The organism is Ruegeria sp. YTSB088, from assembly GCF_059609825.1.
In genome coordinates, this window is sequence record NZ_JBXWMM010000006.1 from 224396 (window position 1) to 282066 (window position 57671).

The window sequence follows — 57671 nt, forward strand, 5'->3', positions numbered from 1 at the left end:
CCAAAAAAAACGTGTCTCATGCATAATTCCTTTCCTCTTCCGCATTCAGATGCTCTAACCTGAATTCAAACGACCGTGCATGGCGCGGGCAAGAGAACTGGAATTGGGGCATTTGGGGCAATTCATGCGAAGGAGCAAGCGGCAATGCCGTCTGGGGCGCTGGCTGATGGCCGCAGTTGTGACTTTGGCCCCAACCACACTGGTGGCGCTGGAAACCTCACTCTCTGCCCCCGGCGCATCGAAAGAACTGGTTGAACGCCTCGAAAAGACATCCTCAGTAACGACGGCTGAAGAACGTGGCCTCGACACCCCGCTTGAAATCCTCTCAGCGGCTTTGTCGGATTACCGAACGATTGTACAAATCCTGTACGACGAAGGGTATTTCAGTCCGGTCGTCAGCATCAAGCTTGATGGACAGGAAGCGGCCGAACTGAGCTCTCTCACGGTGCCTGCACAAATCAACCGTGCTGCGATTACCGTTGAAACCGGGCCAAACTTCAATTTCGGCACCGCCATTGTTCAGCCCCTGGCCCCCGACACGGAGCTGCCCGAAGACTTTGCCTCTGGGAAACTGGCGACAACCGGAGCCATTCAACAGGCCTCCTCGGCCGGTGTTCAGGGCTGGAGGAACGCTGGTCATGCAAAAGCCAGTGTTGCGGGTCAGACAATCATCGCGCGCCACGCACAAGCCCGCCTGGATGCCCAGATCGACCTTGATCCCGGACGCAGGCTGACATTTGGCAGAATGTTTATCAAAGGCGATTCAGATGTGCGTCACAGGTCCATCGAAAAGATCGCCGGGTTCCCCAGTGGAGAGGTATATTCGCCCGAGAAAATTCAGAAGGTTGGAACACGATTGCGCCGGACCGGTACGTTCAACGTGGTCTCGCTGCAGGAACGAGAGACCCCAAACCCCGATGGCACACTGGATTTCGATGCCACGTTCGAAGACTTGCCCAAACGTCGGTTGACCTTTGGTGTGGAACTGGCCTCTCGCGATGGTGTTGATGTGACCGCGACATGGACCCATCGCAACATGTTCAAGCGCGCAGAACGTCTGCGCTTCGAAGTGGCGGTTCGAAATATTGGTGGTGCCGAGGATATCGATGGCCGGATCGGGCTGCGTCTGGATCAACCTGACCGGCTTGGCCCCGATGACAACACCTTCTGGAGCACCCTGCTGGAACGCCGCAACACGGAAAACTATAATGTGACGGTGGCTTCGCTGGCCTATGGTGCGCGCCGAACGTTTTCAGACAGTCTCTACGCCGAGGCATCGGCCGGATTTCAGTGGTCGGACGCGGACGATGCATATGGCAGCGGGCGCAAGTTCAGGTATTTCATCCTGCCGTTCCGATCCGAATGGGACCAACGCGACAGCAAAGTCAGCGCCACGCGCGGATTCTATCTGGACTCGCAAGTCATGCCCTTTGTCGGAATTTCCGGTACGGATACCGGCATCCGCCTTTTCTTTGATGGGCGGGCCTATACCAGCCTGGGGACAGGGGGGCGGATCGTTTTGGCCGGTCGCGCGCAACTGGGATCCGTGATTGGCCCACCCGCCGATGGCGTCACACCTGACTTTCTGTTCTTCTCGGGCGGCGCGGGAACCGTGCGCGGGCAGCCGTATGAAAGTCTCGGCATTCCGGTCGGAACCGGCATCGCGGGCGGTAAGTCGTTTATTGGCTTGTCCGGTGAGATCCGTGGCAAGGTAACCGACAGCCTGTCACTGGTCGGATTTTATGACTACGGTGTTGTCGACACGTCGTCCTTTATCGGCAGCGGCGCAGAAGACCACTCTGGCGCTGGTATTGGCGTAAGATATGATCTGGGCGGGTTTGGCCCCCTGCGCTTTGATCTGGCCTATCCTGTCAGCGGTCCCACCGGGGACGGGCTACAGTTCTACATCGGGATCGGACAGGCGTTTTGAGACGATACCTTTCATACCCTCTGTTGATCGGCGCGCTGGCATTCGTGCCGGTGGCCGGACATCCGCAGGAAGATGAAGGCGGCAGCATGATCGAGCGGTTCCTACAGGATACCCTGTCGGGCGACGATCAGAACGTCACCGTCAAAGGCCTGCAAGGTGCGCTGAGTTCACGCGCCACGATTGCCGAGATCACGGTTGCAGATGACGAAGGAGTCTGGCTTACCGTCAAGGATGCCGAACTGGACTGGAACCGACTGGCTTTGATCCGTGGGCGGTTCTCGGTCAATGCTTTGACTGCGCACGAGATCGACGTCGCCCGCGCGCCGGGCACCACCACCAAGGATACGCCGCCGCCGACCGCAGAAACAAAAGGCTTCCAACTGCCTGAACTACCCGTTGCCATCGAAATCGGCGAAATCCGCATCGACGAGCTGGCTTTGGGCCAGCCTCTGATCGGAGTGGCCGCGGAATTGGCGGTCAATGGCAACCTGTCACTTGTCGACGGGACGCTGGACACCAATCTGGATATTACCCGGCTGGATCGGGCCGGTGATGAAATCAAGTTGACTGCGGGCTTTCAGAATTCAGACAGCCAGATCGATCTTGACCTTCAGGTGACAGAGGCAGCGGGCGGCCTGATCTCGGCCGCTCTGAAAATTCCGGACAGTCCGCCGATTGGATTGACCGCGAAAGGGTCCGGACCGGTGACCGACTTCACAGCAGATATCGGCCTCAGCAGCGATAGTCAGCCTCGGGTGACAGGGCAGGTACGGTTGCGCTCGGCCCCGACTGCGGCGGCAAGCGCGGAAGAGGGTATTGCCTTTACCGCCGATCTCGGCGGTGATCTGACACCATTTGTAGCCGACAATATGGATACTTTCTTCGGCGCCAAAACACGGCTGTATGTGGATGGGCGGACGCTGCCCGACGGTGCGCTGACCATCAGTGATCTGGAACTCACCTCGCAAGCGCTGAACCTTGAGGGTCAGCTGGAACTGGCAGCGGGTGGTCAGCTTCAACTGGCGGCCCTTCAGGGGCGAATTACTCCGCCAGAAGGGCAAAGCGTTGTTCTGCCTGTCTCAGGCGGCGACACATCCATTGGAGCGGCACAGATTTCCGCGCTGTTCGACGAAAAGAACGGCAACCTTTGGGATCTGAGCCTGACCGCGAAGGCCGTGAAAACCGAACAGCTCGACGTGCAGCGCGCGCAAGTCTCGGCGCAGGGAACCCTGGAACAGGGTGATGCTCTGAGCTTCGACGGCGATCTGCAAGCCGCTCTGGACGGTATCAAAATGGCTGACTCCGGGCTGAATGCAGCAGTGGGCAGCCGCATTACTCTGGATGGCACCTTCGAATATGGCAGTGACCAATCCCTCAACCTGACCGGGTTCGAACTGGTCGGTTCGGACTACGATTTGGGCATCGACGCATTGATCAGCGGCCTGTCCACCGGGTTGGCCGTCGACGGCACCGCCACTCTAGAAGCCACGGACTTGTCCCGATTTTCGGAACTGGCCAAGCTGGAGCTGGGCGGTCAGGTCTCTGCCCGACTGACTGGTCAGGGTTCACCACTGGAAGGCAGTTTCGACGGCAAACTGGAGGTCGAGGGCACTGACCTCTCTTCCGGGCGTGATGACATCGATCCGGTGATCCGGGGAAAAACAACGATTACGCTCGACGCCAAGCGCGGCGCAGATGGTGTAACCGTCCGTGATTTTACCCTGATCGGGGATACCTTGCGCGCGCAGGTCGATGGCACGGTAACGACACCTGATGGCAACGTGGCTATCGATGGTCAGGCAACGGTCAATTCCCGGGACCTTTCAGTGTTCTCAGGCCTTGCCAACCGCGAGCTTGGGGGTGCAGTGCAAGCGAAACTGAACGGAAAGGGAACCGTTCAGACGCTGGAGTTTGACGGCACAGCCAGCGTGTCCGGCCGGGACATCAAAACCGGCCTGGCCGAGATTGATCCGCTGTTGGCCGGTCGCAACAAGATCACGTTCGACGGTGCGCTGAGCCAGGAACGGATTGTGATCCGCGACGCGACGGTGAACGGTTCTGCCCTGACCGCCAAGGCCTCTGCCACCATAGACGACCCGAAGAGTGCTTTGGCTATTGACGGACAAGCCAATCTGAACATCCCGGACCTTTCGCTGTTTTCAGGCCTTGCCAAACGCGATCTGGCAGGAGCGATCCGTGCGGATGTTGCCGGCAAGGGCGCGGTCGGCAGCAAGATGTTCGACGTAATAGGCAATTTGGCTGCGGACGATATCAAAACCGGAATCGATGCCGTAGACGACCTGATCCAGGGGCGAACGAATCTGACCGTGGACGCGGTGAATAACGACGAAGGCCTGAACATCCGCACGTTCCAACTGATTGGAACCGCCCTGTCGGCAAATGCATCAGGAAAGTTGGACCGAAACGCTGGCGGATTGGACTTTTCCGCCAAATTGGATGACCTCGGCCGTCTGTCGCAAACCTTGTCCGGCCCGCTTAGCCTGAGCGGGAACGTCGCTCCAACCGGTTCTGGGCTAGAAGGCACTGCCCGTCTGGACGGACCAGACAGCTCATACGCCAGCCTTCAGGGGACAGTTGACCGGAATGGGTCTGCCGACGTCGACTTTGACGCCAAACTAAACCAGATTGAGCGGTTTGTTCCAGAGTTCCCCGGCACCGTTGCAGCAACAGGGACGGCCCAGCGCGACAATGGAGTCTGGACGATCGACGCCAAGGCGCAAGGGCCCGCGGACATAGACACCACGTTGGCCGGCACCTTTGACGAAACCAGCGGTCAGGCGGATCTGACAGCTCAGGGCGGCATCAACCTTGGAATCGCGAATGTATTTATCACACCCAACAAGATCGACGGATCGGCGCGCTTCAATCTTGCCCTCAAGGGCGCGCCTACGCTGGCGTCACTGAGCGGATCGGTCACCACTTCGGGCACATCGCTTGCCATTCCGGGTGCGGGTCAAACCATTACCGGGATCAGTGGTCAGGTGGATCTGGCCCAAAGCCGCGCAACCATCACACTGAATGGCGGAGTTCGGGCGGGCGGCAGCTTTAGCGTCAACGGACCAGTTGACCTGACCCCTCCGTTCAACGCCCAGATCACCACCACCCTGAACAACCTCGTGCTGACGGATCAGTTGTTGTATGAAACCACCCTGAACGGCCAGATTGCTATGACCGGGGCTTTGGCCGGAAACAGTTCTTTGGCCGGGCAGATCACGTTTGACGAGACCAACATCAACCTTGCAGCCGCGTCCGGCGCGGTAGGCGCGGCACCTATTCCGGATATCCAGCACATCAACGAAAGTCATCCCGGTTTCGTCACGCGAGAGCGTGCCGGATTGGTTGTGATCGAAGGATCCGAGAAAAGCGCGTCCCGGATTGCGCTGGATATTAGCCTGCTTGCACCCAAGGCGGTTTTTGTCACAGGGCGAGGCGTGAATGCAGAACTGGGCGGTCGGATTCTCATCGGGGGCACCACAGCCTCTGTTGTTCCGTCCGGTCAGATCGAACTGATCCGGGGGAATTTCGACATTCTGGGCCGCAGGTTGGCACTGACAAAGGGGATCGTCACACTACAGGGTGACCTGACACCGTATATCGAGTTCGAGTCTTCGGCCAGCACGTCCGACGGCACAGCGACAATCGAAATTGCAGGCCCGCTGGATTCACCTGAGGTCAATGTGTTTTCCGACCCCGAACGTCCGGCTGAAGAAGCGCTGGCGATGCTGCTTTTCGGGAACCGGTTTTCAGAAATCTCGCCGTTCCTGATCGCGCAGATGGCGGCATCACTGGCGCAGCTTAGCGGTGCGGGAGGTGATGCAACGAAAGGCCTGCGCGATTCCACCGGAGTGGATACGGTTGACATCGGTGCTTCGGAAGGCGGCGCGGGCCGTTTGGGCGCTGGCGCATATCTGGGTGAAAACCTTTATACGGACTTCACTGTGAACACCGAAGGCGACACCGAAGTGAACCTGAATCTCGATGTTACCGACAGTTTCACAGTACGTGGTACCGTCGATGGTCGTGGCGAGACAGGCGTGGGTTTATTCTTCGAACGCGATTACTGACCAACTGTCAAAAAGAAGCTAAATTGAGCCGCCCTTTCGTGTCGCGCGAGCAGGTGTTGGGTGTTCAAAACGCCTTTTAGACGGCTCATTCCGATTTCATTGGTGGTCGGGAAACCTTGTTTCAGAAAGATTCAAGTGCCGAAACCAGCGTGGTATCCCAGACGACAATAAGACTCACCGGTGTCCAGTGAGTAATTCACCAGTACATCCGGGTTTTTCCGCAAATTTAGAAACAGGGAAATTGTACAGACACCGCGACATCTCAATCCATGACCTGACAGTTTGTCTTCTCACCTTTCCCTGGTTTGTCAGCAGTTTTCGGCGCCCTTGGGAACGCGAATAGCTTCTGATTATCTTGTGCCTTCAGCCATTCCATCGCTGCGGCATGGCGGTTCCATGCCACTGTAACACAGCTGCTGACGAGTCACCTGCTCCGAGGTCACGGCCTAAGACCTCAGAAAAATGTAGCGAACGAGTCGTAAGGACCAGTCAAATGAAGCAGCCGGTAAGACTATGGCGTGGCGAAGAAAAAAGCGGCCCCCTCCGAGGCCGCTTTTATTCAGTCTGGCAGCGATCTCATTCCGCTGCGATCGCATCCTCGATCTTTTCGACACGAATGGCCGAGAACTTGAACTCGGGGATCTTGCCGTAAGGGTCGATGGCCGAGTTCGTCAGGATATTCGCTGCCGCTTCGACATATGCAAACGGAATGAACACCATGTCTTCGGCAATTGCCCGGTCGGCGCGCACCATGATTTCAATCGAACCACGACGCGTGGTCAGGCGGATAATTTCACCCGGTTCGATTCCCATCAGCTTCAGTGTGCGCGGGTTCATCGAGCAGTTGGCCTCGGGCTCAACCGCGTCAAGAACCTTGGCGCGGCGGGTCATCGATCCGGTGTGCCAATGTTCCAGCTGACGGCCAGTGGTGGCAATCATCGGGTATTCGTCATCGGGTGCCTCATCGGGCGGGATGACGCTGGCCGGTGTGAACCTTGCCTTGCCGCCCGCACGAGGGAAACCATCACCGAACACGATAGACTGGCCGGGATCGGTTTCGCTGCGCGACGGATAGGTGATCGTCTCGGTTTCCAGCCGTTCCCACGTGATATTGTCCAGCGACTCCATGGTCAGTTTCATCTCGGCAAAGACCTCAGACACATCGGTGTAATCCCAGTTCAGACCGATCCGCTGTGCCAGTTCGACTGTGATCTTCCAATCCTCGCGTGCCTCACCCGGAGGTGCCACGGCCGGACGGACACGCTGAACCTGACGGTTGGTGTTCGAAACCGTGCCGTTCTTTTCATACAGCGCCGAGGCCGGCAGGATGATGTCCGCATAGTTCGCGGTTTCGGTCAGGAAGATGTCCTGCACGATCATCAGGTCCAGCTTGGCCAGCGCCTCACGTGCGTGGCCAACATCCGGATCGGACATGGCCGGGTTTTCACCTTGAATGTACATGCCCTTGATATTGCCGGCATAGGCTTGGTCGATGATCTCTGTGACGGTCAGGCCCTTCTCGTTCGAGAAATCATCCGATTTCCAGACATTGGTGAATTGCGCACGAATGCCATCGTCCGTAACCGTTTTGTAATCCGGCAGGAACATCGGGATCAGACCCGCGTCTGACGCGCCCTGCACGTTGTTCTGGCCCCGCAAAGGGTGCAGACCCGCGCCGGGTTTACCGACGTTCCCGGTCATCAGAGCCAGCGAGATCAGGCAGCGTGAGTTATCTGTGCCGTGGATGTGCTGGCTGACGCCCATGCCCCAGAAGATCAGACCAGCCTTGGCTCGTGCAAAGGTGCGCGCAACGCGGCGCAGCTGATCCGGTTCGATGCCACAGATCGGCGCCATCGCCTCAGGCGTGAACTGGCGCAGGTGCTCTTTCTCGGCTTCCCAGTTCTCGGTCCAGCGGTGGATGTACTGGCTGTCATACAGCTCTTCCTCGACGATCACGTTCATGATCGCGTTCAGCATCGAGACATCCGCGCCCGGGCGGAATTGCAGCATTTCGTCGGCAAACTTGCGCATACCAACGCCGCGCGGGTCCATCACGATCAACTTGCCGCCGCGTTTGGCGAACTGCTTGAAATAGGTCGCAGCAACGGGGTGGTTCTCGATCGGGTTCGACCCGATGATGATCGCCACATCCGCGTTTTCGATCTCGTTGAAGGTCGCGGTCACGGCGCCCGAGCCGACGTTCTCGATCAGAGCGGCCACAGACGATGCGTGACACAAACGGGTGCAGTGGTCGACGTTGTTGTGCTTGAACCCCTGACGGATGAACTTCTGAAACAGATAAGCTTCTTCGTTGGTGCATTTGGCCGAACCAAAGCCAGCAATCGAAAGCGGGTTTTCGTCGCGCAGGGCCATCAGCCTGGTTGCGGCCAGATCCATCGCCTCTTCCCATGTCGCTTCGCGGAAATGGGTGCCGATGTTGCCGGGATCGACGTTCAGCCCCTTCTCGGGCGCGTCCTCGCGCCGGATCAACGGCTTGGTCAGGCGGTGCGGGTGGTGGATGTAGTCGAACCCAAAGCGGCCTTTGACGCACAAACGGCCTTCGTTTGCCGGGCCGTTGATGCCCTCGACATACTTGACCTTGCCGTCCTTGACCTTCAGCGAAACCTTGCAGCCTACGCCACAGAACGGGCAGACGCTTTCGGTCTCAGAGTCGTAATCTTTGCTGTCCCCCTGCTGTTGGTCGTCCAGCACGGTTGCAGGCATCAGGGCGCCGGTCGGGCACGCCTGAACACATTCACCACAAGCGACACAGGTTGAATCGCCCATCGGGTCGTTCTGGTCGAACACCACCTGAGAGGTGTGGCCGCGGCCAGCCATGCCGATCACGTCATTCACCTGCACATCGCGGCAGGCACGGACGCAGAGGTTGCAGTTGATGCAGGCATCCAGATTGACGCGCATCGCAACGTGGCTGTCATCCAACAGCGGGATCTTCTCGGCCTCTTTTGCTGGGAAGCGGCTGTCGCTGACATCGTTCAGCCTGGCCATGTCCCAGAAATGGCTGGATGCGTCATGGGGTCGCTCGGGCTGGTCAGCCACCAGCAGTTCCATGACCATCGCACGGGATTTCTCGGCGCGGTCGGTGTCAGTCTTGACGACCATCCCGTCAGCAGCCGGACGGATGCACGAGGCGACCAGAGTACGCTCGCCTTCCACCTCGACCATACAGGCGCGGCAGTTGCCATCGGGTTTGTAACCCGGTGCCGGTTTGTGACACAGATGCGGAATAACCAGTCCACGGCCATTGGCCGCGTCCCAGATGGTGGTGCCTTCGGGCACGGTGACGTCATCGCCATTCAGGTTGAAGGTGACGGTCTTGGTTGGGCTTGCATCAAGCATGGCTCTGTCTCCCTCAGATTTCGTCAGCGAAATGTTTCATGACCAGACGGATCGGGTTCGGGGCCGCCTGCCCCAGACCACAGATCGAGGCGTCGCCCATGACCTGACACAGATCTTCCAGCAGGTTCTGATCCCACTTGTCGGCCTGCATCAGCTTGACCGCTTTTTCGCAACCCGCCCGACAGGGGGTGCACTGGCCGCAGCTTTCGTCCTCGAAGAATCGCAGCATGTTCAGCGCCGCATCGCGGGCCGTGTCCTGACCGGATAGAACCACAACCGCAGCAGACCCGATGAACGTGCCCAGCGGCTGTAGGGTGTCAAAGTCGAGCGGGATGTCGTCGATGCTGGAGGGGAGAAGACCTGACGACGGCCCGCCCGGTTGATACGCCTTGAACACATGACCTTCGGCCATGCCCCCGGCGGCATCAATCACGTCAAGAATGGTCGACCCTGCCGGCAGCAGGTAGACGCCGGGTTTCGCCACCCGGCCCGAGACCGAATAACTGCGCAGCCCCTTGCGGCCATTCTTTTCAACCGAATTGAGGATTTCCGGACCTTCCCGGCAGATCTTGGACACCCAGAAGAGCGTTTCCACGTTGTGCACCAGCGTCGGGCGTCCAAACACGCCGACCTGCGCCACGAAGGGCGGTCGGTGACGCGGCAGGCCTTTTTTGCCTTCGATCGACTCGATCATCGCGGATTCTTCACCGCAGATATAGGCGCCAGCGCCACGGCGCAGGTCGATATAGCCAGGCTCAACAATTCCGGCATCTTCCAGCGCGGCGATCTCGCGGCGCAGAATTTCCAGAACCGCAGGGTATTCGTCGCGCATATAGATGAAGCAGGTCTCGGCCTCGACCGCCCAGGCGGCGATCAACATGCCTTCAAGGAAGACATGCGGTGTGCGTTCCAGGTAATAGCGGTCTTTGAAGGTGCCGGGCTCGCCCTCGTCGCCATTGACGGCCAGATAGCGCGGACCTTCGTTCATGCGAACAAAGCCCCATTTTTTGCCCGACGGGAAGCCCGCACCGCCCAGACCGCGCAGGCCCGAGGACAGGACATCTTCCTGTACATTCTCCCAATTGCCGCCGTCACGCAGTTCTTTCAGCGTGGCGTAACCGCCATTTGCCTCATACGCTGCGAAAGCTTCGTAGTCGGGCAGATGGGCATGGGTGTCTTCCGCAGCAATCGCGGCCTGCACCTTATCGGGGTTGGCATGGTCGATATGGTTGTGACCGATCTCCAGCACCGGCGCTGTGTCGCAGCGGCCCATGCAGGGCGCGCGGACCACACGGACTTCGGTCGGGTCCAGACCGTCTTTCAGTGCCTTTTGCAGTTGTTGGGCGCCCGCCATTTCGCAGGACAGAGAATCACAGACGCGAATGGTCAGCGCAGGCGGAGGAGTCTCGCCTTCTTTCACCACGTCGAAATGAGCGTAGAACGTCGCGGTCTCGTAGATCTCCGCCTGACCGATCCGCATCTCGACCGCCAGCGCGGCAATATGGTCGGCACTGATATGGCCGTGTTCATCCTGAATCAAATGCAGGAATTCGATCAGCAGATCGCGGCGGCGCGGGCGGTCGCCCAGCAGGCGGTGAATTTCAGCCTGCGCCTCATCCGTGAACTGACGACCTTTGGGCGTGTGTCGCCCCTTGCCTTTACCTGACTTCCAGACGCCCTTGGGTGCGCCTAATGGCTTGGTGTCTAATGGTGCCATGATGCCCTCCGATTCAGGCCCCGTGTCTCATCAGGCTAACATATCGTCAAATCGCTTTTGGCAATTGCACGATAACGACACCTTATTACCGTAAAGACGTCACCACGGCGCGCAGCGCCCGTACAGTTGGCAGTTCTGGATCGCGGCTTCGTGTCGCCAGACAAATCGGTTTGCTGACAATGGGCTCGACCAGCGGCAGCACCTTTGTCCCTTTCAACTCGCCCAATGCCCGAATAAGGACACGGGGCACAACCGTGGCGGCCAGCCCCTCGCGTGCCATCACCATCGAAGCGGTAAACCCGCTGGTTTCGGCAACCACGTCCGGGTACAAACCCTGATCTTCGAATACATGATCCAGAATACGCCGGTTCTGCATCTGCGGCTCGAGCAGACTTAGCGGGAATTCGGCCACGCGCGCCCAAGGTATCGGACCTGTTTCGTCCGTCATGTGCGACGGGACCAGCAGAACATAGGTTTCCTCGTATAAAGGTTGCACCTGTCGCAGGTCGGTCCCGATGCTGTCGCCATACGTTACCCCAGCGTCCAGGCTGCCTTCGTCCAGCCGGTGTTGAATGGCGGTCGCTGACATGGTTTCGATGCGCGTAATGATACGTGGATGCGCCTGTCTCAACCGTTTGGTGAGCCGCCCGGTAAAGGCGATGGCCGTCGGGATCACGCCCAAAATCAGCGTGCCGGTGATCTCGCCTTTGGCGGCCAGTACCTGTTGCTCGAGTGCCTTGGTGTCATCCAGAATGCGACGCGCCCGCTGGACGATCATCTCTCCCTCTTCCGTCAGACCCTGAAACCGGTTGGCGCGGCGGACAATGGAGACGCCCAGCCGATCCTCAAGATTACGAATGCGCATCGAGAACGCAGGCTGCGAAATCCCGCACTCTTCGGCCGCCTTGGCAAAATGGCGGTGCCGCGCAAGGGCGCTGAGCAGTTGCAGGTCGCGGATTTCGATCATTTGGACGTTTCTCGAATGACGGGTCGAAACCCACATTAAGGGGAATTAGGCTGGAGAGGAAAGAATGGCTAACTGACACGTCGAAAAACAGCTGCAACCTCAGATACAGAATACCAATCCGGGCAGTTCCGGGACCATTCCGGTAGTCGGTATGCGGGACAAAGCTGACGTCCACAGGGCTCATCGATGATTGCCCCAACAACTGTGGTCAACGTGTATGATGTCAAAAAAGAAACAACTGTGTCACGAAATCAGAATCGAACACTAAGATTTGCCCCCAAACCATGTTCTTGACCATTTGAACGTACCGAATAGCCGTATCCTGCTGTTAGTCTGGCTTGCTCAGATATTTGATACCCTAGCCCCAACCCGAGAACGAAGCCGTTGGCTCCTCGGTTTTGCCCGACCTGTGTAAATGTCCCAAATATCGGGCTTGTAACCGTGACTTCATGCTCACCATCCTTGTTGGCAAAAAAGTCGTACTCGTAGCGAGCAAAGGCAATTGGGGTTAGCACACCATTTTCACTCAAGAAGTCCCGTTGATAGTCGACGCCAATCGAAGCGACCAAAGACTCTGCATCCGCTTTTTCAATTGAATAGTTGAAATCGCCGCCTCCGGTTTCTGTTCCAGAGCCTTGTTGGATGCGCCCGTAGTTTAGTCCGAAAACCGTGGAAACTCTTGCGCCACTGTCCAGATTAAACAGCTTCCGTGCTTGGATACCGGCGTGAATGCCTTCTTGGTCCAAATCCGACTTTGCCTCGCCTCCCGTAAACCCATCTACAGATGGGTTATTCCGCTTGGCGTCAGTTTCACCGAACATGTAACCGATCAGCCCGGAGAACTCCCACGTTCCGGTCGTAGTACGCCCGTAGACGCCAGCGTGATAGCTGTCGGTCGAAAAGTCCTGATCGACTTGATCGTGCTCATCCATGGAGGACGTCCCGAATCCAGCGTACACGCCAACGACCCCTCTTTCCGAACTGAAGACATCCGCACCAACCAAAATGGTGCCGAGCGAATAGCCGAATGTCCCCAGACCGTTACTTCCATCAACGTCCCCGCTCACATAGGCCGTGTCGATCCACCAGCGCCGATCAGAGCAGTCTATTGCGCCGCTGGGGCTTTGGGCCGCGCCGATTTCGCCTGCTGCAACGGGTTGATCCTCATTACTGAAGCCGACCGCTTGATACTTGCGGCAGTCAGCGTGGCTCAGCACTGTGTTAGTTATCAGGTCAAGTTGCTCGAGCCCGACCGTCAGGTTTGAGGAGTATGGTTCTGCGTGGACCTGATTGAAACTGGCCAAGCCTGAGTTTGTCAATGTGTTGATCGTATTGCCCAAGGTTGATCCATTAGTCAGCGTCGTCCCGGGCGACATAGTTGTGGTAGTTGCAACCGCACCCGCAAGGTTGCTCGCATTTGGGGAACCGGTGACCACCGGGTTTTGCGGTAAGCTTGAGACCGGCAACGCAGTGAACGCAATGTCAACCTGACCATCTGCGGTGGGCGTATTGGCTATCGTCAGATTAGACAAAGCTGGCAGAGATCCACCTGCAACGAGCGTCGGTGAGTCTCCATCAAAACTTGAAGCTTGAAAAACAGTATAATTGTTGCCGGCAGCATAGTCTTGCGCAGTCAGGCCAGGGCGAGCGGCTTCAACTTGTATCGTCGCATTGTTGATCCCAGTAACAGCACCTGTTGACGAAACCAAGTCCGCATTTTGTGGGGCTGTTGGGTCAACTTCTGACAATATCGTCGATCCTCGATCAAAGGACATAGGCCCGTTGATGTTTAGCGTCCCAATTGAAAAGCCCGGCGAGAGAACGCCGCCGTTTTTCATAGTGAAGCCGCCGTTTACAGTGAAATTGAGTACATTTACTGTTCCATTTCCTGCCAACGTGCCAAAATTTTGGAAATTTACGGTGTTCAAACTGCTGGCAGCATCGAGCCGAACCGTCGTACCCGCTGCTATTGCCACTTTGCTAGTTGAAAATATGGAACTATTCGTCAACGTAAAATCTGAAGCCTCAGCAACCAGCGTTTGAATATAGTAGGCACCGAACACGACATCGGTGGCACCAATGACGGTCAGGTTATCGTAGGTTAAAGGGCGGTCTGACTGGAAATAAGCTTCTGTAGGATCGATACTTGCTCCATTAAATGGAGCAAAAGTCATCGACCTGCCGGAACCAATCGAAGTCCCGATGAGATTCACGCGAAGTTTCCCGTTGATATTGGTAGCCAAGGCTTCCCGGGACACAAAGTCTCCACTGCCTGCCGCGACATCAACATTCAACAAAGTCAATACTGACGCTCTGTCTGGAATCTGGTTTTGGCCTGGGACATACAACTCGATTTCGCCTGAGGACGTAATAGTTGAGTTCCCAATAGTAAGCCCTGTAATTGGTCCATTTGGGATAGGGAGACAAGTTCGCTGAGTTGTCGAGATAGTTTGATTTGCAAGAGTGGTTTCAGATCCTGATGAATACTCTACCCGCGGAGCCCCCAGTTCTATGCAAGATTGGGCATGCGCGTCGCCCGGCAACAACAAATAAGCTGAGATCGCGAGGGGGACTCCCGCCAAAGTAGCACTCTGTGCGTTTCGATTAAAAAGGTTCGAGCCTTTGAGTGCCACAATGTGTCTCCTACTTCCGATCAAGCAAGCAAGCATTACTCAGCAATCAAATCGAAACATACTAATTGATATATGTAAGATCGCATATTTTGGTTTTTGTTGCATGACGGCAACCTCACCAAAGCACTACCCGTAAGGTGCTCAGCCAAGCGGAAGCACTCTGCTGTTACGTATTGAACAAGAAGTGCATCACATCGCCATCCTTGACGATGTAGCTTTTTCCCTCGGCCCGCATTTTGCCTGCCTCTTTGGCCCCTTGCTCGCCGTTGCAGGCAATAAAGTCGTTATAGGCGATGGTCTCGGCGCGGATGAAACCCTTTTCGAAATCACCATGAATGACACCAGCCGCTTGCGGTGCAGCAGTGCCCGTAGGGATGGTCCAGGCGCGGGCTTCTTTCGGGCCGACTGTGAAATAGGTTTCCAGCTTGAGCAGGTCGTAACCGGCACGGATCAGACGGTCGAGGCCGGGCTCTTCCAGACCCATTTCCTCAAGGAACATCTGTGCCTCGTCCGCTTCAAGCAGGCTGATCTCTTCTTCGATCTTGGCGCTGATGATGACATGAGAATTGCCCTGGGCGGCAGCCATTTCGGCGACTTTCGCCGAGTATTCGTTGCCTTCAGCGGCTTCTTCCTCGGACACGTTACAGACATAAAGAACCGGCTTGGTGGTCAGCAGTTGCAACATCTTCCAGGCTTTGGCGTCTTCGTCCGAAACTTCGACCAGACGCGCAGGTTTGCCGTCCTCCAGCATCTCCTGCGCTTCGGCAAGCAGGCGTTCCTGCTGTTGTGCCTCTTTGTCGTTGCCTTTCAGTTTGCGCACCAGGTTGGCGCGGCGCTTTTCGATGCTTTCCAGATCAGCCAGCATCAACTCGGTTTCAATGGTCTCGGCGTCGGCCACCGGATCGATGCGGCCTTCTACATGGGTCACGTCGCCATCTTCGAAACAGCGCAAGACATGGGCAATGGCATCGACCTCGCGAATATTTGCCAGAAACTGGTTGCCCAGCCCCTCGCCTTTCGAGGCCCCCTTCACCAGACCGGCGATATCCACGAATGTCATCCGCGTCGGGATGATCTGTTTTGACGTGGCGATTGCTGCCAATTTGTCCAGCCTGTCATCTGGCACGGCCACATCGCCGACGTTGGGCTCGATGGTGCAGAATGGGAAGTTCGCGGCTTGCGCGGCAGCGGTTTTGGTCAACGCATTGAACAGGGTCGACTTGCCCACGTTCGGCAGACCCACGATTCCCATTTTAAAGCCCATATCGGCCTCCTGCATAGAATACGAACGCAGCTTCTATGCAGGTCCGCATCAATGCGCAAGCAAATGCTGGAGGTGCATTTTGCTGACTCCCGTTCGCAACATCACAAAAACGTTCCCAAAACGTGTTCTTGTGGGAACTGAAAAAAATGCCCTACGATAACCACTTAGCATTGCACGATCGAATTTTTACTGGCGGGAAACTATGAGAACGCTTTTTCTTACAGCTGTTTTGGCTTCTACAGCCTCCGTATCAGCCCATGCTCAAACTATTGTTTTTGGCGCGGGGTATGCTGATTTTTCCGAAGACGTGTCCGAAGATCAGGCACTGATCTCACTTGAATATCAACACAGGCCCTTTCACCAAGCCAAGCGGTTCAGCGCGGGCTGGGGGGCGGCTTTGTCCATAGATGAAGACGGCGATACCCACATCGGTGCAGGTTTGATCGGGCTGTATTCGTTTAGTAATCGATGGTTCGTCGAAGGCAGTGTCATGCCCGGATACTACAATGCTGGCAATGACCTGAATGACTTGGGTGGCGATTTTCAAATCCGTAGCCTTTTTGGTCTGGGATACAACCTGAACAATGGTAACAGCGTGTCCGTTGCTATCACACACAAGTCCAATGCCAGTACAAACCACGAAAACCCGGGCGTAAATGCATTTCTGGTGCGGTACCATCTGGGCTTCTGACCTGCTCGTGCATCGGTGGGATTGATTTTCCGCCAAAGTTTCTGCACACGGGTCCAAACCCGAGTGCAAGGACATCCGATGACCCGTATCGACGCTAAGTTTGCCGCCCTGAAAGCCGAAGGAAAGAAGGCTTTTGTTGCCTATGTCATGGCAGGGGACCCTGACTATGACACCTCGCTCGACGTGGTCAAAGGCTTGCCCGGCGCAGGCGTGGACGTCATCGAACTGGGTTTGCCCTTTACAGATCCGATGGCGGATGGCCCTACGATTCAGGCGGCGGGCCAACGCGCGCTGGATGGCGGGATGACGTTGCAACGTACATTGGATTTGGCGCGCGCCTTCAGGGAAACAAACGACACTACGCCAATTGTCCTGATGGGGTATTACAACCCGATTTACAGCCGGGGCGTTGACGTATTTCTGGCAGATGCAAAAGAAGCCGGCATTGACGGGCTGATCATCGTGGATCTGCCACCCGAGGAAGACGAAGAGCTTTGCCTGCCTGCTCAGGCAGCGGGTCTGAACTTCATTCGTCTTGCGACACCTACCACGGACGACCAGCGCCTGCCGCGGGTTCTGCAGAACACCTCGGGCTTCGTATATTACGTCTCGATCACTGGCATCACCGGCGCGGCCGAGGCGCAGGCAACGGATGTGGCGCCCGAGGTTGCCCGCATCAAGGCCGCGACCGAGCTGCCGGTGATTGTGGGCTTTGGCATCAACACGCCCGAGAAGTCCCGCAATATCGCGTCAGTGGCAGATGGTGCCGTAGTCGGATCAGCGATCGTCAGCCAGATCGGTGCAGGCAAGCCGGTCGACGAAGTGCTGGATTTTGTAAAGTCCCTGTCGGATGGCGCCCATAGCGCCTGATCCGGCGGATAAATCAATACGATAAAAAGCCTGCCGCAGAGTGCTCTGCGGCAGGCTTTTTTGACCGCCCGACACCAGGCCAGATCATTGCAGCCTTTGACTTGCATTGGTAAGGAAAACTAACCAGTAAGTTCGGAGGTCTGAGACATGCCTGTGATAACCAACATTGAAGACCTCAGGCGCATCTATGAGCGTCGCGTACCGCGGATGTTCTACGATTACGCTGAAAGCGGCAGCTGGACGGAACAGACATTCCGCGAAAACAGTTCCGACTTTGAAAAAATTCGCCTGCGCCAGCGCGTTGCCGTTGATATGTCCGGACGTTCAACTGCCTCAGAAATGATTGGACAGCAGGTCTCGATGCCGGTTGCGCTGGCTCCGGTTGGGTTAACGGGGATGCAGCATGCGGACGGAGAGATGAAAGCCGCAAAAGCTGCCGAAGATTTTAGAGTTCCCTTCACCCTTTCAACCATGTCGATCAACTCGATCGAAGACGTGGCCGAGCACACCGAAAAACCATTCTGGTTTCAGCTCTACACGATGAAGGACGCTGACTATGTCAGCCGTCTGATCCAGCGGGCCAAGGACGCCGGGTGTTCGGCGCTGGTGATCACGTTGGATCTGCAGATTCTGGGCCAACGGCACAAAGACCTGAAGAACGGTCTGTCCGCACCACCCAAGCTGACCGCAAAGACCATCGCAAACCTGATGACCAAATGGGCATGGGGCATTGAAATGCTGGGGGCCAAGCGGCGCGAGTTCGGTAATATTGTGGGACATGTGCAAGGCATCTCGGACGCGTCTTCACTGGGGGCCTGGACCGCTGAACAGTTCGACCCCACCCTCGACTGGGGCAAGGTCGAAAAGCTGATGGAACAGTGGGGCGGAAAAGTGATCCTGAAAGGTATCCTTGACGCGGAAGATGCCAAAATGGCGGCCAAGCTGGGGGCCGATGCCATTGTCGTGTCGAACCATGGCGGACGTCAGTTGGACGGCGCGCTCAGTTCGATCCGGGTATTGCCCGAGATCATGGACGCTGTTGGCAATGATATCGAAGTGCATCTGGATAGTGGTATCCGCTCAGGTCAGGACGTGCTCAAAGCGTTGGCGCTGGGGGCCAAGGGGACGTATATCGGCCGCGCATTTGTTTATGGCCTGGGTGCCATGGGCCAGAAAGGCGTTACCACCGCGCTGGAGGTGATCCAGAAGGAACTCGACACAACAATGGCGCTGTGCGGTGAAAAAACCGTCGACGCGCTGGGGTCGCATAACCTTCTGGTACCAGAGGGTTTTGGCGGTCGTTGGCAAGGCTGATTCCGCGGGAGTTTAGGGGCTCTGCCCCCGCCGCCCGTTCCGGGCGCCTCCCCCAGGATATTTGGAGCCAGATGAAGCAGCGGACCCATCACTGATCTTGCGAGAAGTACCCCGGAGCGCGAGGTTAAGCTCCGCAAAATGACAAGGTATGAATTACCCCTTTCCAAACGTGGTGAATCGAGATAAGGACGCGGCTTCACGCGGGTATACAGCCTTGGAGGATACCCGCCCTAACATTGGAGAATTATCATGGCTGGAGAGATTCCTGATCTCGTAGCTCTGGAACGGACGGGGACAGGCAAGGGCGCCGCTCGTAAAACACGCCGCGAAGGCATGGTTCCGGGTGTTGTATTTGGCGGCGACAAAGATCCGCTGGCAATTCAGATCCCGTTCAACGAACTGTTCAAGCGCCTGAAAGCCGGTCGCTTCAAATCGACCCTGTGGAACCTGAAGGTCGAAGGCCATGAAGACGTTCGTGTCATCTGCCGCGATGTTCAGCGTGATATCGTCAAAGACCTGCCGACCCACCTGGACCTGATGCGCCTGCGCCGGACCACGAAGATCGCGCTGTACATTCCAGTTGAATTCATCAACGAAGATGAAGCCCCCGGCATCAAGAAGGGCGGCGTTCTGACAGTTGTCCGTCCGGAAGTCGAGCTGTTGTGCACCGCGGGTGAGATTCCTGAGAAGATCACCGTTGATGTAGCCGGAATGAACATCAACGACGTCGTCACCATTTCATCGGTTGTCTTGCCCGAAGGCACCAAGCCGACCATCGACCGTGACTTCGTGATTGCAAACGTCTCGGCTCCGACAGGTCTGGCAACAAGCGACGACGACGAAGATGAAGAGGCTGAAGTTGCAGTCGATGAAGTCGAAGTCGTCGGCAAAGAAGAAGAATAAATCCGGATCAATCGTCTGGATTTTGAAACGGGGTTCTGACGAGCCCCGTTTTTTTATGGTCAAGACGCTCGGCGCTGGCTGGATTTTCCTGGCAATTCCGGGCATCACATTGCCTCAAGGCTACAGAGGCGGAGTATGGTCATGAAACTCTTTGTCGGATTGGGAAACCCTGGGCAGAAATACGCCCGGAACCGGCACAACATCGGGTTTATGGCTGTGGACCGGATTGCAGAGGACCATGGGTTTGGTCCATGGAAATCCAAGTTTCAGGGTGAGATCTCGGAAGGTCGCGTGGGCTCTGAAAAAATCCTGTTGCTGAAACCGCAAACCTTCATGAACCAGTCCGGTCAATCCGTGGGTGAAGCTATGCGTTTCTACAAGCTCGACTCCACTGATGTTGTTGTGTTTCACGACGAGTTGGACCTCGCCCCGGGCAAAGTGCGCGTCAAGGCGGGCGGTGGACACGCGGGACACAATGGATTGCGCTCGATCCACGACCATATTGGCGCTGCCTATGATCGTGTACGACTTGGCATCGGACATCCGGGCCGCAAAGAAATGGTCTCGGCTTATGTCCTGAGCGACTTTGCGAAATCGGAGGCTGACTGGCTGGATGACGTCCTTCGGGGAGTTTCGGACGGAGCGTCCCATCTGGCGCGGGATGATGGTGGAAAATTCATGAACGCGGTTGCCCTGCGCACTGCGCCGCCTCGGTCGTCCAAGACGGCCGGGCCGAAAGCCGAAACCGCGCCTAAGGAACCTCCTGATCCACCGGTCGACGAACGGTCCGCCATGCAAAAGCTGTTGGACAAGTTCAAATAGCTCGGTGCCCTGTTTCCGTTACGTCGGCGTTGCGAAAACGGGACGCCCGCGTTCAAATACCTGTAAACAATGGAGGCTTTACGATGCGATCCATACTGAAATGGGTTCTGCGCATTGTGCTGGCGTTGGCTCTGGCCGCCGCTGCAATTGGGCTTTGGAAACGCGAAGAGTTACAGCGCCTGATGGCGGTGAACTCTCTGTTTTCCGAGGACAAGATCGTTCACAACTTTTCGCACATGGATGAAGCATTTCTGACCGTGGATCTGCCGCGTGGAAACACCCCAACATGGGAGCTGCCCTACGGCGAAGGTTTCGATCTTCCTGAAGGCACTGACAATTGGATCAATGAACGCTCTGTTACTTCTTTGCTCATCATGCAGAACGGCAAGATCCGGTTCGAGGAATACTATCTGGGCACCGGTCCCGATGACCGCCGGATTTCCTGGTCAGTGGCAAAAAGCTATCTGTCGGCGCTTTTCGGCATTCTCCTGCAAGAGGGCGTAATCGATTCATTGGATGATCCCGTCGTCAATTACGCCCCCAAACTTGCAGACAGCGCATATAACACGGCGACAATACGGAACGTTCTGAATATGGCCAGCGGCGTCACGTTCGACGAGGATTATCTGGACCCGAAGTCTGACATCAACAGGATGGGCCGTGTGATTGCCCTAGGCGGTGAATTGGACGATTTCGCGGCCTCATTGCAGGACAGTTTCGCGCCCCCCGGTGAAACCTGGCAATACGTTTCCATAGACACCCATGTATTGGGCATGGTGATACGCGGGGCGACCGGTCGCAGTGTTGCGGATCTTTTGACAGAAAGAATTCTTCAGCCCTTGGGCCTTGAGCGCGACGGATTCTATGTCACCGACGGCGCCGGGGTCGCTTTTGTTCTGGGTGGTTTAAACTTCACGACACGTGACTTTGCACGGTTCGGGCAAATGATCCTGCAAGATGGGGAATTGAACGGCCGGCAAGTGGTGCCCGCCGACTGGATATTCGAGGCAACTCAACCCAGCGCACCGACCGCTCAGGGGAAGATTGGGTATGGGTATCAGTGGTGGATTCCACGCGGCGCGCATGAGGGAGAGTTTCTGGCCCGGGGCGTGTATGGGCAATACATCTATTTCAACCAACCTCGCGGCGTTCTGATTGTGTCTACTGGCGCTGATCGGCATTTCCGCGACACTGGCGTAAATGACCAGAATATTGAAATGTTCCGCAAGATCGCAGAAAGCCTGTAAGGTGCCTTCATGCAAAAGCAAGACAGTATCAATGTACTTGGCGGCGTTCTGACGCCCTGCTCACGCGATCCTCTGACCGGGTTCTTTCGGGATGGTGCGTGCAATACCTGCCCCGAGGATCAGGGCAGCCATACCGTTTGTGCGGTGATGACGGCCGAGTTTCTGGCATTCTCGAAATACGTCGGCAATGATCTGAGCACGGCTCGGCCCGAATTCGATTTCCCGGGCCTCAAGCCCGGTGACAGCTGGTGTCTGTGTTCCAGCCGGTTCCTACAGGCCCATGACGAAGGATGTGCCCCAAAGGTTCACCTGGAAGCAACACACCAACAAGCGCTTGAGATTGTGCCACTTGATATCTTGCTTCAGAACAAGGCGAATGCCTGACGGCCATTGCGCCCGGGCGAAACCTGATCCGCGATCCAGTCTCGCCCCCGGTTCAGAATGCCATTTGCCAGATCAGGCTGATGCTGTAGTTTTCAAAACCGCTTTCACCGATGCCATCATAGAACACGTTTGCTGCAAGCAAGCTGTTGTTTTCCAGCCGATAGTCCAGGCCCAGATCCGCGCGGGCACGGGCGGTGTCGCCAATCGGCGTCACGCCGGGAGCGGTGCCAGTTCCAGAAGTCGTGCTCCAAATCCCTGACAGTCCACCCGTCAGCATCATCTCTCCACGTGACACTTGCAGCGGGTGGCTGAAATCCATACCCAGCCGTGCCGTCGTCAAACTGAAATCCTGCTGTGGAATCAGATTGCCCAGACTATCGGTATAAGCTTTCTGATCGTCACTGGCATAGCTCACGTCCAGCAATGGCATCAATGTCAGGGCGCCACGCTTTATCTCACCGGTCACGCGCGACTGGACCAGCCAGCGATCACTGTCGAAACTGTCCTCGTAGGTCCCAAACGGAGAGATGTTGTTGTCGGCTTGTCCATAAAGAACACGCGCCTCGAAAAAAACCGCATGATTGGGCATTTTTGCCACCACATAGGGACCAACCAGCCAGCCCGTGCCATCCACGCTGGCCGGGCCGTTTTCCGTTTCGGCATAGTCGAACTGAAGCATAGCACCGATCAACAGGTTCGAACTGACCTGACGATGAGCCCCGACAACAGCCAGTGCATAGGAGCTATCAAAATCATCCTGCGAGCTCCAGTTCCCGGTCAAACTGAACCAGACGGGACGCGACGGATCACTGGCGAAATTCAGATACCCTGAGCCCTGGGTTACAGAACTGTCCAGAACACCCGACCCGGAACGTTGCAAAAACTGGGTCAGTTTAGGCTGGTTCGTCACAAGGCTGTTGGCCCGGGCGTTCTGAAATGCCTGAATCTGACGTTGAGTATTTGTCACCGCTTGAAGTGTGCTGACCCTGTTAGATTCCAGGTTCAGATTACCGGCCGCATCCGAGAACACCCCTGCGGGAATGAAGAGTTCGATGGTTCCGTTGTTCTGAGGCGTCAAAGTGGCGACAAAGCTGGTGCCGGACCCAGTCATAGAAGCCGTTGCATTCGTGACCGACAGGTCGCCTACGGTGAAGTCGGTACTTGGCTCGCTCAGAGTAATGGTTGCTTGAAAAGTTCCGCTGCCGGTCGGTGTCAAAGCTCCGATCGTTGCGGTTGGCTGCGTGGTATCCACCAGAACACGTGTGTTGACGATTTGGGTATTCGCTACTCCGGACAATGCGATCTCGTAGCGGTAAAGCGGCCCGCCGACGGATTCACGCGCTGTAAACGTAATCCCCAGATATCCATCTGCCGCATAGGTGGAATTCGCGCCATCCTGACTGAGAATGGTCGCACCGATATAGCCCAGGGAAGCCAGGCCGGCAGGGGTGATCGCAGTCAGGTTCTGAATGCCGTTGTTAAAGTAGAAACTGCCGCCAGGAACCTGCCCCGCCCCCCCCAGGGATACAAAGGCAGTGCCTGAAGGCGGGATATTGTTAAAAAAGATGCTGCCCCCGTTCGGTGTCGGAATCGAGGTTATGATGAAGCCGCCCCCAAGGGCCGCGCCCTCTTTCGCGCTTCCGATCATGAGTGCTGAAATCAGAAAACAGAGACACAAGAGCCTCGAAATAGCGAACCTAACCATTTTACCTCCTACAGCACCGCGAGGGTGCTAAACACCAGGGTGCCCGGGGCAAAGATACTATGTCCCGAACAGCGTCATCCATTGTCCCATCTACTGCAGAGACTCCCCTGAACCGGCCGCAACACCGCCAGTTACCAAATAGTTAAATCAATTCTGAGACGCTGTATAGAATTGGAAACGATTCAACTTTGGCGTGCGGGTCACATGGACGTGCACAAACCTTAAAGCACAGGCGGAACAAGTCAGAAAGCATCCTGAAATCCTGTGTTTTCAAGGCGTCTTCTCAGAGAAACCTTTCAACGAGCCAGGACCGTACAAAGCAAAAGCTAAAGGTGCGCCGGGTACTAATTCTCGGCAAAACCGCAACAATCGCAACAATCGAAGATAACGATCGCGACTGGTATTTTTTGGGAAACAAATTCATGCAAGTCGATCCCAATTTCACGGCAGCCGGCGAATCTTCTGGCTTCTGTATCGTTCTTCAATGCGCCTTGGTGACAATCTTTTTAGGTTATTCCGCTGTCGAAGGACATGTCACAGCTCTGGCCATTCTGCACGACCCACCTTCGGAGCACGGGACCCGTCGCCAAGGAATAATTTCTTTCATGTTCTCTCCAGCTACAGAGCCCGAGAAAGAACAACCGGGGCTCATGGCCCCGGTTCCCAATCAATCTGCCGAACGGCCTTCGGTATCGGACATGTCGAAGTTCAGATATTTGGCCACGGTCTGAACGTCCTTGTCTCCGCGACCACACATGTTCATGCAGATCAGATGATCTTTGGGCAATTTCGGTGCGATCTTCATCACATGTGCCAATGCGTGACTTGGCTCCAGCGCCGGTATGATCCCCTCGGTGGCGCAGCAAAGCTGGAACGCCTCGAGCGCTTCCTTGTCTGTGATCGAGACGTAATTCGCGCGGCCTATCTCGTGCAGCCAGGAATGCTCAGGCCCAATGCCCGGATAGTCCAGCCCGGCTGAAATCGAATAACCTTCGAGAATCTGGCCATCGTCATCCTGCAGCAGATAGGTCCGGTTGCCGTGCAGCACGCCCGGCCGACCGCCTGTCAGGGAAGCGCAATGTTCCATTTTCTCGTTCACACCTTTTCCACCCGCTTCGACGCCTATGATGTTGACGTCCTTGTCGTCGAGGAACGGGTAGAACAAACCCATCGCGTTCGAACCGCCGCCGATGGCCGCAATGATCGTGTCGGGCAACCGGCCTTCGGCCTTCATCATCTGCTCTTTCGCTTCCTTGCCTATGATTGACTGGAAATCGCGGACCATTGCCGGATAGGGGTGCGGACCAGCCACAGTGCCGATACAGTAGAACGTGTCACGCACATTGGTCACCCAATCGCGCAATGCGTCGTTCATAGCGTCTTTAAGTGTCCCGCGACCCGAGGTCACAGGGATCACCTCGGCCCCCAGAAGACGCATACGGAATACGTTCGGGGCCTGACGCTGTACGTCATGTGCGCCCATGTAGACGATGCATTTCAAGCCAAACTTGGCACACACGGTAGCGGTCGCCACGCCGTGTTGCCCTGCCCCGGTTTCAGCAATGATCCGCGTCTTGCCCATGCGCCGCGCCAGAATGATCTGGCCCAGCACGTTGTTGATCTTGTGTGCCCCGGTGTGGTTCAGCTCGTCACGTTTCAGATAGATCTTCGCCCCACCCAGATGTTCGGTCAGGCGCTCCGCGAAATACAGCGGCGAAGGACGACCCACATAGTTTGCCCACAGGTCATCCATTTCGGCCCAGAAGGTCGGATCATCCTTGGCCTTGTTGTATTCCTCTTCCAGCGACAGGATCAGCGGCATCAGTGTTTCACTGACAAAACGCCCGCCGAAGATGCCGAAACGTCCCTGTTCGTCAGGGCCGGACATGAAGGAATTGAAAAGATCGTTGGCCATGGGTGTCTCCCTCGTCGTATTCGATGTTCATAGGTGGTGGCGAAGGGATTTGCCATGCCAAAACGCATCATTCTGCCGCCTGAGTGCTTTGACGCCAAACCTGGATCGCCTGCTCAGAGCTGGCGATGCCGATGCATGGAAATTGGTGAAAACTGTTCACATCGGCCAAGCGGTCCGCTGCCAGCATACTCCATCCCTCCATTTCGAGAGATACGCAGCAAGTTGTGTATCAGATCACCCGAGAGCGGTTGCAAAGTCGCGGATCAAGTCCGCATCTTTTACACCCGGCGCGCTTTCAACACCGGACGAGACATCCACCTGACGGGCACCCGTCATCCGGACAGCTTCGGCAACATTCTGGGGTGTCAGGCCACCGGCCAGCATCCAAGGGCGCCGCCAGTACTTCCGCCCGGCCAGCAGCCGCCAGTCAAAAGCCAACCCGTTACCGCCCGGCAATTCCGATTCTCTGGGCGGTTTCGCATCGATCAGCAGTTGATCAGCCACTTCTGAGTAAAGATCGATGGCCGCCAGATCCTCGGCTTCGGCCACACCGATGGCCTTCATTACCGGCAAACCAAACCGCTCGCGCAGTTCGGTCACCCGTTCGGGCGATTCCTTGCCGTGCAATTGAAGCATATCTAGCGGCACAGTCGAAACGATCTCGTCCAGCTCTTCGTCAGTGGCATTCACGACCAGAGCCACTTTAGCAACACCAACAGGGACGAGATGCGCCAGTTCTGCTGCCTGCGAAACGTCCAGATTGCGTGGCGATTTCGGGAAGAAAACAAATCCAACATAACCCGCCCCGGCTTCGGCCGCAGCACGCACATGCTCTGGCGCGGTCAGACCGCAGATTTTGAACCGAACGTCAGGCATTGCGTTTAGGCTCAGCTTGCCTCATCCAGAAGGGCAAGAACGTCGTCCTTGCCTTCGTTTTGCTTTTTCTTAAGCTTCTTGACTTCTCGCTCAAGCTTGCGCACTTCGGTTTTCTTCACGGTCGCGTCGCGGCGGTGCTTGTGTTCTCGCAGCCATTCCCACAGGAAGCCTATAACCAATCCTGCTGCCACACCGCCCAAAACCACCAGAAACAGCGGCAGTGACGCACTGAGGTTAAAGCCCAGAAGCTCGGCCAGAGCATCGGGCATCAGTTTCAGCTTAACGGGTTGAACATTGGCAAGAGACACTGAGATCAGGACGATCCCGAGGGCTGCCAAAAAAGCATATCGAAGATAACTCATCATAGTGTCAGGCTTTACCGTTCAATCGATCCCTGAGCAACTTGCCAGTTTTGAAAAACGGCACACATTTTTCTTCGACCTGCACCGTTTCACCCGTGCGTGGGTTGCGTCCAATTCGCGCGTCGCGTTTTTTTACGGAAAACGCGCCGAATCCCCGCAACTCGACACGGTCACCGCGCGCCATGGCGTCTGTGACTTCCTCGAATACAGTGTTCACGATCCGCTCGACATCACGCTGATAGAGATGTGGGTTTTCGTCAGCGATTTTCTGAATCAATTCTGAACGGATCATGCGTGATACCCTCCCAGGCAGCCGGTGTGACAGGTCTACTGTTTTGACAGTATAGGAAAAAACCCGGAAAGGGGGAACGGATACTCTGCGTGTTGAGGCTTTATTTTGCCATATTCTCACGCGAAATTTTGCTTGTCAGGCCAATTTCCACACTTATTGCGCGAACAATCCCCTCATTAACCCCGCGGTTCGGAACACATTGATTCGCAACAAAAACGGCCCCGCACTGTCATGCGAGGCCGAAAACCTTACTCGGGATGCGGCCTTGGCTTAGTCGCCAGACTTCAGCGCTGCACCCAGGATATCACCCAGAGATGCACCCGAGTCGGAGGAACCATACTGTTGCACGGCCTCTTTCTCTTCGGCGATCTCGCGTGCCTTGATCGACAGGCCCAGACGGCGGGTCTTGCTGTCGACATTTGTGACGCGAACGTCGACCTTGTCACCGACCGAGAAACGCTCGGGGCGTTGTTCGGCACGGTCACGCGACAGGTCCGAACGGCGGATGAAGGATTTCATGCCTTCGTATTCCACCTCGATGCCGCCGTCCTCGATTGCGGTCACTTCGACTGTCACGATCGAACCACGCTTCACGCCGCCCACGGCTTCGGCGAACTTGTCACCGCCCAAGGCTTTGATCGAAAGCGAGATACGCTCTTTTTCAACGTCAACTTCCGAGACAACCGCCTGAACGACGTCGCCTTTACGGTAGTTTTGGATGGCATCCTCGCCGCGCTCGTCCCAGGACAGGTCCGACAGGTGAACCATGCCGTCGATGTCGCCTTCGAGGCCAATGAACAGACCGAATTCGGTGATGTTCTTGACTTCGCCTTCGACCTCGGTGCCCTCGGGGTGTGTTTCTGCAAACACTTCCCATGGGTTGCGCTGAGTCTGCTTCAGGCCCAGAGACACGCGACGCTTGGCGCCGTCGATTTCCAGAACCATGACGTCGACTTCCTGGCTGGTCGAAACGATCTTGCCGGGGTGGACGTTTTTCTTGGTCCAGGACATCTCGGATACGTGCACCAGACCTTCGACACCGGCTTCCAACTCGACGAACGCGCCGTAGTCGGTGATGTTGGTGACGCGACCCTGGTGGACCGAGCCCAGCGGGTACTTGGCAGCAACCAGATCCCATGGATCTTCCTGCAACTGCTTCATGCCCAGGCTGATGCGATGGGTCTCTTTGTTAATCTTGATGACCTGAACCTTGATGGTTTCGCCGATCGTCAGGATCTCGGATGGGTGGTTCACACGGCGCCATGCCATGTCGGTGACGTGCAGCAGTCCGTCAACGCCGCCCAGGTCAACGAATGCACCGTATTCGGTGATGTTCTTGACGACACCCTCGACGGTCTGACCTTCGGTCAGGTTGCCAATGACTTCGGCACGCTGTTCAGCACGCGATTCTTCCAGGATAGCACGACGCGAAACAACGATGTTGCCACGGCGGCGGTCCATTTTCAGGATCTGGAACGGCTGCTTCAGACCCATCAGCGGGCCAGCGTCGCGCACGGGGCGAACATCAACCTGCGAACCGGGCAGGAACGCAACTGCGCCACCCAGATCGACGGTGAAGCCACCTTTGACACGACCAAAGATTGCACCTTCGACGCGCTGGTCGTCGGCATATGCTTTTTCCAGACGGTCCCATGCCTCTTCACGGCGGGCCATCTCGCGTGAGATGACGGCTTCGCCACGGGCGTTTTCTGCGGCGCGCAGGTAGACTTCTACCTCATCGCCAACAGCGATTTCAGGGGCTTCGCCAGGATTTGCGAATTCTTTCAGATCAACGCGGCCTTCCATTTTGTAGCCAACGTCGATGATGGCCTGGCCGGCTTCGATCGCCAGTACCTTGCCTTTGACAACAGAACCCTCTTCGGGCGTGTCCATTTCGAAGCTTTCGTTCAGGAGGGCTTCGAATTCCTCCATGGTTGTATCAGCCATCTGGCAGTGTTTTCCTTTACATACGTTTTTACTGGCCGAGCGGTTGTCTCCGCCGGTCTTGATTCATGATGTCTTCGGACGTGACCCGGTACGCCCCTGAGCAAACAAACACAAAGGGCCGAGGTAACCCGGCCCTGCTCAGAAACGTCTTCCGGACGTTGACCGCCCTTGTATAGACAGCGCGCGTATAAGCGGATTCCCCGGTATGTGCAAGGGCAAAGCCCATGTTTTCAAGGTTTGGAAGGTCTTTACCTGGGCTCGTTGCAGGTTTTGAAAGTCCAAACCCCGGCATCGCGCCGCAGCATGGCCTGTTCGATTGCGTCCAGTCTCATCAGCGCTGCGGAAGGGTTGTGCGCACCTCCAGCCCGGTTCCAGATCTTCTGCGCCGAAACGGGGCTCCACGGCAAGCTTGCCGTGGCCAACCACTGCCGCAAACCTGACGGCAAAGAATCGTATACCTGCATTGGTGCCGCCTGTCGTCTCCGGCGTTTGAGGCTGCTCTGCAAGTTCCGACCCCTTGTTTGCCCTTGTTTCTTCTGTTGTCGCACCACATTCGCCCTTCGTGAGATATATGTGATTACATTACACTACGATGAGCGGGTCGGAAGCAAAAAAGACGGGACCTTTAAGCCCCGCCTTTCCTAATAATACTCCCTGCGCGACGGGCAGAGAGCCTTCAGAACAGTTGCAGATCCTTCTTACCGCTTTGGATTTCAGCAAAATTCGGCATGTTTTCGATAACAACCGGAGCAGGTGCCGCGCCCGGCATCGCCACTGTCGGTTTCATTGCCGCCGCCATTCCAAAGGCAGGTTGCTCAAGTTCCCCCCGGATATCGCGCAACAGTGTTTTGTGATCCGGCATGGACTTGATGATCTTCGCCAGATCCACTTTCGCGTTCTTCATACCCTGGAACCAAAGAGGTTTCTTCAATGGCCGAAGACGGTCGCGGATGCCTGAACCATAGCCTGTATCATAGACCTGTTTGCCCAATAGAACGGTTTGATAAACGCGGCTGTCAAACAGTGTGGCGAACTCGATATCGTGATCCATCGGCAGGCGATACTGCCACAGCTCAAGATTTTCAGCCAACCGATCCGGTACCTTCATCTCGGTGCGCGCGTCGATCCAGTATTGGTCATCGGTACGGTTGCCCAATCGATAGTGCAAACAGATGAACTCCAGAACCTCGTTATACAGCTTGTCCATCTGCCGATTGTATCTGTCCCTCAGCGAAGGCTCGATGTCTCGCGTAGGCAAATGCTCGGCGAACCAGCGTATCGCATGGTCAATCATATGGATTGCGGTGCTTTCCAGCGGCTCAATAAACCCGCCGGACAGCCCTATCGCCACGCAATTCTTGACCCAGGCGTTGCGCACGCGACCAACGCGCATCGGGATTACCCGCGGTGTCAGTCCTTTGCCACTGTCACCCAGCCATTCAAGGTATTCGTCCGCCGCCTGGTCATCCGTACGATGCGCAGACGAATACACATAACCTGTGCCCACTCGGTTATAGAGCGGCACCCGCCATGTCCAACCTGCGCCCAAAGCGGTGGATCTTGTGGCGCTTTCGATCTTGTCGGGATCCGGATGCTCGATCTGCAACGCCATGGCCCGATCATTGGGCAGATAGTCGGAGTAGTCCAAAAATGGCTCACCGAGAGCCTTGTTGATGATCAGCCCCCGAAACCCGGTGCAATCTACGACCATCTCAACGTCATGGCGGCCTTTTGCCTCCAGCATGAGATGACTGACATTGCCCTGTTCATCCAGTTCAACCCTTTGCACCTCATCCTGGATATGCTCCACTCCGCGCTTCGTGCAGACCCTGGTCAGCATGCCTGCAAACTTTACGGCATCCAGGTGATAGGCATACCCAAACCGTTGCTCGAATTCCGGCTGACCCAACTGACGCGCACCTTTGCACAGGCGGGCCAGATCATCATGCGGCGAGATGGACTGTGTAAAATCCCGGTCTCCGTTGCCGAAGCGCAGGAAAAATTCGGCGGCCTCCAGCCCCTCAAGCATCTGGCCGTGGGCAAAGGGGTTCATGTAATCGATGCGATTGCCCTTGGCGTCGTTGTTCCAGTTGCAGAATTTCACACCCAGCTTGAAGGATGCGTTGGTCTCGCGAAAGAAACTCCGTTCCGAAATGCCCGCCTGACGCAGCGTGACAGGCATGCGTGGAACAGTAGCCTCACCCACCCCTACGGTGGAGATATTCGGGCTTTCGATCAGGCAGATTTTCGGTCGATCCTTGGGCCCTGACGTACGTGAAAGCACCATGTCCAGGATCAGTGCGGTCATCCATCCAGCCGTACCGCCACCCACGATGGTGATTTTGTTCAAACGATTGCTCATGTAGTTTTGTCCCTGTTGGCTTGGGAAATTTTTTAGCTGCGTCCCTGTTTTTTACCGGGTTGTATCGCAGCTTTCCCTTTTCGCTGGGGAGAAACTATAGCAGCTTTCCTGCATCCATCTAGGGTCTATGACGAACCGGCATGAACGCGTGGTCTTGCAACGCCTGCCAATCGGTTGGTGTCACGCCAAACACGTATTCACGGTGCAGGTCAGATTTCCTCGCCTTTCTTCAGCAGTTCTTCAATCAGAGCGCGTTGCAGGTCAGTGCTGTCGCCGCCTCCGAACTCTGCTGCACCACCGGAATACAGGGTGCCATACGTCTTGGCGATTTTCACAGTCTGGGCCAGCCCCGAGATGAATTGGTCTTTTTCCAGCAAGGACAACGGGTGGATAAATGCAGCCCACAAGGTGCCATTGGCGATTGCGTAATGTGCATCCAACGTGCTGTCGAAATTGGCCTGCATCATTCGGATCAAATCTTCCTCCGACAGGGCCTCGGCGCTGCGGATCGGGACCATGGCCCGCATCCGATCCGCATTGACGTCGGTGATGACCAAAACCTGTACGCCTGCGACCGCCAATTGGAACCCGGGACCACTCGGCTCAGCTTCGGGGTCAAGCGCAAAAAGAATGTTGCCCAGGCGTTCGTAGGTCATCGGCGGTTCGACTACGGGTGGGCTTTGCACTGTCTCTTGCGCGGCAAGGCTTCCGGCAGTGAAGACAAGAATGAGGGCTAATCGGATCATGATGACACTCCTGCGGGCATTCTTTCAGCATATGTTCAAAAACCCGCACTGACCAAACAAAGCTTAGTGAACGCCCCTCCTATCATTCAGGTAATTGTACGATCTGCAATATCTGATGGCTTATCTGCGATTATACGTCCACCTTTCATCCCCTATCTATGTTTTGTCGGTCGACGATCCAGTCGCCCCGAACCCAGAACTGAAAGGAAACGTGTAATGAAAACTATCGTCTTCACCGCCCTGGCAGCCGCCATCGCCCTGTCCACCCCGGCCTTTGCCGCTGACGAAATCAACGTGTCAAACGGCATTTCGGCCGCAGGTGCCCCGCTTGCCGCACATGGGGTCGATCTGGTTGCATTGGTCAATGATGGCAATCCGGTCGAAGGCTTCGCCACCCACTCGGCGACCTATGAAGGTGCATCCTATTACTTCACCACCGCCGCCAACCTCGAGGCGTTCGAGGCGAACCCGGCGGCCTACCTGCCGCAGCATGGTGGGTTCTGCTCGTTCGGCGTATCGGTCGGCAAGAAGTTCGACGGAGACCCGGATCAGTACCAGATAGCAGATGGAAAACTGTACCTGTTCCTGAACGCCGACACCCGCGCGACCTTCCTGAAGGACGTTCCCGCCACCGCAAAAACGGCGGACGAACAGTGGGCAAATATCAAGAGCGTCGCCGTAGGCGAGCTGTAAGTTCTGCCCCCTCTGCCTGCGACGTCAGCGCGTCGCGGGCAGTTTTGCGCTGATGATTTCAAGCGCTTTGGCCAATGCAGCCTCGATGCTGAGATCTGTTGTATCCAGTTGCACCGCATCCTCAGCTGGCTTCATCGGCGCAGCGCTGCGCTCTGCGTCCCGCGCATCCCGCTCTTTGACATCCGCCAGAACCCGTTCGCGCGTCACGTCAGCACCTTTTGCACTAAGCTCCAAAAATCGGCGTTCGGCTCGCACTTCTGGGCTGGCCGTTACAAACAGCTTCACCTCGGCATTGGGACAAATCACCGTCCCGATGTCGCGCCCATCCAAGACGGCCCCACCTGACCTTCGGGCAAAGGCGCGCTGAAAATCCACCAAGGCGGCGCGAACCTCGGGAATCACCGCCACTTTGGATGCGGCCTGCGCGATTTCAGCCGTGCGCAAATCACCCTGCTCAAGCTCTTCAGCCGTCAGGGACTGCGCGGCTTCAAGCGCGCCAACCCCTTCGAGGGTACGCCGTCCGACGGCCCGATACAGCAAGCCAGTGTCCAGATGGGAAAACCCGAAATGCGCCGCCACGGCCTTGGAGATCGTGCCCTTGCCCGCAGCCGCAGGTCCGTCAATGGCGACAGTGAAGCTCAACTGCGCTCTACCTTTGCCCCAAGCGACGCCATCAACGGCTCAAAAATCGGGAAGGATGTCGCGATCGGGCCACCATCATCCACGCTTACCGGGTTCTGCGCGCCCATTCCCATCACCATGAACGACATGGCAATGCGGTGATCCAGGAAGCTTTCGCACGTTCCGCCGCCCGGAACCTTGCCGATACCCAACCCTTCGACCGACCACCAGTCGTCACCCTCGTTGACCGTGACGCCGTTGGCTCGCAGACCGCGCGCCATGGCATCGATGCGGTCGCTTTCTTTCACCCGGAGTTCCTTCACTCCGCCCATCATCGTCGTACCCGTGGCGTTTGCGGCAACCACGGACAAAACCGGATATTCGTCGATCATCGAGGCCGCGCGTTCTGGCGGTACATCAATGCCCTTCATGTTTGGCGAGTATTTCGCGCGCAGATCGGCAACCGGCTCGCCGCCCTCTTCGCGCTCGTTTTCATAGGTCAGATCCGCGCCCATCTCGCGCAGCGTCGTGAATAGGCCTGCCCGTGTGGGGTTCAGGCCGATGCCGGGCACCAGCACATCGGAGCCAAGCGTAATCAACGCCGCACAAACCGGGAAGGCCGCGCTGGACGGGTCACGGGGAACGGCGATGACTTGCGGCTTCAATTCGGGGCGCCCGGTCAAAGTGATGACCCGGCCTTCATCAGTGTCTTCCACCGTAATTTCGGCACCGAACCCGGACAACATCCGCTCGGAATGATCGCGGGTCGCCTCTTTCTCGATAACCACGGTTTTACCGGAGGCATTCAGCCCCGCCAGCAGGACGGCGGATTTCACCTGAGCTGAGGGTACCGGAACTTCGTACCGGACCGGAGTCGAGTCCGCCGCACCGACGATCGTCATGGGCAAACGCCCACCCGAGCGGCCCACGGCCTGCGCACCAAACAACTCAAGCGGATCTGTCACCCGCGCCATGGGACGCTTGTTCAGGCTGGCATCCCCGGTAAACGTCGCCGCAATCGGCGAGGTCGCCATGGCACCCATGATCAGCCGCACCCCGGTGCCGGAATTGCCGCAGTCAATCACCTGATCCGGTTCGGCAAACCCGCCGACACCCACGCCGTGCACGGTCCATTCGCCGCCACCATGATCTGTGACTTCAGCCCCGAAGGCCCGCATTGCCTTTGCGGTGTCCAACACGTCCTCACCTTCGAGCAAACCCGAGATCCTGGTCTCGCCCACCGCCATCGCGCCGAGGATCAGCGACCGGTGCGAAATCGACTTGTCCCCGGGCACCTCTGCCGTGCCGGTCAGCGGGCCGCAGGGATGCGAGGTCATCGGGATGGGCGTTCCGTGTCCGGACATGGGGGCTCCTTTTGCGCTATCAGTGCTCAAGCCGATTAGCGAATTGGCACCGGTTGGTCCAGCGGCAATCAGTCTTTGCGGCGGAAGGTCAGGTAATGGGGCGTGCGACCTTCGCGCAAGGCCTTCTGCTCGTAGCGCGTGGAAATCCAGTCCTCCCACGGCTCGCGCCAATCTGCGGGGCGTTCGGCCAACCACTCGAACCCGGCGCGGGGGACTTCCTCCAGTGTCTGCCGCACATAGTCGGGGATGTCCGTAGCGACCCGGAAGATCGATCCGGGTTTCAATACCTTCGCCAACGGCTCAAGATGTTCCGGTGTCACGAAACGGCGACGATGATGCCGGGTTTTGGGCCACGGATCGGGATACAGAAGAAAGGCGCGGGATATACTGGCCTCTGGCAGCACGTCGAATAGGTCGCGGGCATCGCCGGGATGCACGGCAAGGTTCTCAACCCCGGCCTGTCGGATTTTGCCCAGCAGCATGGCAACGCCGTTGATATAGGGCTCGGCCCCGATGATGCCGATGTCGGGGTTGCTTTGCGCCTGATGAATCAGATGCTCGCCGCCGCCAAAGCCGATTTCCAGCCACACCGGCTTACCGCCGAACAACTTGTTCAAGTCCAGCGGCCTGCGCTCAGGGTTGGTGTCCCAGTCCACCGCGCCGGGCGACAAAGTAGCCAGATCTTCGTTCAGATAGGTCTTTTGGCTGGGCTTCAGGGTCTTGCCCTTGAAGCGGCCATAGAAATTTCTGCGCGGGCGTTGTGGAGTCTCGGTGCTCATGGCGGTCGCCATACTGCGCGCCAGAGAACGTTGCAAGGGGCGCGGTACGCACAAGGTAAAAGCGCGCCCTGAAAGGCGCGCTTTGTGTTGTTCAGATCAGACCGCGGACTTCAACGCATCGACCAGATCGGTACGCTCCCAGCTGAAACCACCGTCTTCACTCGGCTGGCGACCAAAGTGGCCATAAGCCGCTGTGCGTTGGTAGATCGGCTTGTTCAGCTGAAGATGCTGGCGAATGCCTCGCGGCGTCAGATCCATGACCTCACCCACGGCTTTCTCGATTGCCGCATCCGCCAATTGGCCGGTACCATGCGTGTCGGCATAGATCGACAGCGGCTTGGACACGCCAATCGCATAGCTCAGCTGAATCGTGCAGCGTTCGGCCATGCCAGCCGCCACGACGTTTTTGGCCAGATAGCGTGCTGCGTATGCTGCCGAACGGTCAACCTTGGTCGGGTCTTTGCCCGAGAACGCGCCGCCGCCATGCGGGGCCGCGCCGCCATAGGTGTCCACGATGATCTTGCGCCCGGTCAGGCCCGCGTCACCATCCGGTCCGCCGATAACGAATTTGCCGGTCGGGTTGACGTGCCAATCGGTTTCAGCCGCCAGCCAGCCGTCAGGCAGGGATTCACGGATATAAGGCTCGACGATGGCGCGGATATCATCCGAAGACAACGCTTCATCCAGGTGCTGCGTAGACAGAACGATCGAGCTAACGCCGACCGGCTTGCCGTCGCGATAAACGACTGACAGCTGCGACTTTGCATCGGGGCCCAAAGCGGGTTCGGTGCCGTTCTTGCGTACTTCCGCGAGACGCCGCAGGATAGCGTGCGAATACTGGATCGGTGCAGGCATCAGCTCCGGAGTTTCAGTCGTGGCATAACCAAACATGATGCCCTGGTCGCCGGCACCCTCGTCCTTGTTGTCCGCAGCATCAACGCCCTGAGCGATATGGGCGGATTGTTCATGCAGCAGGTTGGTTACCTCGACAGTTTCGTGGTGAAACTTGTCCTGCTCGTAACCGATGTCTTTCACACAATCACGAGCGATCTGTTCGATGCGCCCCATGTAATCGTGCAGCTTGTCTTGATCAGTCAGGCCTACTTCACCGCCAATCACAACCCGGTTGGTTGTTGCAAAGGTTTCGCAGGCCACACGGGCTTCTGGTTCTTCGTTTAGAAATGCATCAAGGACAGCATCCGAGATACGGTCGCAGACCTTGTCAGGATGCCCTTCGGAAACGGATTCCGAAGTAAATGTATAGTTCTGTCGGGACATAAATGCGCTCCATTAGGGGTTTCTCCGTCACGCCAGGAAGCCGTTGTGACAGGTCACAGACGCATACGCGCGCTTCAAGATGGGGTCAATCTCTAATTATTTGCTCAGGCGACGGATGCTGAACCACACCAGCGCAGCAAGAAACAATAGCGCCGCAAGAACAGGGCTGTCCCCGATGCGGGAATAAACTGTTGGCCGTTGTGGTTGCGGCAGGATCGCATCCACGTATCCCGACTTGCCTAAAGCCAATGAGGCCGTGACCTGACCCAGCGGGTCAATCATCGCCGATATTCCTGTATTGGCCGAGCGGATCATTGGCAGACCCTGCTCAATCGCCCTCATCCGGGCTTGTGCCAAGTGTTGAAACGGTCCCGAACGAGTTCCGAACCATGCGTCGTTGGTGATCTGCAACAGAAAGTCTGCCCGACCCGGCGCCCCGTTTACACCCTGCGGGAACACGGCTTCGTAACAGATCAGAGGCAACGCCTTTCCCATTTTGCCAAAATCTAAGAGATCGGGCCCTGGCCCCGCGCTGAATCCATGCCCCGCTGTGGCCGCCAGCCCATAAATCCCAAAACGGCCCATCAAATCGCCAAGAGGTACATATTCTCCAAACGGGGCCAAATGGTGTTTGTCATACAGACCGCTCTGCCGCCCGGCTTCATCCAGATAGACCATCGAGTTAAAGATCCTCGGACCGTCTCCGCGCTGGATCCCCAAAACCACAGCCGTCCCCTGAGCTGCATCCGTGATGGAGGCCAAATACGGTTGTGCGCTGCCCAGCCAGGCCGGAACTGCGGTCTCGGGCCAGACGATCAGGTCCGGTCTGGGCAAAGCGGCGGAATACTCAATCTGACGGGCGAAGAACAAAGGCGCATACGCCGGGTCCCACTTTTGGTGCTGCGGCGCGTTAGGCTGAACAATACGAACCGTGTGCGGGCCGTCCTGAACCCTTGGCCGTATCGACGCATAGCCCATCGTCAGGACCACCATCACAGCTGCAAAACTCAATGGCCGGGCCAGCGCCTGCAAGCGTCTTTCCTGAACCAATGCGGCCCCTATTGGAAACGCCACGGCATATGTCAGCGCATTTAAGCCATACGGCCCCACCAGAGACAGCAACTGCGCCATAGGTGTATCCACCCAGATTTGCGCCACACCGGCCCATGGGAACCCGGTCAGTACGTAACCCCGAGCCAGTTCGGCCAGAGACAGCGTCACAACCAGAAAAATGCTTTGTCGCATGGCCGTTGCGCCGAAATGTCGTGACAGTCGAAAGGCGACAGCCCAGAACAAGGCAAGCCCGCCGGCCATGAACACCAGCGCAAACGGTGCCATCCAGGCATGGCGCTCTGCGTCCACCTGAAAAGGCTCGATGATCCAGCTGAGTGCATGCGCAAAATAGCCGGTGGCGAAAAACCAGCCGACCCAGCCCGCGCGAGCGCGGGTTTCACTGGCAAGGAAAACCGGAACGATCAAAATCAGTGCAAGAACCGTAGCGCCCCAATGCCCATGCGGTGCTTGACCAAAAGCACCGATCGCGCCCAGAGCGGCGGAGGCGAACAATCTAAACGATAACGGCCAGCCCCGGACAGGCGTCATGCAGCAACGTCCGGTAGCATGACGCGCAACCGTTTGATGCGCCGCGGGTCGGCGTCAACCACTTCGAATTCCGGGCCTTCAGGATGGATCACGACCTCGCCGCGTGCCGGAACACGCCCGGACAGCATGAAAACAAGCCCGCCCAGCGTATCGATGTCTTCTTCATCCACGTCCTCATGGCTGGTCAGGGACCGGCCGATCTCGGCCTCGAAGTCCTCAAGCGGCACACGAGCCTGCACCAGGTAGCAGCCCGGCTTTTCCTGCACCCAGAGCTGATCTTCGGCTGCATCGTGTTCGTCCGCGATCTCACCTACGACCTGTTCTATCAGGTCTTCGATTGTCAGCAACCCATCCACGCCGCCATACTCATCAATCACCAACGCCATATGGCGACGTTCGGTCTGCATCTTGGTCAGCAGGACACCAATTGGCATCGAAGGCGGCACGAACAGAAGCGTGCGCAACATGGATTTCAGGTCAAACTTGTCCGCACCGCCATTGAAACCATGGGTCAGTGCGAAATCCTTGAGGTGAACAAAGCCCAGCGGCGTATCCAGTGTTCCTTCATAGACCGGGATTCTGGACAATCCACTGTCCCGGAACACATCTGCCAGTTCATCCTTGGTGATGGTAGAAGGGACCGCGATGATCTCAGCCGTGGGAATGGCCACGTCTTCGACGCGCATCCGGCGCAGGTTCATCATCCCGCGGGGCTGAGCCACCGCTGCACTCTGCCCGTTTACCACCGGGTTTTGTTGACTCTCTTGACCCGAGAACGCATCGAAAATTCGGGAAATAAACCCGATTTTCTCTTGAGTATTATTGCTGCTGTCCTGAGATTGCGCGCTTTGCGCCGCCCTAGAACTGCCGTCTGTTTCGCCCATTACCTTGTTCCAACTAATCGGGTCACCTGACCCACTTCATACCTTATATGGGTCATCTATACCTAACTTGCCAAGTATCCCGACCTCAATCCCTTCCATCAGAGCGGCATCGGGGTCACGAATGTGATCATATCCCAGCAAATGCAACGTTCCGTGGACAAGCAGATGAACGACGTGATCGTCAAAGTCCTTGCCTGCCTCATCGGCCTCTCGTGCACATGTGTCGAAGGAAATTGCAATATCACCCAGAGGGATTTCACCGGTGAAATCCGGCTCGGGCGGTTGGGGCACTTGTCCGGCTTGGTCCGGGGACAAATCTTCAGCCGGCCAGCTCAGAACGTTGGTTTCGGTTGGTTTGCCGCGAAACTCGGCATTCAGTTCCGAAATGCGCGCGTCATCGCAACCCAGAACGCTGACCTCGCAACACCCCGGGTCCAGTTCCGCATAGGACAGAACCGCAGAGATCGCCTGCCGCGACAAAGACTCAAGCCCTTGCCACCGGTCGTCTTCGACAGTGAGTTCCAAATTCATCTTATCGTACAACAGCCCTGTGAATGAGCCTTGCACTCAACTGGTTTCGCGGCCCGCATCAGCCTCATACGCCTCGATGATCGCGGCCACAAGCGGGTGACGCACCACATCCTTCGACGTGAAATAGTTGAAACTGATATTAGGAATCGTTTTCAACAGTCTTTCCGCATCCTGGAGCCCAGACTGAACGCCGCGTGGCAAATCCACCTGAGACCTGTCGCCGGTGATTACCATGCGGCTGCCCTCGCCCAGACGAGTCAGGAACATCTTCATCTGCATGGTCGTGGCGTTCTGTGCTTCGTCCAACACCACAAAAGCATTGGCCAACGTGCGTCCACGCATGAACGCCAGCGGTGCTATTTCGATTCGTTTTTCCTCGATCAGCTTGGCCAGCTGCTTGCCGGGCAGGAAATCATTCAGCGCATCGTAAAGCGGCTGCATGTAGGGATCGACCTTGTCCTTCATGTCACCCGGTAGATAGCCCAGTTTCTCACCCGCCTCGACGGCGGGACGGCTCAGGATGATTCGATCCACATGTCCGCCAATAAACATCGACACACCAACAGCGACGGCAAGATAGGTTTTACCCGTGCCAGCTGGCCCGATGCCGAAGGCAAGCTCGTTTTGAAACAGTGACTGCACATAAGCCTTCTGGGCGTCCGTACGCGGTTCGACCAGTTTCTTGCGGGTTTTTATCTCGACTGAACCGCCCTTGAACATTTCAAGCTGGTCGCCGTCGCGGCTGCCGGTCCCCTGTTCCGAAACACCCATCCGCAGTTCCCGGTCCACGTCCGCGGCCTCAACCTCGCGCCCGCCTTCCAGCCGCGTGTAAAGGGATTGCAGCACCTCAATAGCCTGCTTCTGAGCGTCTTCATCGCCCATCACGACAAGCTGATTGCCGCGGCGTACGATCTGGACGGAAAGCTTGCTTTCGATGTCGGTCAGATTGCGGTCGTATTCGCCACACAGGTCAATCAACAATCGGTTGTCGGGAAACTCTACAAACGCCTCGCGTTGGGGCATTTCATCTTGCGGTGGGGTCAGGGCACCGATGGCCAATCCGTTCTCCTGTCTTGGCAGTTCACCCCGAGCGTAGACAACAAATCTCGGTGGGCGCAAGCCACAGTTTCAAAAATAAACCCACAGATGACAAAAGCGCCGATCACATAAAAGGAAAATGCCAGTCAGACGCGCATCAGAAAGTATAGTTCAACCCGAATCTCAAACCGCCGTATTTCGGTGTCGACTTCGTGGAAAAGCCGGAACCGAATTGAATGTCTTCGGATTTGAACTGGACGTATTCGTATTCGCCGGTGACTGACCAATTGTCGGTCAGCTTGTGTTCGGCACCGATGCTTGCGGTGTATCCGCCCCGCCTGTCCGACGCCGAAAAGCTCTGGACCGAACTTCCCGATGTGATGCTGTTGGTCGTTTCAACATCGCCCCACAGATAACCGACACTGAAAAAGTAGAGAACCCGACCGTTTCGGCTTGTCAGGCCGCTTCGATATCTGAGGGACAAAACGTCAGATATCTCTGCCTCACCCTGAACGTTCGAACTGCCGATCTGGGCCCTGACACTATCGTCCAAGGATCCGAAATCATATCCGACTTCAAAACCGTAGACAAAATCACGGCCACCCCTGGAGGGCAAAACACCGCGCCAACCACCGCGAAAGCCACCATAGGCTCCGGATACGTTCAGGTCGCCAATATCAAACAGCCCGGCAGGTGTTCTCAGTCCAAATCGATCATCCCCGCCCGAGCCGTAGCCGCCGGAAACCCCCAGGTAAAATGCACTTACGTCACTGCTGAATTTCTTGGGGCTAATTACAACTGGATCGGCTGTTTTGCCCTTCAAATCCCCGGCGATCGTCGCGCTGGCAAGTAGAGTGACCGCGGAAGCCACGGGCAAGGTTTTCACCAGGCTCAAGGCCCTGAAGCTCTTCAAGATTGACACTCGTACCTCCATCACTCCGATCTCCGGATCGGTGCATATTCGTTTTTTAGACGCAAAAACTGGCGCCCGAAAAAACATGGCTCCTCTCGGAGCATAGTTCCAAGCAATAAATCAAGGGTAAATTTTGGAAGCAAACACCAACTATGGTGCTTGAACGGCGGAATCTCACCGACTCAGAGCAATTCACCTGCCAAAGAGTTGGCGCCCGACTCGGTGATCCGGACCTCTTTCAGATCACCAACGGCAATCTCGGGGCCTTTTACGTGAACCGAATGAAGATACTCGGATTTTCCGACCATTTGACCAGGCAGGCGTCCCGGTTTTTCAAACAAGACGCGGACTGTACGGCCAACCATAGCGTCCTGAATTTCCCTTTGGTGTCGCGTGATAAGGGCCTGAAGGCGCTGTAACCGTTCATCCGCCGCAGCCGGATCAACCTGAGCCCGCTCGGCCGCAGGTGTTCCCGGGCGTGTGGAGTATTTGAATGAATAGGCGTAGCCGTATTTGACCTCTTCAACCAAATCCATCGTTGCCTGAAAATCCTCTTCGGCTTCCTCGGGGAAGCCGACGATGAAATCCCCTGACATCACGATATCCGGGCGCGCTGCACGAATGCGCTCGATCAGGCGCAGATAGCTCTCTGCCGTGTGACTGCGATTCATCCGCTTGAGAATACGGTCCGAGCCCGACTGAACCGGCAGGTGCAGATACGGCATCAGCTTGTCACAGGTGCCATGCGCCTCGATCAGGTCATCCGCCATGTCATTTGGGTGCGATGTGGTAAAACGGATTCGCTCCAGTCCGTCGACCTCGTTCAGTTCCCAGATCAAACCCGCCAGGGTCATGTCACCATTCACCCCGGCCCCATGATAGGCGTTGACGTTCTGCCCCAACAAGGTGATCTCGCGCACACCGCGTTCGACCAAATCGTGGGCTTCGCGGATGATGCGATCCGCCGGACGGCTGACTTCAGCACCACGGGTATAAGGCACGACGCAGAAGGCGCAGAACTTGTCGCAGCCTTCCTGAACCGTCAGAAACGCCGTCGGGCCGCGTTTGGCCTTGGGACGGTTTTTCAGCTTTTCGAACTTGTCTTCCTCGGGGAAGTCAGTGTCCAGCGCCTTTTCGCCCGCTCGGGTCTTGGCCTCCATCTCGGGCAGACGATGATAGCTTTGCGGACCAACGACCAGATCAACCAGCGGCTGGCGGCGCATGATCTCTTCACCTTCGGCCTGCGCAACACATCCCGCCACACCGATTTTCAGGTCAGGCTTTTCGGCCTTCAGCCCCTTGAAGCGACCGAGTTCCGAATACACCTTCTCAGCCGCTTTTTCGCGGATGTGACAGGTGTTCAGCAGGATCATATCGGCATCGTCAGGCGTCTTGGTTTCGACATAGCCCTGCCCGCCCAGCGCCTCGGACATGCGTTCGCTGTCATAGACATTCATCTGACAGCCATAAGTCTTGATAAACAGCTTCTTCGGTTCGGACATGGGACGGGCCTTTGCATTCGCTGGATCGGCGTCGTCTATACGCTTAGAACGCCGCTTGCAATGCGGGCGCAATTACCCGAATTTGGCAGGACTTTCCAGCAAAGCCGGACCCAAAAGCACCCGATGACATACGATTCCCTCGACCATTTCCTTAAATCGGGCCAAGCCGCATTGGCCAAGGGCCCGGTTGCTTTGATTTTTGCCGAGGACGAGGTGGAGTTGGCCAGCACGCTGCATCATCATCTGACGCTGGGCTTCAAATCAGTCATCGTATTTGCGCCGGACGAGTTTCATCTGACTGATGACCTGTCCGCCAAGGTCCATCGGGTCCGTTTGAAATGTGTTCCGCGTTTGGTTGTGTTTGAAACAATAAACAGGATCATTCAGGCCGCACCCGGTATCTGGATGTATTATTGCTACAACGCCGAATACCTGTTTTTTCCATATTGCGAAACACGCAGCGTGGGCGAGATGCTGGTCTTTCACAGTGAAGAGCGTCGCAATGCGATGCTCAGCTATGTCCTCGACCTTTACGCAGAGGATCTGACCGCACATCCCAACGGCGTGGCCCCAGATCAGGCCATGTTCGACAGCGCAGGGTATTACGCCCATACCCGCCACGACCCAAGCGGCCAACCGCTGGACCGTCAGGTGGATCTTTCCGGTGGGTTGCGGTGGCGATTCGAGGACCACATTCCTTACGAACGTCGCAGGATCGACCGCATCGCTTTGTTCAAGGCTCAAAAAAACTTGGTGCTGAGACCCGACCACACCTTTAACGAACCGGAATACAATACCTATTCCTGTCCCTGGCATCACAACTTAACGGCCGCTATCTGTTCCTTCCGGGCCGCGAAAGCTCTGAAATCCAATGCTGGGTCAACATTTGACATCCGCAGCTTTCGCTGGCGCAATTCGGTGCCGTTTGAATGGCGGTCACGCCAGTTGCTGGATCTCGGGTTGATCGAATCAGGTCAGTGGTTCTGAGCCGGCTTAGCGCTGCAACAATATCGGAAACCAATCCTCGCGCAGGCGCTGTCCCGGCGTCATGTCATGACCGGGAAACGGGGGCGAGGTTCGGCCGGGGCGCTCTACATACCGGGCATCGTCGCCTACCAGCCGCAGTGAAAAGGCGCGGCGACGGCTGTCTGACTGGTTTCCGCGCGCGCCGTGCAGCGTGCGATAGTTGAATGCAACGGCATCGCCGGGCTCCATCTCGAATTCGACAGCCTTCATACCCTCGGCATCCGGGTCCGGCACTGGGATGTACTGACCTTCATCCGCGAAAAAGCCTTCTTCGGAAACCCATCGGGTCGGCAGAACCTCCTTCTCCCAACGGTGTGACCCGGCGACGCAACGCAGGGTCGCCTGCCTGACCGGATCAAGCGGAGACCAGAAGCTGATCGTCTGCTGACCCTCGACGAAATAATAGGGACCATCCTGATGCCACGGTGTCGCCATCGACGTTCCGGGTTCTTTGACCAACACGTGATCATGAAACATCTGAACGCTTTTCGATTGCATCAGATCAGCTGCAACCTCGGCCGCGGGAGAGGTCTCGATCACCTCGCGGAACTGTGGAATCCGGGTCCAGTTGCAATAATCATCAAAGAAACGACCTGTTTCACCGGCCTTCTTGTTTTCGGACGCGTACGGGCCGGGATCGGTCATATTCGCAGCCACCCCGTCCCGCAGCTGATCCACGTGGTTCGCGAACAATCCTTTGATCAGCACGACGCCATCCGCCTGATAAGTATCGATCATCTGCCGAGAAACGAGAGAGTGTGGCATCAGAGGCTCCTATGGATTTTCTGTTTTTTGCTCTGAAAAATGTATTCTGTTCAAATCATATCTTTAGAAGCTATTATTAACCTCATGTTATATATTTCGCTGCGCCAATATGAATATGTCTGTGCAGTCGGGCGCCACGGCAGTTTGTCGGCGGCAGCCCAACATCTCAATGTTTCACAACCAGCCTTGTCTACTGCTCTGACGCGCGTTGAAGCCCATTTGGGGTATCCGTTATTCGTCCGCCGGCGCGGGGCGGCCATGGCGCTGACACCTCAGGGGCGTAGTTTCATAGACCGGGCTGAGGTCCTGCTGAAAAATGCTGCCCGAATCGAGGCGTCCGATACCTCCGTACCGGAAACAACCAAACTGAGATTAGGCTGCTTTACGGATCTGGCCCCCTTCCTGTTGGCTCCGGCCCTGCAGCATCTTCGCACCACCTTCGCCGATATCAACCTTACATACGTGGCGGAGTCTTTCGAAGGACTGCTGAATGGATTGATGGAGGGTCAGATTGACATCGCGATTACCTACGACCTGACCATGGACGCTGGGTTCGCTCGTACAAAACTGTTCGACAGCAGGCCGAAGGCCCTGATGCCCCCGGATCACCCACTGGCGACAACCACCGAAGTCACTCTTGCTGCGCTGGAAAGCTACCCGCTGATTTTGTCTGCGGAAGGCTTGTCGGCGCAACATATTCTTGGCCTGTTTCGGCAAAACGGTCTACGCCCGTCCGTCGCACACCGGGCGGCTTCACTAGAGATTCAACGCAGCCTTGCGGCTCATGGTGAGGGAATCGGGATCAGCTATGCCAGCCCACCCAGCACCTTCAGCTATGACACCAAGCGTCTGGTCAGCGTGCCTATCACCGATCGGGACGCAGCAGAATCCGTTGTTCTGGCACGCCACGGAACGGGTCCAGCTGACACGATCATAGGAAAGGCTGAACACGTTTTACTGGGCGGGCTGACGGGCGTTTAAGATCTTATTTCCTGCGCAAGCGGATGACGACATCGACAGACGCGATTTCGACACCTTCCGGCGCCTCGGGAAGACGCTGAATGACAAGCTGATCCGACGGCGCATCACTTAGCCGCGCGTCGTCTTCCCAATAGAAATGTGGATGATCATGCGTATTCGTGTCGAAGTAGCTCTTGGATCCGTCCACCGTAATTTCCTGCAGCACACCTGCATCGCAAAACGCACGCAGAGTGTTGTAGACCGTTGCCAGAGACACGGCATCCCCGTTCGCCTTCGCCGATTCAAAAAGGCTTTCAGCAGTGACATGGCGATGTCGGCCGTCGCCCACCAGAAGCTCGGCCAGCGCCACGCGCTGACGCGTCGGTCGCAAGCCGGCATTCACCAGCCAACCCGTTGCGATTTCGCGGCTCTGAGGTGTCATCGATCCGATACCCATTATTGCTGCCTTTATATATAGGGGCGCATCACCGGCAATTTCAAATGAAATTCATTCGCAAGATAAGTGTCAACACAACATGATGTGGCGAGCTGCTCTTGCAGGACCTTGCAAACGGGTGCTAGACGAGGCCAGATGTAAAGACAGACCCCCGGCAGGAAAGGCGGCAGAATGGCCCAGTTCCCAAGCAGTTTTGACAAAGATGATCTGCTGAAATGCGCTCGTGGCGAGTTATTTGGCCCCGGCAATGCACAATTGCCCGCCCCACCGATGCTGATGATGGACCGGATCACCGACATCTCGGCTGATGGTGGTCTGCACGGTAAAGGCCATGTGCTGGCCGAATTTGATATCACACCTGACCTTTGGTTCTTTGACTGCCACTTCCCCGGCAACCCGATCATGCCTGGTTGTCTGGGCCTTGACGGGCTGTGGCAACTGACCGGCTTCAACCTTGGCTGGCGTGGTTGGCAGGGGCGCGGCATGGCTGTCGGCGTAGGTGAAGTAAAGCTGACCGGGATGGTCCGCCCGGACCGTAAGATGCTGACGTATAAAATCGATTTCAAAAAAGCGATTCAAACACGCCGCCTGACAATGGGTGTGGCAGATGGCATCGTCGAAGCCGATGGCGAGATGATTTATGATGTCAAAGACATGAAGGTCGTTCTATCCGAGGCTTGAACCTGAACGGTCTGAAATAAGGAGTGCGCACATGCGTCGAGTAGTCGTCACCGGTCTGGGGGTTGTGTCCTCGATCGGGAACAATGCTGAAGAGGTTCTGGCCTCGCTCAAAGCAGGCAAATCCGGGATCGTGGCCAGCGAGCAGATGGCCGAACATGGTTTTCGCAGCCAGATCGCAGGTACGCTCAAGATCGACGTGGCCCAGCATGTGGACAAGCGTACATTGCGCTTCATGGGTCCCGGGGCCGCCTATGCACATATCGCCATGAGCCAGGCAATTGCTGATTCAGGGCTGACAGAAGACCAGATCGTCAACCCCCGCACCGGGCTGGTTGCAGGTTCTGGCGGACCATCGACCAGCGCCATGCTGACGGCGCATCAGACCGTTCTGAAGACAGGCGCGACCAAGCGGATCGGGCCATTTGCCGTGCCGAAATGCATGTGCTCGACGATTTCGGCAAATCTGGCGACGGCATTCAAGATCAAGGGCATAAATTATTCGATCACGTCCGCCTGCTCGACTTCGCTGCATTGCATTGGCAACGCGGCCGAACAGATCATGCTGGGCAAGCAGGATGTGATGTTCGCCGGCGGCGGAGAGGAACTGGACTGGACCCTGTCCTGCCTGTTCGACGCAATGGGCGCGATGTCGTCAAAATATAATGACACACCCGACAAAGCCTCGCGCGCGTTCGACGAAAACCGCGATGGTTTCGTGATCTCGGGCGGTGGTGGAATCGTTGTTTTGGAAGAGCTGGGCCACGCTTTGGCGCGCGGCGCCAAAATTTATGCTGAAGTTACAGGTTATGCCGCAACTTCAGACGGCCACGACATGGTTGCCCCTTCAGGTGAGGGCGGCGAGCGCGCGATGCGTCTAGCTCTTGATACCGTGCCCGAGGGGCGCAAGGTTGGCTATATCAATGCCCATGGCACCTCGACCCCCGTCGGCGATGTGGGTGAGGTCGAGGCCGTGCGTCGCATCTTTGGCGAAGGCAATGTGCCACCCATCTCGTCGACCAAGTCGATGACAGGCCACGCTCAGGGCGCGGCGGGCGCGCTTGAGACGATTTTCTGCCTGCTGATGCTGGAAAACGATTTCATTACACCATCGATCAATGTCGATACGCTTGCCGAAGGCATTCAGCCCGGTGAAATTGCAACTCAAGTGGTTGAAAACGCAGGACTGGAAAGTGTCATGACCAACAGCTTCGGCTTTGGCGGAACAAACGGGTCCATGGTTTTGTCAAAGTATAACGGGTGAAAGTAATGTCGGATCTTCTCAAAGGTAAACGCGGCCTGATCATGGGCGTGGCCAATGACCGCTCGATTGCGTGGGGCATTGCCAAGGCCATGCACGAGGCTGGTGCCGAACTGGCTTTCACCTATCAGGGCGAGGCATTTGGCAAACGGTTGGAGCCGCTGGCTCAGAGCCTGGGCAGCGATTTCATGGTCGATGCGGATGTCACCGACGACGAGTCGCTGGATCGCGCTTTTGGCGAACTGGCCGAACGTTGGCCCACCATCGATTTTTTGGTCCATGCTATCGCATATTCGGATAAGTCCGAGCTGACAGGTCGTTTCCTGAATACCACACGCGCGAATTTCAAGCATTCGATGGATGTCTCGGCCTATTCCTTCATAGAGGTCGCGCGCCGCGCCTATCCTTTGATGAAAGACAATGGCGGTTCCCTGCTGACCCTGACTTATCAGGGATCCAACCGGGTTGTACCGAACTACAACGTGATGGGTGTCGCAAAGGCTGCGCTGGAATCGGCAACCCGGTATCTGGCCAACGATCTGGGGCCCGATGGCATCCGCGTAAACGCAATTTCCCCGGGACCGATGAAGACTCTCGCCGGGGCAGCCATTGGCGGCGCGCGCAAGACCTACAAGTTCTGCGATCAGAATGCGCCGTTGCGTTCTAACGCAACACTTGAAGCGGTCGGCGGTACCGCAGTGTATCTAACCTCGGATGCAGGTGCCTGCACTTCAGGTGAGATCATCCGCGTTGATGGTGGTTTCCACGTACTGGGCATGCCTCAGCCCGAAGCCATGTGACTATTTCTTTCCCTGCCGCTGCCCAGATTTCACCATCATTTCGCGGCAGGAAAACAATATGAGCAAGCTAGACCAAATCATTGCAAACAATGCACGCGCAACGCAAAATCGGCGTAAGCCCGGTTTTCTCAGCCAACGGGCCAGAGTGCTTTTGCTAACATTGACTTCACTGTTGCTGGTGTTTGTCTTCTTTACTCAGCCACAGATGCGTGCCGCGATTCACTCTCTGATGGGCTGAGATACGGGCCGGACATCCAGCCCGAACCTCGTGTTAGTTGACTGAAACGACTTCGATCTCGAAAACCAGATCCTGCCCGGCCAGCGGGTGATTTGCATCCAGCGTAACAGTGGCTTCGTTCGAATCCACGACCGTTACCGGCACGGCCTGACCCTCTGGTGTTTGCATCTGCAACTGTGTCCCGGGATCCAGAGGAATGTCATCCGGAATACCTTCGCGGGGAATTTCCTGACGCATTGCAGGGTTGATCGGGCCGTAGGCGTCCGTGCAGGCAATCTCGACCCGCGTCTTGTCCCCGGTGGACAGACCCGCCATGGCACTGTCCAAACCCGGGATGATCTGGCCCGACCCAACCACGAATTCCAGCGGGTCACGCCCGTCCGAGCTGTCAAAGACTTTTCCGTCCAGCAACGTCCCGGTGTAGTGAATGCGAACCGTGTCGCCCTGTTTTATTTCAGTCATCGTGGCCTCCGGCCGTTCTAAAGGGTTAAGCGGCCAACCCTAGAGGTTGACACAATGTTGTAAAGCCTCGGCCCTTTCACCCCATTCCCCGATGTGCCAACCTGCGCGCAATCAGAGGAGGATCATATGGCGATCACGACCTGTGTGTTCGACGCCTACGGAACATTATTCGATGTTGCTGCGGCTGCCCGACAGGCGGCAGACGAACCGGGCTTTGAAGCGCTGAAAGACAAGTGGCCCACAGTCGCGGGACATTGGCGCCTGAAGCAACTGCAGTACACATGGCTACGCGCCGTAGCGGATGCGCATGCGGACTTCTGGGATGTCACCCAGGACGGGCTGGATTGGGCCTTGGAAGCCGCGGGCTTGCAAGGCGACCCGGAACTGCGCCAGCGTCTGCTTGATCTCTATTGGGAGTTGCAGGCTTACCCCGAGGTTCCTGCCATGTTGAAGACCCTCAAGGATGGTGGGCTGCGGACAGCCATCCTGTCCAACGGTTCGCCCCCCATGCTGGAAGGCGCAGTGCAATCTGCCGGGATTGGCGATGTGCTGGATGATATTCTGTCGGTCGAAAGTGTCGGCGTCTTCAAACCCCATGCCCGCGTCTATGATCTGGTGCAAGAAAGGTTTGGCTGTGCCCGCGATGAGGTTTTGTTCGTCAGCTCAAACGGTTGGGATGCTGCCGGGGCCAGCGGGTACGGTTTTGTAACCGCATGGGTCAATCGGATTTCTGAACCTATGGACCGCCTTCCGTGGACACCTGCACATGTGTTGTCCGATTTGACCTCGGTTCCCAAGTTGGCCGGTCTCTGATGCCAGAATTCATGACAACGGACGGCAGGCGCATCTACTATGAGGAAACCGGGACCGGCACACCGCTTTTGTGTCTGGCCGGCCTGACCCGAAACAGCCGCGATTTTTCATTCTTTGCGCCATATGCCTCTGACCTGCGCATGATCACTATGGATTACAGGGGGCGCGGCCGTTCGGAATATGATCCCGATTACATGAACTACAACATCTTTCGCGAATCCCATGACGCGATTGAGCTGCTGGACGTTCTGGGGATCCAGAGAGCCGCCATTCTGGGCACATCGCGCGGCGGACTGATCGCCATGACGCTGGCCGCAAGCCATCCTGAACGTCTTGCCGCCGTTATTCTGAATGACGTGGGACCAGTTATCGAGCCGACGGGTATTGCTAAAATCATGGCCTACGTGGGCACACAACCCGCTGCCAAAACCCATGATGAAGCTGCCGCTGCATTGAAACACGTCATGGAAGCGCAATTTCCCGGAGTTCCGTTGGAAACCTGGCGCAAACAGGCTGAAATTCAGTATGAAATGCGGGACGATGGGCTGAAACTTCGATATGATCCAGCCTTGCGCAAAGCGCTTTTTGAGCAAGCTGCAAGCGGGACAGCACCTGATCTATGGATACTCTTTGAAGCCTTGCGCGACATTCCCACCGGTGTGATCCGGGGCGCGAATTCCGATATTCTGGGCTCGAACACGCTGACGGAGATGCACAGCCGCCTTCCCGGCCTGATTTCGGTCGAAGTGCCCGATCGTGGGCATGTTCCGTTCCTGAACGAACCCCAATCACTGGACCTGATACAGAAGGTATTGAAGAACGCCGCATGAGCACACTTGAGATGATCGAAGCCGCCGCAGATCGGCTGAAAGGACACGTCCGCGAAACACCGATCCTGTCGTCGCCCTTTCTCGACACCCTCGCAAGCCGCCGAATCTGGGTCAAACCGGAATGCCTGCAACATACCGGCAGTTTCAAGTTTCGCGGCGCGTGGTCGGCCATTTCTGCGCTGGATGAGGGCGTACGCAAGCGCGGCGTGATCGCATATTCATCGGGCAACCACGCGCAGGGCGTTGCGATGGCTGCTTCGAAACATCGTATTGCCTCGGTCATCGTCATGCCGTCAGACGCGCCGCAACTCAAGATCGACAATACCCGCGCGCTGGGCGGAGAAGTCGTTTTGTACGATCGCGCGAATGAAAGCCGGGAGGAGATTGGCGAAGCCATCGCGGCAGAGCGTGGTCTGACCCTGATCCGCCCCTATGACGAACCGCAGGTCATCGCGGGGCAAGGCACAACTGGGCTTGAAATCGCGAAGCAGGCTGCGGAACTTGGGGTTTCGCATGCGGATGTTCTGATCTGTTGCGGCGGAGGGGGTTTGACCTCTGGCATTGCGCTGGCATTGGAAAAACACGCGCCGAACTTGCGGGCGCGGCCCTGTGAGCCGGAAGGGTTCGACGACGTCAAACGATCATTGGCGTTAGGTCAAATTCAAAACAACACTGCGGCCTCAGGAAACATATGCGATGCCATCCTGACACCACAGCCTGGCGACATCACCTTTCCGATTCTTCATCGTCTTTGTGGGCCCGGAATGTCTGTCACCGAAGAAGAGGCGTTGCAGGCCATGGCACATGCATTTCTGCGCCTCAAAATCGTATTGGAGCCCGGTGGTGCCGTAGCGCTGGCCTCGGCCCTTTTCCGGGGCAACGAGATCGAGGGTGACGATGTCATCGTCGTCACCTCGGGCGGTAATGTCGATCCGGAAATATTCGCTAAGGCGTTGGAATTCCTGACCTGACAAGTGTACCAAAGCCGTGCAAATTGCACCAGGAACGCCGTGACGACAAGGACCTTTGTCATGATGATCGCTGATCTGGGCGACGTGAAGCTGAACTATCGCATCGACGGCCCCACGGACGGTGCACCCATTGTGTTTGCCAATTCCCTGGGAACCGACCTGCATCTATGGGATGCGGTGCTGCCATACATGCCCGACGGGCTGCGCATCATCCGATATGACAAGCGTGGGCACGGGCAATCCTCGGTGCCGCCTGCACCCTACTCAATGGGCGCTTTGGTGCGGGATGCAGAGGCGCTGCTGGATCACCTTCAGGTTCGCGATTGCGTCTTTGTCGGCCTCTCGATTGGCGGGATGATCGCGCAAGGGCTGGCGGTCAAACGCATGGACCAGATTCGTGCGCTGGTGCTGTCGAACACCGCTGCCAAGATCGCCACGCCTTCGGTCTGGCAAGAGCGCATTCAGGCGGCGCGAAAGGGCGGGATCGAGGCTCTGGCCGATGCCACGATGGAGCGCTGGTTCTCTCGCGAATACCGCCGCGCGCAAAACTACCTGCCCTGGCGCGATATGATGGTCAGCCAACCAGTCGAAGGGTATCTGGGCTGCTGTGCCGCCATTGCCGGTACCGACTTTTATACCCCCACAAGCGGCCTGCGCCTGCCCACGCTTGGGATTTCGGGCAGCGAAGACGGATCTACCCCGCCCGATCTGGTGCGGGAAACGATTGATCTTGTTCCCGGATCCCGATTTCGGCTGATCCGCCGCGCAGGACATTTGCCTTGCGTTGAGAAACCCGCGGAATACGCAGAAATCCTGACCGGATTTCTGACCGAAATCGGACATGTCTGAAGGAGAATGACATGGCGTCCTTCCTGTTGGTCCATGGCTCGTGTCACGGCGCCTGGTGCTGGCGCGACCTGATCCCCGCTTTGGAAACCCTGGGCCATTGCGCCCGCGCCATCGACATGCCCAGCCATGGTGCAGACCCCACGCCGGTGGCCGACGTCACGCTGGACAGTTGCCGCGATGCCATTTTGAACGCCTGTACACCCGATACGATCATCGTCGGCCATTCCTGGGCCGGCTTTCCGATCAGCGCAGCAGCCGAGGCGCGTCCAAATGCGATGCGCGCCTTGATTTACCTGTGCGCCTATGTCCCTCGGGATGGTCTTTCGATGGCAGAAATGCGCAGACGCGGGCCGCGGCAAACCATAGTTCACGCGGTAGAAAAATCTGCAGACGGGCTTTCCTACACCGTGTCCGTAGATGCCATCCCAAAGCTGTTTTATCACGACTGCCCGGACGACATCCTGCCTTACGCGTACGCGCGCCTGTGTCCGCAAGCCATCCATCCACAAGAAACACCGCTGCCAGTCGGTCCGCGCTTTGCCAAAGTCCCCAAGGCCTATATCCGAACAACCGATGACCACACGATTCCAACCGAGTACCAGGCAGACATGAGTGCCTGCGTTCCCGAAGATCTTCGGCGCACAATCGACAGCTCACATTCACCGTTTTTTTCACATCCGCAGGAATTGGCTGAGCTTTTGTCCGAACTGGCAGGCAAACTCTAGTAACCTGTCTTAACGACATGGGTTGTGAGGGCGAACTCTCTCTTCCCTCATTCGTCGAGCATGAATAGGGTGCCGCACACAACTCATTTGTTCTGGTCCCATGCGTCTGCCGTTTTTCTTCATCCTCAGCATCGTCATGATCGATGCCATGGGCATTGGTCTTGTGATGCCGATCATGCCGCAACTGATTGTCGAGGTTCAGGGCGGCACCCTGGCCAATGCCGCAATCTGGGGCGGTGTGCTGAGTACAGCGTTTGCGGCAATGCAATTCATCTTTGGGCCCATTCTGGGAAACCTGTCCGATGCTTATGGGCGCAGAACCGTATTGCTGGTGTCTTTGTTCGTGATGGCCTTGGACTACATCGTCATGGCCGTGGCGGGCAGCATCTGGCTTTTGCTGGCCGGTCGTATCATCGGAGGCATTGCGGCGGCCACCCATTCGACAGCCGCGGCTTTCATGGCGGATGTGTCCGACCCAAAAGACAAGGCCGCAAATTTCGGCCTTCTGGGCGCGGCTTTTGGCGTAGGTTTCGTCCTGGGTCCGGTGATTGGCGGATTGCTTGGCGAATTCGGAACCCGGGCGCCATTCTGGGCTGCGGCAGGGTTGGCGGCGCTGACCTTTTGCATCGGATACTTCGTGATGCCTGAAACGGTAACCGCCGAGAACCGGCGTGATTTCAACCTGCGGCGCGCAAATCCGGTGAATTCGCTTCGCGCCATTGCAGCATTGCCGGGCATCCGGCCGATGCTGTGGGTCTATTTCCTGTATTCGGTTTCAATCTACGTCTATCCCGCCATCTGGTCTTACTTCACAACCGAGCGGTTCGGTTGGTCACCACAAATGATCGGCCTGTCTCTTGGTGTCTATGGTATCGGAATGGCAGTCGTGCAAGGCGGCCTGATCCGCCCGGCCATTCGGCTTTTGGGCGAGCGGGGTACAATCATCTATGGCATGGTTTTTGAAATCATAAGCTTTGCCATTCTGACCTTTCTGACCAACGGCCTGATCGCACTGCTTCTCATCCCAATTACCGCCATTGGGGCGGTCATCACGCCCGCCCTTCAGGCAATGATGTCAAGGGCCACACCAGATTCGCAGCAAGGCGAATTGCAAGGTGTCCTGACTGCGTTGCATGCGCTTTCCATGGTGATCTCACCGTTGGTGATGACCAGCGTATTCGCGCAGTTCATTCGACCCGACACCCCGCTCTACCTGCCCGGCGCCCCTTTTCTGTTGGCACTTTTGTTGATGCTGGCAGGATTTCTTCTGTTTAGGCGGTCCCGGCCTGCCGTAGCGTAACAACGACACGCAAATGGCGGTTTCTGCCTTGCGAGCCGCCTTTTCCCACGCCACCGTAAACCCAACCGGAGTGAGGAAAAACATGCAAAAAATCAAAGCCGCAGTCTGCCGGGCATTTGGCGAGCCATTGGTGATCGAAGAAGTCCATCTGGCGCCCCCCGGCACGGGCGAAGTCGAGGTGACACTGGAGGCTGTAGCCATCTGTCATTCGGATATTTCATATGCTGACGGAGCATGGGGAGGGTTCCTGCCAGCCGTTTACGGGCACGAAGCCGCAGGCGTGATCAGCGCGGTCGGAGAGGCGGCAGGAGATTTCAAAGTCGGCGACCCTGTGGTGGTGACTCTGATCCGCGCCTGCGGGTCTTGCCCTGCCTGTGCAGGCGGGCAACCGACAATTTGCGAAACACCGTACGATACTGTCAAAGGACCATTGAAAACGAGCGACGGCGGCCCACTCGAACAGGCGATGGCATGCGGGGCCTTTGCCGAAAAGGTTGTGGTGAGCCAACGCCAGATTGTCAAAATCCCCGAAAACCTGCCCAAGGAACTGGCCAGCCTGCTGTCCTGCGGCGTGATTACCGGGGTCGGCGCTGCGGTGAATGCGGCAGGCGTGCGCCCCGGTCAGGACGTTGTGGTCATTGGGGCGGGCGGGGTTGGCCTGAACGCAATTCAAGGCGCGCGGATTGCAGGCGCGCGGCGGATCGTGGCCGTGGACATGACCGAAGAAAAGCTTGAGATCGCCAAAGAGTTCGGCGCGACCCACGGCGTCCTGGCCAGCTTGGATCAACCATGGAAAGCCGCATACAGGGCGCTGGGTGGACGCGGTGCCGATGCCGTTCTGATCACCGTCGGCGCGATTCCCGCTTATGATCAGGCCCCGCGCTATCTTGGGCGCGGCGGTAAGGCGATCATGATCGGGATGCCACATTCCGGTGACATGGCCAGCTATGAACCCGTTGTATTGGCAGCCCTGGGTCAGGGCGTCGTCGGGTCGAAAATGGGCGACGTTGTCATTCAGCGTGACATACCCTGGATGGTGGACCTTTACGCACAGGGACGGCTGAAACTGGATGAGCTGATCTCGGGCCGCTGGTCACTGGATCAGATCAACGAGGCCATCGCCGACACCAAAACCGGATCGGCCAAGCGAAATGTAATCCTGTTCGACAGGACCTGACCCACCGAAAGGATTTGGGATGAAACTGCAGGATCTCGACATCATCGTCACCGCCCCGCCCGCTCGGGGCTGGGGAGGGCGCTACTGGATACTTGTCAAAGTGACGACTGATACCGGCATCACCGGCTGGGGTGAATGCTATGCCTCGTCCGTGGGGCCCGAGGCGATGCGTCATGTCATTCAGGACGTGTTTGAACGACATATGCTGGGCGAGAACCCCGAGAACATCGAGCTCATGTTTCGTCGCACCTACTCCAGCGGCTTTACGCAGCGCCCGGACCTGACGGTGATGGGTGCGTTCTCGGGGTTGGAAATTGCCTGCTGGGATGTTCTGGGCAAAGACCGGGACAGGCCGGTCCACGCGCTTCTGGGTGGCCGGATGAATGACCGGATTCGGGCCTATACTTACCTGTATCCCCTGCCTCAGCACAACCTGAACGATTTCTGGACCTCTCCCGAACAGGCGGGCGAAACGGCGGCGGAAATGGTGCGCCGCGGCTACACCGCCGTGAAATTCGACCCGGCCGGTCCCTATACGATCCGCGGCGGCCATATGCCCGCGATGAGTGACATTTCCATGTCCGTCGCCTTCTGCAAAGCGATCCGCGAGGCCGTGGGGGACAGGGCGGATCTTCTGTTCGGCACACATGGCCAGTTCAACACGGCCGGGGCTATTCGGCTGGGACAGGCGTTGGAACCATATCAGCCCCTTTGGTTCGAGGAACCTACACCGCCTGACAATATCGAAGATATGGCCCGCGT

At 57.0% G+C, this 57671-nt stretch carries 50 protein-coding genes and 1 riboswitch (1 of these 51 cut by a window edge); of the genes, 23 read left to right on the plus strand and 27 right to left on the minus strand.

All coding sequences use genetic code 11. The annotated features are described in order from the left end of the window. Positions 1–166: 166 nt before the first annotated feature. Entirely contained in the window at positions 167–1930 is a 1764-nt protein-coding gene (locus tag AC2FFA_RS11910) for an autotransporter assembly complex protein TamA (protein ID WP_496851858.1), read from the plus strand. Further along, entirely contained in the window at positions 1927–6015 is a 4089-nt protein-coding gene (locus AC2FFA_RS11915; protein ID WP_496851801.1) for a translocation/assembly module TamB domain-containing protein, read from the plus strand. The genes AC2FFA_RS11910 and AC2FFA_RS11915 overlap by 4 nt, the downstream gene beginning before the upstream one ends. A gap of 576 nt (positions 6016–6591) precedes the next feature. Here the strand turns inward: AC2FFA_RS11915 and fdhF are convergent. From fdhF to ychF, 5 genes are all read right to left on the minus strand, one after another. Beyond that, positions 6592–9375 carry a formate dehydrogenase subunit alpha gene (gene fdhF / locus AC2FFA_RS11920; RefSeq protein ID WP_496851802.1) on the minus strand — a complete coding sequence of 928 codons (2784 nt, stop codon included), beginning with the start codon at positions 9373–9375 and terminating at the stop codon, positions 6592–6594. Positions 9376–9388: 13 nt separating this feature from the next. Continuing rightward, positions 9389–11092: an NAD(P)H-dependent oxidoreductase subunit E gene (locus AC2FFA_RS11925; protein ID WP_496851803.1), complete on the minus strand. Its 1704-nt coding sequence runs from the start codon at positions 11090–11092 to the stop codon at positions 9389–9391. 85 nt (positions 11093–11177) lie between these two features. After that, on the minus strand, positions 11178–12059 hold the full coding sequence (locus AC2FFA_RS11930) for a LysR family transcriptional regulator (RefSeq protein ID WP_496676548.1): 882 nt from the start codon (positions 12057–12059) through the stop codon (positions 11178–11180). Positions 12060–12310: 251 nt separating this feature from the next. Continuing rightward, positions 12311–14692: an autotransporter family protein gene (locus tag AC2FFA_RS11935; protein ID WP_496851804.1), complete on the minus strand. Its 2382-nt coding sequence runs from the start codon at positions 14690–14692 to the stop codon at positions 12311–12313. A gap of 166 nt (positions 14693–14858) precedes the next feature. Next, complete coding sequence (gene ychF / locus AC2FFA_RS11940) at positions 14859–15956, minus strand: redox-regulated ATPase YchF (RefSeq protein WP_117872830.1); 1098 nt, start codon at positions 15954–15956, stop codon at positions 14859–14861. Between the two features lie 202 nt (positions 15957–16158). On the opposite strand from ychF, the gene AC2FFA_RS11945 reads away from it, so the two are divergent. The 7 genes from AC2FFA_RS11945 (at position 16159) to AC2FFA_RS11975 (ending at position 22187) form a co-directional block, all read left to right on the plus strand. Continuing rightward, positions 16159–16647: an acyloxyacyl hydrolase gene (locus AC2FFA_RS11945; RefSeq protein ID WP_299898502.1), complete on the plus strand. Its 489-nt coding sequence runs from the start codon at positions 16159–16161 to the stop codon at positions 16645–16647. 78 nt (positions 16648–16725) lie between these two features. Then, positions 16726–17517: a tryptophan synthase subunit alpha gene (trpA, locus tag AC2FFA_RS11950; RefSeq protein ID WP_299898500.1), complete on the plus strand. Its 792-nt coding sequence runs from the start codon at positions 16726–16728 to the stop codon at positions 17515–17517. 147 nt (positions 17518–17664) lie between these two features. Then, positions 17665–18831: an alpha-hydroxy acid oxidase gene (locus AC2FFA_RS11955; RefSeq protein ID WP_496685169.1), complete on the plus strand. Its 1167-nt coding sequence runs from the start codon at positions 17665–17667 to the stop codon at positions 18829–18831. 249 nt (positions 18832–19080) lie between these two features. Next, entirely contained in the window at positions 19081–19734 is a 654-nt protein-coding gene (locus AC2FFA_RS11960) for a 50S ribosomal protein L25/general stress protein Ctc (protein ID WP_117869775.1), read from the plus strand. 141 nt (positions 19735–19875) lie between these two features. Continuing rightward, a complete protein-coding gene (pth, locus tag AC2FFA_RS11965; protein ID WP_496851805.1) occupies positions 19876–20556 on the plus strand; it encodes an aminoacyl-tRNA hydrolase in 681 nt (226 codons plus the stop codon). 83 nt (positions 20557–20639) lie between these two features. Further along, on the plus strand, positions 20640–21803 hold the full coding sequence (locus tag AC2FFA_RS11970) for a serine hydrolase domain-containing protein (protein WP_496851806.1): 1164 nt from the start codon (positions 20640–20642) through the stop codon (positions 21801–21803). 9 nt (positions 21804–21812) lie between these two features. Next, positions 21813–22187: a DUF2237 family protein gene (locus AC2FFA_RS11975; protein ID WP_496851807.1), complete on the plus strand. Its 375-nt coding sequence runs from the start codon at positions 21813–21815 to the stop codon at positions 22185–22187. A 52-nt stretch (positions 22188–22239) separates the two neighbouring features. On the opposite strand, the gene AC2FFA_RS11980 is transcribed toward AC2FFA_RS11975, so the two are convergent. From AC2FFA_RS11980 to AC2FFA_RS12020, 9 genes are all read right to left on the minus strand, one after another. Continuing rightward, positions 22240–23835 (minus strand): Ig-like domain-containing protein, encoded by a 1596-nt coding sequence (locus AC2FFA_RS11980; protein WP_496851808.1) that lies wholly within the window; start codon positions 23833–23835, stop codon positions 22240–22242. 724 nt (positions 23836–24559) lie between these two features. Further along, positions 24560–25807 carry a tryptophan synthase subunit beta gene (gene trpB / locus AC2FFA_RS11985; RefSeq protein ID WP_496676528.1) on the minus strand — a complete coding sequence of 416 codons (1248 nt, stop codon included), beginning with the start codon at positions 25805–25807 and terminating at the stop codon, positions 24560–24562. Positions 25808–26041: 234 nt separating this feature from the next. Next, positions 26042–26683 (minus strand): phosphoribosylanthranilate isomerase, encoded by a 642-nt coding sequence (locus AC2FFA_RS11990; protein ID WP_496685156.1) that lies wholly within the window; start codon positions 26681–26683, stop codon positions 26042–26044. Between the two features lie 11 nt (positions 26684–26694). Further along, complete coding sequence (locus tag AC2FFA_RS11995; RefSeq protein ID WP_162896806.1) at positions 26695–27045, minus strand: lipopolysaccharide assembly protein LapA domain-containing protein; 351 nt, start codon at positions 27043–27045, stop codon at positions 26695–26697. Positions 27046–27052: 7 nt separating this feature from the next. Next, positions 27053–27337: an integration host factor subunit beta gene (gene ihfB, locus AC2FFA_RS12000; RefSeq protein ID WP_496685153.1), complete on the minus strand. Its 285-nt coding sequence runs from the start codon at positions 27335–27337 to the stop codon at positions 27053–27055. 270 nt (positions 27338–27607) lie between these two features. Beyond that, the gene (rpsA, locus tag AC2FFA_RS12005; protein ID WP_117869783.1) at positions 27608–29284 is read right to left on the minus strand and encodes a 30S ribosomal protein S1; all 1677 of its coding nucleotides are present in this window, start codon (positions 29282–29284) and stop codon (positions 27608–27610) included. Between the two features lie 248 nt (positions 29285–29532). Continuing rightward, positions 29533–29835 carry a DUF6525 family protein gene (locus AC2FFA_RS12010; RefSeq protein WP_496851809.1) on the minus strand — a complete coding sequence of 101 codons (303 nt, stop codon included), beginning with the start codon at positions 29833–29835 and terminating at the stop codon, positions 29533–29535. A gap of 125 nt (positions 29836–29960) precedes the next feature. Continuing rightward, positions 29961–31646: a tryptophan halogenase family protein gene (locus AC2FFA_RS12015; protein WP_496851810.1), complete on the minus strand. Its 1686-nt coding sequence runs from the start codon at positions 31644–31646 to the stop codon at positions 29961–29963. Positions 31647–31855: 209 nt separating this feature from the next. Beyond that, on the minus strand, positions 31856–32392 hold the full coding sequence (locus tag AC2FFA_RS12020; RefSeq protein WP_496851811.1) for a hypothetical protein: 537 nt from the start codon (positions 32390–32392) through the stop codon (positions 31856–31858). 216 nt (positions 32393–32608) lie between these two features. Here AC2FFA_RS12020 and AC2FFA_RS12025 point away from each other — a divergent pair, with 216 nt between their 5' ends. Further along, on the plus strand, positions 32609–33085 hold the full coding sequence (locus AC2FFA_RS12025) for a YHS domain-containing (seleno)protein (RefSeq protein ID WP_496851812.1): 477 nt from the start codon (positions 32609–32611) through the stop codon (positions 33083–33085). Between the two features lie 24 nt (positions 33086–33109). Here AC2FFA_RS12025 and cmk read toward each other — a convergent pair whose 3' ends face one another. From cmk to miaB, 10 genes are all read right to left on the minus strand, one after another. Beyond that, the gene (gene cmk, locus AC2FFA_RS12030) at positions 33110–33727 is read right to left on the minus strand and encodes a (d)CMP kinase (RefSeq protein ID WP_496717779.1); all 618 of its coding nucleotides are present in this window, start codon (positions 33725–33727) and stop codon (positions 33110–33112) included. Further along, entirely contained in the window at positions 33724–35070 is a 1347-nt protein-coding gene (aroA, locus tag AC2FFA_RS12035) for a 3-phosphoshikimate 1-carboxyvinyltransferase (RefSeq protein ID WP_496851813.1), read from the minus strand. Before aroA ends, cmk begins: the two co-directional genes overlap by 4 nt. A 68-nt stretch (positions 35071–35138) precedes the next feature. Beyond that, the gene (trmB, locus tag AC2FFA_RS12040; RefSeq protein ID WP_496851814.1) at positions 35139–35849 is read right to left on the minus strand and encodes a tRNA (guanosine(46)-N7)-methyltransferase TrmB; all 711 of its coding nucleotides are present in this window, start codon (positions 35847–35849) and stop codon (positions 35139–35141) included. 96 nt (positions 35850–35945) lie between these two features. Then, positions 35946–37127 carry a methionine adenosyltransferase gene (metK, locus tag AC2FFA_RS12045; protein ID WP_496851815.1) on the minus strand — a complete coding sequence of 394 codons (1182 nt, stop codon included), beginning with the start codon at positions 37125–37127 and terminating at the stop codon, positions 35946–35948. 5 nt (positions 37128–37132) lie between these two features. Further along, positions 37133–37182, minus strand: a riboswitch (SAM-SAH riboswitch). Positions 37183–37223: 41 nt separating this feature from the next. Then, complete coding sequence (gene lnt, locus AC2FFA_RS12050) at positions 37224–38729, minus strand: apolipoprotein N-acyltransferase (protein WP_496851816.1); 1506 nt, start codon at positions 38727–38729, stop codon at positions 37224–37226. Beyond that, positions 38726–39613, minus strand: a complete 888-nt coding sequence (locus AC2FFA_RS12055; protein WP_496851817.1) for a hemolysin family protein — start codon at positions 39611–39613, stop codon at positions 38726–38728. Before AC2FFA_RS12055 ends, lnt begins: the two co-directional genes overlap by 4 nt. 36 nt (positions 39614–39649) lie before the next feature. Next, entirely contained in the window at positions 39650–40144 is a 495-nt protein-coding gene (gene ybeY, locus AC2FFA_RS12060; protein WP_496851818.1) for an rRNA maturation RNase YbeY, read from the minus strand. Between the two features lie 36 nt (positions 40145–40180). Beyond that, entirely contained in the window at positions 40181–41203 is a 1023-nt protein-coding gene (locus tag AC2FFA_RS12065) for a PhoH family protein (protein ID WP_299898466.1), read from the minus strand. A 136-nt stretch (positions 41204–41339) separates the two neighbouring features. Further along, on the minus strand, positions 41340–42104 hold the full coding sequence (locus AC2FFA_RS12070) for an outer membrane protein (RefSeq protein ID WP_496851819.1): 765 nt from the start codon (positions 42102–42104) through the stop codon (positions 41340–41342). Positions 42105–42277: 173 nt separating this feature from the next. Beyond that, a complete protein-coding gene (gene miaB, locus AC2FFA_RS12075) occupies positions 42278–43597 on the minus strand; it encodes a tRNA (N6-isopentenyl adenosine(37)-C2)-methylthiotransferase MiaB (protein ID WP_496851820.1) in 1320 nt (439 codons plus the stop codon). A gap of 123 nt (positions 43598–43720) precedes the next feature. On the opposite strand from miaB, the gene AC2FFA_RS12080 reads away from it, so the two are divergent. Then, on the plus strand, positions 43721–44584 hold the full coding sequence (locus AC2FFA_RS12080; RefSeq protein WP_496851821.1) for a glycosyltransferase family protein: 864 nt from the start codon (positions 43721–43723) through the stop codon (positions 44582–44584). 6 nt (positions 44585–44590) lie between these two features. Here the strand turns inward: AC2FFA_RS12080 and AC2FFA_RS12085 are convergent, their stop codons facing one another. After that, positions 44591–45388: a phytanoyl-CoA dioxygenase family protein gene (locus AC2FFA_RS12085; protein WP_496851822.1), complete on the minus strand. Its 798-nt coding sequence runs from the start codon at positions 45386–45388 to the stop codon at positions 44591–44593. Between the two features lie 84 nt (positions 45389–45472). Between AC2FFA_RS12085 and AC2FFA_RS12090 the strand changes: the two genes are divergently transcribed. Continuing rightward, positions 45473–46369 (plus strand): LysR family transcriptional regulator, encoded by an 897-nt coding sequence (locus AC2FFA_RS12090; RefSeq protein ID WP_496851823.1) that lies wholly within the window; start codon positions 45473–45475, stop codon positions 46367–46369. Between the two features lie 4 nt (positions 46370–46373). Here the strand turns inward: AC2FFA_RS12090 and irrA are convergent, their stop codons facing one another. After that, the gene (irrA, locus tag AC2FFA_RS12095) at positions 46374–46790 is read right to left on the minus strand and encodes an iron response transcriptional regulator IrrA (RefSeq protein WP_117872833.1); all 417 of its coding nucleotides are present in this window, start codon (positions 46788–46790) and stop codon (positions 46374–46376) included. Positions 46791–46976: 186 nt separating this feature from the next. Between irrA and fabA the strand changes: the two genes are divergently transcribed. From fabA to AC2FFA_RS12110, 3 genes are read left to right on the plus strand one after another with little or no spacing between them, the layout of a single operon-like run. Beyond that, positions 46977–47486 (plus strand): bifunctional 3-hydroxydecanoyl-ACP dehydratase/trans-2-decenoyl-ACP isomerase, encoded by a 510-nt coding sequence (gene fabA, locus AC2FFA_RS12100; protein ID WP_496717789.1) that lies wholly within the window; start codon positions 46977–46979, stop codon positions 47484–47486. Positions 47487–47517: 31 nt separating this feature from the next. After that, positions 47518–48747: a beta-ketoacyl-ACP synthase I gene (gene fabB, locus AC2FFA_RS12105; protein ID WP_496851824.1), complete on the plus strand. Its 1230-nt coding sequence runs from the start codon at positions 47518–47520 to the stop codon at positions 48745–48747. Positions 48748–48752: 5 nt separating this feature from the next. Beyond that, positions 48753–49544 (plus strand): enoyl-ACP reductase FabI, encoded by a 792-nt coding sequence (locus tag AC2FFA_RS12110; protein WP_117869803.1) that lies wholly within the window; start codon positions 48753–48755, stop codon positions 49542–49544. 271 nt (positions 49545–49815) lie between these two features. Here AC2FFA_RS12110 and AC2FFA_RS12115 read toward each other — a convergent pair whose 3' ends face one another. Then, positions 49816–50244, minus strand: a complete 429-nt coding sequence (locus tag AC2FFA_RS12115; RefSeq protein ID WP_496685127.1) for an FKBP-type peptidyl-prolyl cis-trans isomerase — start codon at positions 50242–50244, stop codon at positions 49816–49818. Between the two features lie 126 nt (positions 50245–50370). Between AC2FFA_RS12115 and AC2FFA_RS12120 the strand changes: the two genes are divergently transcribed. The 8 genes from AC2FFA_RS12120 to AC2FFA_RS12155 form a co-directional block, all read left to right on the plus strand. Then, positions 50371–51057, plus strand: a complete 687-nt coding sequence (locus AC2FFA_RS12120; RefSeq protein WP_496676711.1) for a haloacid dehalogenase type II — start codon at positions 50371–50373, stop codon at positions 51055–51057. Then, on the plus strand, positions 51057–51887 hold the full coding sequence (locus AC2FFA_RS12125) for an alpha/beta fold hydrolase (RefSeq protein ID WP_496851825.1): 831 nt from the start codon (positions 51057–51059) through the stop codon (positions 51885–51887). The genes AC2FFA_RS12120 and AC2FFA_RS12125 overlap by 1 nt, the downstream gene beginning before the upstream one ends. Further along, complete coding sequence (locus AC2FFA_RS12130; RefSeq protein WP_299898444.1) at positions 51884–52858, plus strand: threonine ammonia-lyase; 975 nt, start codon at positions 51884–51886, stop codon at positions 52856–52858. The genes AC2FFA_RS12125 and AC2FFA_RS12130 overlap by 4 nt, the downstream gene beginning before the upstream one ends. A gap of 60 nt (positions 52859–52918) precedes the next feature. Beyond that, positions 52919–53707, plus strand: a complete 789-nt coding sequence (gene pcaD, locus AC2FFA_RS12135; protein WP_496851826.1) for a 3-oxoadipate enol-lactonase — start codon at positions 52919–52921, stop codon at positions 53705–53707. A gap of 11 nt (positions 53708–53718) precedes the next feature. Then, positions 53719–54432 (plus strand): alpha/beta fold hydrolase, encoded by a 714-nt coding sequence (locus AC2FFA_RS12140; RefSeq protein ID WP_496851827.1) that lies wholly within the window; start codon positions 53719–53721, stop codon positions 54430–54432. Between the two features lie 100 nt (positions 54433–54532). Continuing rightward, positions 54533–55732 (plus strand): TCR/Tet family MFS transporter, encoded by a 1200-nt coding sequence (locus AC2FFA_RS12145; RefSeq protein ID WP_496851828.1) that lies wholly within the window; start codon positions 54533–54535, stop codon positions 55730–55732. Positions 55733–55814: 82 nt separating this feature from the next. Further along, positions 55815–56909 carry a Zn-dependent alcohol dehydrogenase gene (locus AC2FFA_RS12150; protein WP_496851829.1) on the plus strand — a complete coding sequence of 365 codons (1095 nt, stop codon included), beginning with the start codon at positions 55815–55817 and terminating at the stop codon, positions 56907–56909. A gap of 19 nt (positions 56910–56928) precedes the next feature. Then, positions 56929–57671 carry the 5' portion of a mandelate racemase/muconate lactonizing enzyme family protein gene (locus AC2FFA_RS12155; RefSeq protein ID WP_496851830.1) on the plus strand. It continues 490 nt past the right edge of the window, so only the first 743 of its 1233 coding nucleotides appear in the window; its start codon is at positions 56929–56931; the stop codon falls past the right edge of the window.

What these genes read in the sequence shown, in the direction of transcription:
- AC2FFA_RS12115 (WP_496685127.1), bottom strand. Translation starts at nt 50,244, where the DNA reads ATGACTGAAATAAAACAGGGCGACACGGTTCGCATTCACTACACCGGG.
- AC2FFA_RS11975 (WP_496851807.1), top strand. Translation starts at nt 21,813, where the DNA reads ATGCAAAAGCAAGACAGTATCAATGTACTTGGCGGCGTTCTGACGCCC.
- fdhF (WP_496851802.1), bottom strand. Translation starts at nt 9,375, where the DNA reads ATGCTTGATGCAAGCCCAACCAAGACCGTCACCTTCAACCTGAATGGC.
- ybeY (WP_496851818.1), bottom strand. Translation starts at nt 40,144, where the DNA reads ATGAATTTGGAACTCACTGTCGAAGACGACCGGTGGCAAGGGCTTGAG.
- AC2FFA_RS12125 (WP_496851825.1), top strand. Translation starts at nt 51,057, where the DNA reads ATGCCAGAATTCATGACAACGGACGGCAGGCGCATCTACTATGAGGAA.
- AC2FFA_RS11910 (WP_496851858.1), top strand. Translation starts at nt 167, where the DNA reads ATGGCCGCAGTTGTGACTTTGGCCCCAACCACACTGGTGGCGCTGGAA.
- AC2FFA_RS12140 (WP_496851827.1), top strand. Translation starts at nt 53,719, where the DNA reads ATGGCGTCCTTCCTGTTGGTCCATGGCTCGTGTCACGGCGCCTGGTGC.
- ychF (WP_117872830.1), bottom strand. Translation starts at nt 15,956, where the DNA reads ATGGGCTTTAAAATGGGAATCGTGGGTCTGCCGAACGTGGGCAAGTCG.
- AC2FFA_RS11925 (WP_496851803.1), bottom strand. Translation starts at nt 11,092, where the DNA reads ATGGCACCATTAGACACCAAGCCATTAGGCGCACCCAAGGGCGTCTGG.
- miaB (WP_496851820.1), bottom strand. Translation starts at nt 43,597, where the DNA reads ATGTCCGAACCGAAGAAGCTGTTTATCAAGACTTATGGCTGTCAGATG.
- AC2FFA_RS12130 (WP_299898444.1), top strand. Translation starts at nt 51,884, where the DNA reads ATGAGCACACTTGAGATGATCGAAGCCGCCGCAGATCGGCTGAAAGGA.
- trpB (WP_496676528.1), bottom strand. Translation starts at nt 25,807, where the DNA reads ATGGCCAACGATCTTTTCAATTCCTTCATGTCCGGCCCTGACGAACAG.
- AC2FFA_RS12080 (WP_496851821.1), top strand. Translation starts at nt 43,721, where the DNA reads ATGACATACGATTCCCTCGACCATTTCCTTAAATCGGGCCAAGCCGCA.
- AC2FFA_RS11930 (WP_496676548.1), bottom strand. Translation starts at nt 12,059, where the DNA reads ATGATCGAAATCCGCGACCTGCAACTGCTCAGCGCCCTTGCGCGGCAC.
- AC2FFA_RS11990 (WP_496685156.1), bottom strand. Translation starts at nt 26,683, where the DNA reads ATGCCTGACGTTCGGTTCAAAATCTGCGGTCTGACCGCGCCAGAGCAT.
- AC2FFA_RS12120 (WP_496676711.1), top strand. Translation starts at nt 50,371, where the DNA reads ATGGCGATCACGACCTGTGTGTTCGACGCCTACGGAACATTATTCGAT.
- lnt (WP_496851816.1), bottom strand. Translation starts at nt 38,729, where the DNA reads ATGACGCCTGTCCGGGGCTGGCCGTTATCGTTTAGATTGTTCGCCTCC.
- AC2FFA_RS12015 (WP_496851810.1), bottom strand. Translation starts at nt 31,646, where the DNA reads ATGAGCAATCGTTTGAACAAAATCACCATCGTGGGTGGCGGTACGGCT.
- AC2FFA_RS11960 (WP_117869775.1), top strand. Translation starts at nt 19,081, where the DNA reads ATGGCTGGAGAGATTCCTGATCTCGTAGCTCTGGAACGGACGGGGACA.
- AC2FFA_RS12020 (WP_496851811.1), bottom strand. Translation starts at nt 32,392, where the DNA reads ATGATCCGATTAGCCCTCATTCTTGTCTTCACTGCCGGAAGCCTTGCC.
- AC2FFA_RS12025 (WP_496851812.1), top strand. Translation starts at nt 32,609, where the DNA reads ATGAAAACTATCGTCTTCACCGCCCTGGCAGCCGCCATCGCCCTGTCC.
- AC2FFA_RS11970 (WP_496851806.1), top strand. Translation starts at nt 20,640, where the DNA reads ATGCGATCCATACTGAAATGGGTTCTGCGCATTGTGCTGGCGTTGGCT.
- AC2FFA_RS11995 (WP_162896806.1), bottom strand. Translation starts at nt 27,045, where the DNA reads ATGAGTTATCTTCGATATGCTTTTTTGGCAGCCCTCGGGATCGTCCTG.
- fabA (WP_496717789.1), top strand. Translation starts at nt 46,977, where the DNA reads ATGGCCCAGTTCCCAAGCAGTTTTGACAAAGATGATCTGCTGAAATGC.
- trpA (WP_299898500.1), top strand. Translation starts at nt 16,726, where the DNA reads ATGACCCGTATCGACGCTAAGTTTGCCGCCCTGAAAGCCGAAGGAAAG.
- aroA (WP_496851813.1), bottom strand. Translation starts at nt 35,070, where the DNA reads ATGTCCGGACACGGAACGCCCATCCCGATGACCTCGCATCCCTGCGGC.
- pcaD (WP_496851826.1), top strand. Translation starts at nt 52,919, where the DNA reads ATGATGATCGCTGATCTGGGCGACGTGAAGCTGAACTATCGCATCGAC.
- AC2FFA_RS11955 (WP_496685169.1), top strand. Translation starts at nt 17,665, where the DNA reads ATGCCTGTGATAACCAACATTGAAGACCTCAGGCGCATCTATGAGCGT.
- AC2FFA_RS12055 (WP_496851817.1), bottom strand. Translation starts at nt 39,613, where the DNA reads ATGGGCGAAACAGACGGCAGTTCTAGGGCGGCGCAAAGCGCGCAATCT.
- AC2FFA_RS11980 (WP_496851808.1), bottom strand. Translation starts at nt 23,835, where the DNA reads ATGATCGGAAGCGCGAAAGAGGGCGCGGCCCTTGGGGGCGGCTTCATC.
- metK (WP_496851815.1), bottom strand. Translation starts at nt 37,127, where the DNA reads ATGTCCCGACAGAACTATACATTTACTTCGGAATCCGTTTCCGAAGGG.
- rpsA (WP_117869783.1), bottom strand. Translation starts at nt 29,284, where the DNA reads ATGGCTGATACAACCATGGAGGAATTCGAAGCCCTCCTGAACGAAAGC.
- AC2FFA_RS12145 (WP_496851828.1), top strand. Translation starts at nt 54,533, where the DNA reads ATGCGTCTGCCGTTTTTCTTCATCCTCAGCATCGTCATGATCGATGCC.
- AC2FFA_RS12110 (WP_117869803.1), top strand. Translation starts at nt 48,753, where the DNA reads ATGTCGGATCTTCTCAAAGGTAAACGCGGCCTGATCATGGGCGTGGCC.
- AC2FFA_RS12090 (WP_496851823.1), top strand. Translation starts at nt 45,473, where the DNA reads ATGTTATATATTTCGCTGCGCCAATATGAATATGTCTGTGCAGTCGGG.
- AC2FFA_RS11945 (WP_299898502.1), top strand. Translation starts at nt 16,159, where the DNA reads ATGAGAACGCTTTTTCTTACAGCTGTTTTGGCTTCTACAGCCTCCGTA.
- AC2FFA_RS12085 (WP_496851822.1), bottom strand. Translation starts at nt 45,388, where the DNA reads ATGCCACACTCTCTCGTTTCTCGGCAGATGATCGATACTTATCAGGCG.
- AC2FFA_RS12150 (WP_496851829.1), top strand. Translation starts at nt 55,815, where the DNA reads ATGCAAAAAATCAAAGCCGCAGTCTGCCGGGCATTTGGCGAGCCATTG.
- ihfB (WP_496685153.1), bottom strand. Translation starts at nt 27,337, where the DNA reads ATGATCCGTTCAGAATTGATTCAGAAAATCGCTGACGAAAACCCACAT.
- pth (WP_496851805.1), top strand. Translation starts at nt 19,876, where the DNA reads ATGAAACTCTTTGTCGGATTGGGAAACCCTGGGCAGAAATACGCCCGG.
- fabB (WP_496851824.1), top strand. Translation starts at nt 47,518, where the DNA reads ATGCGTCGAGTAGTCGTCACCGGTCTGGGGGTTGTGTCCTCGATCGGG.
- trmB (WP_496851814.1), bottom strand. Translation starts at nt 35,849, where the DNA reads ATGAGCACCGAGACTCCACAACGCCCGCGCAGAAATTTCTATGGCCGC.
- irrA (WP_117872833.1), bottom strand. Translation starts at nt 46,790, where the DNA reads ATGACACCTCAGAGCCGCGAAATCGCAACGGGTTGGCTGGTGAATGCC.